Source organism: Microbacterium sp. NPDC056736, assembly GCF_042790415.1.
Taxonomy (GTDB): Bacteria; Actinomycetota; Actinomycetes; order Actinomycetales; family Microbacteriaceae; genus Microbacterium.
In genome coordinates this window covers 171,399-228,086 of record NZ_JBHTZE010000007.1, presented here as the reverse complement: position 1 = coordinate 228,086, position 56,688 = coordinate 171,399, and the positions used below count along the sequence as shown (strand labels likewise).

General features: G+C 72.5%; 48 protein-coding genes and 1 pseudogene (2 of these 49 running past the window's edge). 17 read left to right on the top strand and 32 right to left on the bottom strand.

Features of this window, described 5'->3' with window-relative positions:
- Both ACFRAL_RS14770 and aztA read right to left on the bottom strand, forming a co-directional pair.
- A pseudogene (locus tag ACFRAL_RS14770) lies at positions 1-885 on the bottom strand (DUF2254 domain-containing protein); it reaches 378 nt to the left of the window's first position.
- A 36-nt stretch (positions 886-921) separates the two neighbouring features.
- Positions 922-1,686: a zinc ABC transporter ATP-binding protein AztA gene (gene aztA, locus ACFRAL_RS14765; protein WP_378884225.1), complete on the bottom strand. Its 765-nt coding sequence runs from the start codon at positions 1,684-1,686 to the stop codon at positions 922-924.
- Between the two features lie 56 nt (positions 1,687-1,742).
- On the opposite strand from aztA, the gene aztB reads away from it, so the two are divergent.
- The 4 genes from aztB to aztD are packed head-to-tail and all read left to right on the top strand — an operon-like array spanning position 1,743 to position 6,032.
- Positions 1,743-2,585, top strand: a complete 843-nt coding sequence (aztB, locus tag ACFRAL_RS14760) for a zinc ABC transporter permease AztB (protein ID WP_336398213.1) — start codon at positions 1,743-1,745, stop codon at positions 2,583-2,585.
- A gap of 56 nt (positions 2,586-2,641) precedes the next feature.
- Positions 2,642-3,874: an ABC transporter gene (locus tag ACFRAL_RS14755; protein WP_378884221.1), complete on the top strand. Its 1,233-nt coding sequence runs from the start codon at positions 2,642-2,644 to the stop codon at positions 3,872-3,874.
- Positions 3,871-4,794: a zinc ABC transporter substrate-binding protein AztC gene (aztC, locus tag ACFRAL_RS14750; RefSeq protein WP_378884219.1), complete on the top strand. Its 924-nt coding sequence runs from the start codon at positions 3,871-3,873 to the stop codon at positions 4,792-4,794. Before ACFRAL_RS14755 ends, aztC begins: the two co-directional genes overlap by 4 nt.
- A 26-nt stretch (positions 4,795-4,820) precedes the next feature.
- Positions 4,821-6,032, top strand: coding sequence for a zinc metallochaperone AztD (aztD, locus tag ACFRAL_RS14745; protein WP_378884216.1), 1,212 nt, complete (start codon positions 4,821-4,823; stop codon positions 6,030-6,032).
- Between the two features lie 52 nt (positions 6,033-6,084).
- On the opposite strand, the gene ACFRAL_RS14740 is transcribed toward aztD, so the two are convergent.
- A complete protein-coding gene (locus tag ACFRAL_RS14740) occupies positions 6,085-8,127 on the bottom strand; it encodes a VWA domain-containing protein (protein WP_378884213.1) in 2,043 nt (680 codons plus the stop codon).
- 48 nt (positions 8,128-8,175) lie between these two features.
- The gene (locus ACFRAL_RS14735; RefSeq protein ID WP_378884210.1) at positions 8,176-9,567 is read right to left on the bottom strand and encodes an AAA family ATPase; all 1,392 of its coding nucleotides are present in this window, start codon (positions 9,565-9,567) and stop codon (positions 8,176-8,178) included.
- A 221-nt stretch (positions 9,568-9,788) separates the two neighbouring features.
- Between ACFRAL_RS14735 and ACFRAL_RS14730 the strand changes: the two genes are divergently transcribed.
- Positions 9,789-11,282 carry a DUF222 domain-containing protein gene (locus ACFRAL_RS14730; protein WP_378884207.1) on the top strand — a complete coding sequence of 498 codons (1,494 nt, stop codon included), beginning with the start codon at positions 9,789-9,791 and terminating at the stop codon, positions 11,280-11,282.
- A 73-nt stretch (positions 11,283-11,355) separates the two neighbouring features.
- On the opposite strand, the gene ACFRAL_RS14725 is transcribed toward ACFRAL_RS14730, so the two are convergent.
- From ACFRAL_RS14725 to ACFRAL_RS14700, 6 genes are all read right to left on the bottom strand, one after another.
- Positions 11,356-12,033, bottom strand: a complete 678-nt coding sequence (locus tag ACFRAL_RS14725; protein WP_378884204.1) for a signal peptidase I — start codon at positions 12,031-12,033, stop codon at positions 11,356-11,358.
- Positions 12,034-12,054: 21 nt separating this feature from the next.
- Positions 12,055-12,975, bottom strand: coding sequence for a hypothetical protein (locus ACFRAL_RS14720; RefSeq protein WP_378884201.1), 921 nt, complete (start codon positions 12,973-12,975; stop codon positions 12,055-12,057).
- Complete coding sequence (locus ACFRAL_RS14715) at positions 12,972-13,568, bottom strand: hypothetical protein (RefSeq protein ID WP_378884199.1); 597 nt, start codon at positions 13,566-13,568, stop codon at positions 12,972-12,974. The genes ACFRAL_RS14720 and ACFRAL_RS14715 overlap by 4 nt, the downstream gene beginning before the upstream one ends.
- Positions 13,569-13,666: 98 nt before the next feature.
- Positions 13,667-14,239 carry an alternate-type signal peptide domain-containing protein gene (locus ACFRAL_RS14710; RefSeq protein WP_378884196.1) on the bottom strand — a complete coding sequence of 191 codons (573 nt, stop codon included), beginning with the start codon at positions 14,237-14,239 and terminating at the stop codon, positions 13,667-13,669.
- Between the two features lie 274 nt (positions 14,240-14,513).
- Positions 14,514-15,542, bottom strand: coding sequence for an NADPH:quinone reductase (locus ACFRAL_RS14705; RefSeq protein WP_378884193.1), 1,029 nt, complete (start codon positions 15,540-15,542; stop codon positions 14,514-14,516).
- Positions 15,543-15,584: 42 nt separating this feature from the next.
- The gene (locus ACFRAL_RS14700) at positions 15,585-16,238 is read right to left on the bottom strand and encodes a TetR/AcrR family transcriptional regulator (protein WP_378884190.1); all 654 of its coding nucleotides are present in this window, start codon (positions 16,236-16,238) and stop codon (positions 15,585-15,587) included.
- Between the two features lie 98 nt (positions 16,239-16,336).
- Between ACFRAL_RS14700 and ACFRAL_RS14695 the strand changes: the two genes are divergently transcribed.
- Genes ACFRAL_RS14695 through ACFRAL_RS14680 form a run of 4 tightly spaced genes read left to right on the top strand, consistent with a single transcriptional unit; the run spans position 16,337 to position 21,519 of the window.
- On the top strand, positions 16,337-16,810 hold the full coding sequence (locus tag ACFRAL_RS14695) for a GNAT family N-acetyltransferase (RefSeq protein ID WP_336398200.1): 474 nt from the start codon (positions 16,337-16,339) through the stop codon (positions 16,808-16,810).
- Positions 16,811-16,827: 17 nt separating this feature from the next.
- Positions 16,828-17,574, top strand: coding sequence for an ABC transporter ATP-binding protein (locus ACFRAL_RS14690; protein WP_378884186.1), 747 nt, complete (start codon positions 16,828-16,830; stop codon positions 17,572-17,574).
- The gene (locus ACFRAL_RS14685) at positions 17,571-20,084 is read left to right on the top strand and encodes an ABC transporter permease (protein ID WP_378884183.1); all 2,514 of its coding nucleotides are present in this window, start codon (positions 17,571-17,573) and stop codon (positions 20,082-20,084) included. The genes ACFRAL_RS14690 and ACFRAL_RS14685 overlap by 4 nt, the downstream gene beginning before the upstream one ends.
- Positions 20,077-21,519 carry an MFS transporter gene (locus tag ACFRAL_RS14680; RefSeq protein WP_378884180.1) on the top strand — a complete coding sequence of 481 codons (1,443 nt, stop codon included), beginning with the start codon at positions 20,077-20,079 and terminating at the stop codon, positions 21,517-21,519. The genes ACFRAL_RS14685 and ACFRAL_RS14680 overlap by 8 nt, the downstream gene beginning before the upstream one ends.
- Position 21,520: 1 nt before the next feature.
- On the opposite strand, the gene ACFRAL_RS14675 is transcribed toward ACFRAL_RS14680, so the two are convergent.
- The 8 genes from ACFRAL_RS14675 to ACFRAL_RS14640 all read right to left on the bottom strand — a co-directional run bounded on the left by ACFRAL_RS14675 (position 21,521) and on the right by ACFRAL_RS14640 (position 29,742).
- On the bottom strand, positions 21,521-22,360 hold the full coding sequence (locus tag ACFRAL_RS14675; protein WP_378884177.1) for an NAD(P)H-hydrate dehydratase: 840 nt from the start codon (positions 22,358-22,360) through the stop codon (positions 21,521-21,523).
- Positions 22,344-23,069 carry a histidine phosphatase family protein gene (locus tag ACFRAL_RS14670; RefSeq protein WP_378884174.1) on the bottom strand — a complete coding sequence of 242 codons (726 nt, stop codon included), beginning with the start codon at positions 23,067-23,069 and terminating at the stop codon, positions 22,344-22,346. Before ACFRAL_RS14670 ends, ACFRAL_RS14675 begins: the two co-directional genes overlap by 17 nt.
- An 83-nt stretch (positions 23,070-23,152) precedes the next feature.
- Entirely contained in the window at positions 23,153-23,821 is a 669-nt protein-coding gene (locus tag ACFRAL_RS14665) for a hypothetical protein (RefSeq protein WP_336398194.1), read from the bottom strand.
- 155 nt (positions 23,822-23,976) lie between these two features.
- Positions 23,977-24,774 carry a hypothetical protein gene (locus ACFRAL_RS14660; RefSeq protein WP_378884171.1) on the bottom strand — a complete coding sequence of 266 codons (798 nt, stop codon included), beginning with the start codon at positions 24,772-24,774 and terminating at the stop codon, positions 23,977-23,979.
- Between the two features lie 56 nt (positions 24,775-24,830).
- Positions 24,831-26,132, bottom strand: a complete 1,302-nt coding sequence (locus tag ACFRAL_RS14655; protein WP_378884168.1) for a sensor histidine kinase — start codon at positions 26,130-26,132, stop codon at positions 24,831-24,833.
- The gene (locus ACFRAL_RS14650; RefSeq protein ID WP_378884165.1) at positions 26,125-26,802 is read right to left on the bottom strand and encodes a response regulator transcription factor; all 678 of its coding nucleotides are present in this window, start codon (positions 26,800-26,802) and stop codon (positions 26,125-26,127) included. The genes ACFRAL_RS14655 and ACFRAL_RS14650 overlap by 8 nt, the downstream gene beginning before the upstream one ends.
- A gap of 51 nt (positions 26,803-26,853) precedes the next feature.
- Positions 26,854-28,257, bottom strand: a complete 1,404-nt coding sequence (locus ACFRAL_RS14645; RefSeq protein WP_378884163.1) for a protein kinase — start codon at positions 28,255-28,257, stop codon at positions 26,854-26,856.
- Between the two features lie 183 nt (positions 28,258-28,440).
- Positions 28,441-29,742 carry an ABC transporter substrate-binding protein gene (locus ACFRAL_RS14640; RefSeq protein ID WP_378884160.1) on the bottom strand — a complete coding sequence of 434 codons (1,302 nt, stop codon included), beginning with the start codon at positions 29,740-29,742 and terminating at the stop codon, positions 28,441-28,443.
- Positions 29,743-29,924: 182 nt separating this feature from the next.
- Here ACFRAL_RS14640 and ACFRAL_RS14635 point away from each other — a divergent pair, with 182 nt between their 5' ends.
- The gene (locus ACFRAL_RS14635) at positions 29,925-30,941 is read left to right on the top strand and encodes a LacI family DNA-binding transcriptional regulator (protein ID WP_378884157.1); all 1,017 of its coding nucleotides are present in this window, start codon (positions 29,925-29,927) and stop codon (positions 30,939-30,941) included.
- 78 nt (positions 30,942-31,019) lie between these two features.
- Here the strand turns inward: ACFRAL_RS14635 and ACFRAL_RS14630 are convergent, their stop codons facing one another.
- Both ACFRAL_RS14630 and ACFRAL_RS14625 read right to left on the bottom strand, forming a co-directional pair.
- Positions 31,020-33,425 carry a beta-galactosidase gene (locus ACFRAL_RS14630; protein ID WP_378884154.1) on the bottom strand — a complete coding sequence of 802 codons (2,406 nt, stop codon included), beginning with the start codon at positions 33,423-33,425 and terminating at the stop codon, positions 31,020-31,022.
- A 219-nt stretch (positions 33,426-33,644) separates the two neighbouring features.
- Positions 33,645-36,005 (bottom strand): glycoside hydrolase family 65 protein, encoded by a 2,361-nt coding sequence (locus ACFRAL_RS14625; RefSeq protein WP_378884151.1) that lies wholly within the window; start codon positions 36,003-36,005, stop codon positions 33,645-33,647.
- 581 nt (positions 36,006-36,586) lie between these two features.
- Between ACFRAL_RS14625 and ACFRAL_RS14620 the strand changes: the two genes are divergently transcribed.
- The 3 genes from ACFRAL_RS14620 (at position 36,587) to ACFRAL_RS14610 (ending at position 39,018) form a co-directional block, all read left to right on the top strand.
- Entirely contained in the window at positions 36,587-36,790 is a 204-nt protein-coding gene (locus tag ACFRAL_RS14620; RefSeq protein WP_336398338.1) for a cold-shock protein, read from the top strand.
- Between the two features lie 198 nt (positions 36,791-36,988).
- Positions 36,989-38,155 carry a fatty acid desaturase family protein gene (locus tag ACFRAL_RS14615; RefSeq protein WP_378884148.1) on the top strand — a complete coding sequence of 389 codons (1,167 nt, stop codon included), beginning with the start codon at positions 36,989-36,991 and terminating at the stop codon, positions 38,153-38,155.
- An 86-nt stretch (positions 38,156-38,241) separates the two neighbouring features.
- Positions 38,242-39,018: an alpha/beta fold hydrolase gene (locus ACFRAL_RS14610; protein ID WP_378884145.1), complete on the top strand. Its 777-nt coding sequence runs from the start codon at positions 38,242-38,244 to the stop codon at positions 39,016-39,018.
- A gap of 27 nt (positions 39,019-39,045) precedes the next feature.
- On the opposite strand, the gene ACFRAL_RS14605 is transcribed toward ACFRAL_RS14610, so the two are convergent.
- On the bottom strand, positions 39,046-40,056 hold the full coding sequence (locus ACFRAL_RS14605) for a glycerophosphodiester phosphodiesterase family protein (RefSeq protein WP_378884142.1): 1,011 nt from the start codon (positions 40,054-40,056) through the stop codon (positions 39,046-39,048).
- A gap of 166 nt (positions 40,057-40,222) precedes the next feature.
- On the opposite strand from ACFRAL_RS14605, the gene ACFRAL_RS14600 reads away from it, so the two are divergent.
- The 4 genes from ACFRAL_RS14600 to ligD all read left to right on the top strand — a co-directional run bounded on the left by ACFRAL_RS14600 (position 40,223) and on the right by ligD (position 45,067).
- Positions 40,223-41,140, top strand: a complete 918-nt coding sequence (locus ACFRAL_RS14600; protein ID WP_336398182.1) for a Bax inhibitor-1/YccA family protein — start codon at positions 40,223-40,225, stop codon at positions 41,138-41,140.
- A 100-nt stretch (positions 41,141-41,240) separates the two neighbouring features.
- Positions 41,241-43,253, top strand: coding sequence for an alpha/beta hydrolase (locus ACFRAL_RS14595; protein WP_378884139.1), 2,013 nt, complete (start codon positions 41,241-41,243; stop codon positions 43,251-43,253).
- Between the two features lie 151 nt (positions 43,254-43,404).
- Positions 43,405-43,749, top strand: coding sequence for a helix-turn-helix domain-containing protein (locus ACFRAL_RS14590; RefSeq protein WP_378884136.1), 345 nt, complete (start codon positions 43,405-43,407; stop codon positions 43,747-43,749).
- A 73-nt stretch (positions 43,750-43,822) separates the two neighbouring features.
- Positions 43,823-45,067 carry a non-homologous end-joining DNA ligase gene (ligD, locus tag ACFRAL_RS14585; RefSeq protein ID WP_378884133.1) on the top strand — a complete coding sequence of 415 codons (1,245 nt, stop codon included), beginning with the start codon at positions 43,823-43,825 and terminating at the stop codon, positions 45,065-45,067.
- Between the two features lie 22 nt (positions 45,068-45,089).
- Here the strand turns inward: ligD and ACFRAL_RS14580 are convergent, their stop codons facing one another.
- The 11 genes from ACFRAL_RS14580 to ACFRAL_RS14530 form a co-directional block, all read right to left on the bottom strand.
- The gene (locus ACFRAL_RS14580) at positions 45,090-45,677 is read right to left on the bottom strand and encodes an ATP-dependent Clp protease proteolytic subunit (RefSeq protein WP_336398178.1); all 588 of its coding nucleotides are present in this window, start codon (positions 45,675-45,677) and stop codon (positions 45,090-45,092) included.
- Positions 45,674-46,303 carry an ATP-dependent Clp protease proteolytic subunit gene (locus ACFRAL_RS14575; protein ID WP_336398177.1) on the bottom strand — a complete coding sequence of 210 codons (630 nt, stop codon included), beginning with the start codon at positions 46,301-46,303 and terminating at the stop codon, positions 45,674-45,676. Before ACFRAL_RS14575 ends, ACFRAL_RS14580 begins: the two co-directional genes overlap by 4 nt.
- Before the next feature lie 234 nt (positions 46,304-46,537).
- Complete coding sequence (locus ACFRAL_RS14570) at positions 46,538-47,119, bottom strand: GNAT family N-acetyltransferase (RefSeq protein ID WP_378884129.1); 582 nt, start codon at positions 47,117-47,119, stop codon at positions 46,538-46,540.
- 59 nt (positions 47,120-47,178) lie between these two features.
- Complete coding sequence (locus ACFRAL_RS14565) at positions 47,179-48,570, bottom strand: glycosyltransferase (protein WP_378884126.1); 1,392 nt, start codon at positions 48,568-48,570, stop codon at positions 47,179-47,181.
- Between the two features lie 98 nt (positions 48,571-48,668).
- Complete coding sequence (gene guaA / locus ACFRAL_RS14560; RefSeq protein WP_378884123.1) at positions 48,669-50,252, bottom strand: glutamine-hydrolyzing GMP synthase; 1,584 nt, start codon at positions 50,250-50,252, stop codon at positions 48,669-48,671.
- Positions 50,249-50,770 carry a DUF3817 domain-containing protein gene (locus ACFRAL_RS14555; protein WP_336398173.1) on the bottom strand — a complete coding sequence of 174 codons (522 nt, stop codon included), beginning with the start codon at positions 50,768-50,770 and terminating at the stop codon, positions 50,249-50,251. Before ACFRAL_RS14555 ends, guaA begins: the two co-directional genes overlap by 4 nt.
- Before the next feature lie 9 nt (positions 50,771-50,779).
- Positions 50,780-51,601, bottom strand: a complete 822-nt coding sequence (locus tag ACFRAL_RS14550; protein ID WP_336398337.1) for an SURF1 family cytochrome oxidase biogenesis protein — start codon at positions 51,599-51,601, stop codon at positions 50,780-50,782.
- Between the two features lie 275 nt (positions 51,602-51,876).
- On the bottom strand, positions 51,877-52,995 hold the full coding sequence (locus tag ACFRAL_RS14545; RefSeq protein WP_336398336.1) for a GuaB3 family IMP dehydrogenase-related protein: 1,119 nt from the start codon (positions 52,993-52,995) through the stop codon (positions 51,877-51,879).
- Positions 52,996-53,835: 840 nt separating this feature from the next.
- Positions 53,836-55,524 (bottom strand): ATP-binding cassette domain-containing protein, encoded by a 1,689-nt coding sequence (locus ACFRAL_RS14540; RefSeq protein WP_336398172.1) that lies wholly within the window; start codon positions 55,522-55,524, stop codon positions 53,836-53,838.
- Positions 55,525-55,688: 164 nt separating this feature from the next.
- Positions 55,689-55,973: a DUF2277 domain-containing protein gene (locus tag ACFRAL_RS14535; protein WP_336398171.1), complete on the bottom strand. Its 285-nt coding sequence runs from the start codon at positions 55,971-55,973 to the stop codon at positions 55,689-55,691.
- Positions 55,974-56,172: 199 nt separating this feature from the next.
- Positions 56,173-56,688, bottom strand: partial view of a TMEM175 family protein gene (locus ACFRAL_RS14530; RefSeq protein ID WP_336398170.1) — the 3' portion only. 105 nt of this gene lie beyond the right edge of the window; the window shows 516 of its 621 coding nt (coding positions 106-621); its start codon lies off the right edge, out of view; it ends in the stop codon at positions 56,173-56,175.

Sequence of the window (56,688 nt, the reverse complement as noted above, 5' to 3'; positions counted from 1 at the left end):
ATCCTGCTCGGCAGAGCGGGTCGCGTCGATCACGACGGCCTTGCGGATCGCGCGCGTCGTCTACGCGGCATCCGCCGGCGCACCGGCGACGGTCGCGAGCAGGTCGTCGTGCGCGACGAACGCTCCCACAGCAACCCGGATGCGCACGCGCGTGACTCCCTCGAGCTCAGCGTTCAGGAGCGCCGCATCGTCGATCGACCGGACGAACCCGGTCTCGGTGGACCGGATCTCCCAGTCCTCCCCCGCCGCGTCCTCGGCCGCATCCCCCGCCGCCGCATCCTCTGCCGCCGCTGGCTCGCCGACCATCGAGGGATAGAGGTGGTCCAGTCGTTCGAGCATCTCGTCGTGGATCTGCCGCTCCACGAGGTCGACCTGCAGCATCTGCGAGATGTGGTGGATGAACAGGATCAGCAGGCCCACGCACACGATCGCCAGCGCGATGGCGACCGAGACCGAGAGGGCGGGGACGAACCCGGACGCGCCCTCCTCGGGGCTGCGCACCTCCCGCAGCACCATCAGCGAGTAGACGAAGGTGCCGATGTAGGCGCCGAGCACGATCTGGTTGACGCGATCCCCCGTGAACCGGCGCATGACGCGAGGCGAGAACTGCGACGATGCCTGCTGCAGCGCGATCACCGTCAGCGAGAACGCGATGGAGATGACTGTGATGAGCGAACCGGCGATGGTCGACAGGACGCTGCGTGCGGCATCCGCCGTTCCGCCGAACAGCCACGGGACCGACGAGTGATCCAGGCCGCTCAGGCGGGCGTCGACACCGGTCAGAACGCCCGCGAGGACGAGGGCTGCCGCCACCGCGAGAGACGGGACGAACCAGAAGCTGCTCGAGATGTTCCGCCAGAGGTTCTGGAGCCGCCCGGTTCTCACGCTGTGCCCTCCGCTACGCGTCGTCGTGTGAGGAGGCTACTTCGATCGCTCGGAGTGCCGCAGTGGCTTGACAGGGCTCGCTTCCACTGCGGACCCCGCGCTCGCCGCCGTCGACTCCGACTCTGCAGCATCCCCGCCGTCGCCCACCCCACCCCGCGCGCCGACACGACCCGACTCCAGGCGTATGACGACATCCGCCGCGTCGATCACCGCGTCATCGTGACTGACGCACACCACGGCGACGCCGCGATCCGCCTCCGCTCTCATCGCCCGCACGATCCACTCCGCACTGTCGACGTCGAGGGCACTCGTGGGTTCGTCGAGCAGCAGCGTGTCGGCCCCTCGCGCCAACCCCTGCGCGAGGAGGGTCCGCTGCTGCTGGCCGCCGGACAGCGCCCCGAAGGCCGCTCGCTGCAGGCTGGTGAGCTCAAGTCGCTCGAGGGCGGCATCCACCGCTTCCCGCGCCGCGCGATCGAGCCGGCGCCACGCGCCGACGCGGCCCCAGGCTCCCACGCTGACCACATCTCGGACGGTGAGCGGCAGGGTCGGAGCGATGGCCGTCCGCTGTGGCACGAAGGCGCGTGACGCGGCGAGGATCTCGACGCTGCCGGCGCGCGGTGCGATCGTTCCGGCCAGCACCTCGAGCAGCGTCGACTTGCCCGCTCCGTTCGGGCCGGCGATCACCGTCAGCGCGCCCGCGGCCACCTCGACGTCGACGCCGAGCAGGGCCGGAGACCCGGCGTAGTCCACGCAGACCCCACGCAAGGACAGAGCCGCGACGGACGAGTTACGGAGGAACACCACGTCAGCCTAGCCGATTTTGAGAATCATTCTCATTAACGCTACGGTCGTCGCTCGTGCCCCTCATCACCGATCCGTTCGCGTTGGAGTTCGTCCAGCGTGCCCTCGTGGGCGGCAGCCTCGTGGCCGTGCTGTGCGGCGTCGTCGGCACCTGGGTCGTGGCCCGCGGCATGGCGTTCCTCGGCGAGGCGCTCGGCCATGGCATGCTCCCCGGCGTCGCCGTGGCGACCCTGCTCGGGGCACCCGTGCTCCTCGGCGCCGCCGTCAGCGCGGTCGCGATGAGCCTCGGGATCGGAGCGCTGCAGCGGCGCGGCCGGCTCTCGTACGACACCAGCATCGGCATGCTCTTCGTGGCCATGCTCGCTGCCGGCGTGATCGTCGTCTCGCACTCGGCGAGCTTCGCGACGGATGCCACGGCCATCCTCTTCGGCGACATCCTGGCGATCTCAGCCGACGACCTCGCGGTCCTCGCGTGGGCGACCGGGATCGGCGTCGTGGTCGCCGCCGCCGCTCACCGCTCACTCGTGGCGCTGGCGATCGACGCGCGCGTCGCGGCCGTGCTCGGGCTCCGGCCGAGACTCGCCCAGGCGACGCTGGTCGGCCTGGTCACGCTCGCCATCGTCTCGTCGTACCAGGCCGTGGGCTCGCTGCTCGTGGTGGGCCTGCTCATCGCGCCGGCGGTCGCCGCCGGTCATTGGACCCGCCGACTGCCGTCCGCAATGGTCCTCGCGTGCGTCTTCGGCGTCGGCGCCGTCGTGCTCGGCCTGCTGCTGTCGTGGCACGCGGGCACCGCCGCCGGCGCCTCCATCGCCCTGACCGCGATCCTCCTCGCGGCCGCGTCGTGGGCCGGGCGCGGCCTCCACGACCGCACGCAAGCCGCCCAGGTGACGTACGCGTGACGCCCAGCCCGGTGGTCGCCCAGCCCGCCACCACCCCACGAAGGAACGAAGACCCCGTGCCCCACCGCTCCCGCCTCGCCGCGCGCACCGCGACGCTCACCTTCACCGCACTCGTCCTCACCGGCTGCGCCGGCGCCGGCGCCGGCGTGCCCGCCGCGAGTCCGGCATCCAGCGGGCACGGTGCCGTCGACGGCGCGACCGAGGTGAGCGAGCCGCCGCTCGCCCTGGTGACGATCGACCCGGCAGGCACGGTGCGTCAGCTCGACCTGCTCGACGAGACCGTGGCCGAGCTCGGCGAGGTGCCGTCCTCATCTCGGGCGAGCACCGACGGCCGCTACGTCTTCGCCGACAGCGGCGAGGGCGTCGCGGTCATCGACAGCGGCCGGTGGACCTGGGACCACGTCGACCACTTCCACTACTACCTCGCCGAACCGGCGATGCTCGGCGAGGTGCCGGGCCGAGGACCGGCCACAGTGGCGACGACCCTGTCGTCCACCACCGGCAGCACCGGCGTCTTCTTCGCCGGCAGCGGCGAAGCGGTGCTCCTCGATACCGCGGCGATGTCGCGGGGCCAGCTCGTCGAGCGCTTCCGCCTCGAGACCGAGCCGCACGACGGCATGATCGTGCCGATCGGGTCGTACGCGCTCGTGACACAGCCGCAGGGCGGGGTCGCGGCATCCGTCACGGTCCTCGATGAGGACGGGGTGCCCGGCGCCACCGCCGACTGCACCCAGGCGCGGGGCACCGTCACGACGCGGGTCGGCGCGGTCATCGGATGCGCCGACGGTGCGCTGCTCGCGACCCTCGTCGAGGATCAGGTGCAGCTCGAGCGGATCCCGTATCCCGAGGTGTCGACCGCTCCCCCGGCCACGACGCTCGCGGGACGCGGCGGCCGCCCCACCGTCGCGGGGACCGCGGGAGACCGGGCGATCTGGCTGCTGGACACCCGCGAGCGCAGCTGGACTCTGCTCCCCGTCGATCGGCCGATCGTGCAGGCGACGGCGATCGACGATGAGGCGCAGCACGTGCTCGCGCTCGGCGCGGACGGGCGGGTGGTCGTGATCGACGGTGCGACCGGGGCGCTGCTGTCGCAGACGGAACCGCTGGTCGCGGAATCGCTCGCGACGGATGCCGCCCACCCGACGCTCATCGCCGACCAGCCCCGCGCGTACCTCAACGGGCCCGCGGAGCACGTCGTGTACGAGATCGACTACGCCGACGCCGCCCGCATCTCGAGGACGTTCGAGACGCCGACGTCGCCCGCCCTGCTCGCGGAGACCGGCCGATGACCCGCCGGCGCGCCGGAGTGCTCGCCGCCCTGCTGAGCGCTGCGGTCGCGGCATCCGTCCTCTCCGCCTGCACGCCGACGGCCGACGATCTTCCGCTCGTCGTGGTGTCGACGAACATCCTCGGTGACGTCGTGGGCGAGCTCGCGGGCGACGACGTCGAGGTGATGACGCTCATGAGGCCGGATGTCGACCCGCATTCGTTCGAGATCTCGGCACAGGATGCCGCGCGCCTGCGCACCGCCGACCTGCTGGTGACGAACGGCCTGGGCCTGGAAGAGGGGCTGCAGCAGCACCTCGACGCCGCCGCGGCCGAGGGGGTCGACAGGTTCGTCGCCGGCGAGTCGATCGACGTGCTCGACTACGCCACCGGCGACGCCGCGGGCACCCCCGACCCGCACTTCTGGACCGACCCGGCCCGCATGATCGACGTGGTGGAGGCGCTGGGCCCGCGCCTGTCGGAACTCCCGGGGGTGGATGACGCCGCGGTCGACGCGCACGTCGACGCCTATCTCGCGGAGCTCCGGCAGCTCGACGACGACATGTCGGCGGCGTTCGAGACGATTCCCGCCCCGCGCCGTGCGCTCGTCACGAACCACCACGTGTTCGGGTATCTCTCGGACCGCTTCGGGTTCCGCGTCGTGGGCGCCGCGATCCCGGGCGGCACGACACTCGCCGCGCCGAGCGCGTCCGACCTCGCCGACCTCGTGTCGGCGATCGAGGAGAACGACGTGGCCGCCGTGTTCGCCGAGTCCTCCTCGCCCGACCGCCTGATGCACGCCCTCGCGCAGGAGACCGACATGCACGTCGACGTCATCGAGCTGTACACCGAGTCGCTCACCGCCGAGGGCGGCGGTGCCGAGGACTACCTGACCATGATGCGCGAGAACACGCAGCGCATCGTCACCGGGCTCGCGCAATGAGCCCCCACCGAGAAAGAGGAACACCCATGCGCACACGCACGCTGCGTCGCGCCGGCCTGATCGCCGTCGCCGCCGGTGCCGTCGCGACCCTGGCGGCCTGTTCGTCGGCGCCATCCGCGTCCGTCGGCAGCGGCACCCAGACGCCGCCGGCCACCGCTGCCGGGTCGCGGATCGCCGTCTCGTACGACGGCGGCATCGTCGTTCTCGACGGCGAGAGCCTCGAGCCGGTCGCCGACTTCACCGCCGAGGAGTTCACCCGGCTCAACCCGTCCGGCGACGGGCGCCACGTGTTCGTCACGATGAGCCAGGGCTTCCAGGTGCTCGACACCGCGGCGGGAAGCACGGACGATCCCGAGCTCACGGATCTGATCTTCGAGGCCGACGCCCCCGGCCACGTGGTCCGCCACGGCGGCAAGACGATCCTCTACGCCGATGGCACGAGCGACACGACGATCTTCGACACCGACGCGCTGCTCTCCTCCTCCGGCGAGCTGCCCGAGACCGAGACGATCCCGGGCGTGGAGGCCCACCACGGTGTCTCGGTCGTGCTCGAGGACGGCACCTTCCTCACCACGGTCGGCGACGCCGACGGACGCACCGGCATCTCGGCGAGCGACGAGTCCGGCGCGGTGATCGCCACGAGCGACGCCTGCCCCGGCGTGCACGGCGAAGGCACCGCGGCCGACGAGGCGGTCGTGTTCGGCTGCGAGAACGGCGCGCTGCTGTACCGCGACGGCGAGATCCGCAAGCTCGACGCCCCTGACCAGCCCTACGGCCGCATCGGCAACGCGTACGTGAGCGAGACGAGCCCGCTCGTCGTCGGCGATTACAAGAACGATCCGGATGCCGAGGGCTACCTCCTCGGTGCGGTCGCGGTCATCGACACCGAGGCCGGCACGCTCGAGGTGGTCGACCTTCCCGACGGCGTCGAGTACACGTTCCGCGACATCGCGCGCGGGCCCGAGGATCTCGCCTACATCCTCGCGACCGACGGCTCCGTGCACGTCTTCGACCCGGCCGCCGGCGAGATCGTCGACGCGTTCCCCGTCATCGAGGCGTGGGAGGGTCCCGCCGAGTGGCAGGATCCGCACCCCGCGATCATCGTCGAGGGCGACATCGCCTACGTGACCGAGCCCGCCTCCGACGAGATCCACGCCGTCGATCTCACGACGGGCGAGATCGTGGCGACGGCCACCCTCGACATCACGCCGAACGAGATCGCCGTGGCGGCCGGCTGAGGCGGCTAGCCGCAGTGGGGGCGGGCTCGATGGCCCGCCCTCGCTCGCGGACTCACCACCACCAGCTCCGGCCCTGGAGCATGTCGCCGAAGTCCTCGGGTGAACCTCGCCCTGTATGCCGGGAGCCGAGGTAGCTGTCGACCACCGCGCGTCCGAGGTCGTCGAGCTCCGGGGCCACGACGTGCCCGCCGGCGCGCCGGGCGAGGGCGTCGATGAAGCGGGCGAGGCCCGGATCCTCCCCCAGGCGGAAGAACGTCGTCTGGGCGCCGAGCCGCTGCACGGTGTCGAGCTCGCGCACCGTGGCCGCCACCGTGTGCGGGTCGGGCGGATACGCGAAGAACACGCTCCCATCGGTGCGCAGGTGGGACGTGGGCTCGCCGTCCGTCACGATCAGCAGCACCGGCTGCGCGGTGGGGTTGCGGCGGAAGTGCCGCTGCGCCAGCAGCAGCGCGTGCTGCAGGTTCGTGCCCTTGTCCCACACGGCGTCCTTCGCCGTGAGCTGCTCGATGTCGATCACCTCGGCGTGCCGGGCGAACGCGATCAGCTGCAGCTTGTCGCCGCGGAACCGCGTCGAGATGAGGTGGTGCAGCGCGAGCGCGGTGCGCTTCATCGGCAGCCAGCGGCCGTCCATCGCCATCGAGAACGACGTGTCGACCAGCAGCGCGACAGCGGCCTGCGTGCGCTGCTCGGTCTCGACGACCTCGACGTCCCGCGTGTCGAGCCGCACGCCGGCCGCGACATCCTCTCCGTCGAGCACGGTCCGCAGCACCGCGTTCGACACCGTGCGTGGGATGTCCCACGGCTCGGTGTCGCCGAACGCCCACTCGCGCGTCGAGCCGGTGCGGTCGCCGGCGGCGCCGACGTTGCGCGTCTCGCGGCGGCCGGTGCGACCGGACTGCCGCGTGGCGATGTCGCGCAGCAGCGCCCGCCCCAGTTGCCGCATCGCCCGCGGGGTGAGCCGGAGCTGTCCGTCGGACGCCCGCTGCAGCATCCCGGTGTCCCGCAGCTCCTGCTCCAGCTCCCGCAGGGTGCGGGCGCTGACGGCGGCATCCTGGCCGATCAGCCGTTCGAGCGCGTCGAGATCGATGTCATCCATGCGCGCGCCGGGGTACATCTGGCCGAGCTGGTCGGTGAGCGAATCCAGGTCGGAGAGGTCCTGCATGATGCCGGTCGCCTCGCCGAGACCCGCCGGCTGATCCCCGGAGAAGGATGCCGAACCCGTCCAGTCCTCGCCGGGCCGGAGCGAGCGCAGATTGTCGTCGAGGCGCGACAGCGACTGCATGAGGTCGGGCGAGCCGAACGCCTGCTCGGCGAGGCTCAACAGTTCGTCGCGCTGCTCGGGGGTCATCGAGTTCAGCATCCGCTGCGCCGCCGCGGAGCGCTCGGCGAGCGTGTCGAGCAGCTCGTCGAGGTTCTGCGGGTTCTCGGGGAACTGGTCCCCGTGCTTGCGCATGAACTCGTCGAAGTCCTCCTGCGTGTCGTCGCCGAGGCGGCGCTTCTCGAGCAGGGCGTTGAGGTCGTTCAGCATGTCGCGGATCGCCTGGCGGTCGGCATCCGTCGCATTCTCGAGCGCGTTCTTCATGCCGGCGAACCGCTGATCCAGCAGCTCGCGGCCCAGCAGCTCGCGGATCCGGTCGTAGTCGGCGCGGGCGCTCGGGCTCTGCCAGTCGTAGTCGGCCAGGTCGTTGACGGCTGCGGCGGTGCTGGGCGGCAGGTTCTCGAGCCGCATCTCGGCGAACGCACGGGTGGTGTCGTCGAGGTTCACGTCGCGGACGAGGTGCTTGCGCTCCTCGAGCACGGCCCGGTCGAGCAGCTTCCTGACCTCCTCGAGCGTGCCGTCGAGGCGGTGCCGCCGCGTGAGCTCCGCCCGGCGCTCGCGGACACGCCGGGCGAGGTCGTCGAGCCCGAGCCGGTCGCGGTCGCCGCGGCGGAGGTACTCGCGCAGCGCGCGGTCGGCAGAGGTCCCCTCCATCACCTCGCGCCCGATCGCCTCGAGCGCGGACTGCACCTCGACCGGCGGCGCGAGCGGGTCGCCGCCGGTGTAGCGCCCATACCGCGCGGTATGGGCGGGGGTGCGATGGAAGGAGCGGGGCATTACCGGATGCCTCCTCCCGGCGTGGAGACGCCTGGGCGCGGCATCCGCTCATCCATAGACGGTCTCACCGCCCGCGCTGTCCTTGCCGATGCGCTTGTCGAGGTAGAGGGACTCGAGGAGCAGTTCGAGCGCCCCCGCGCGCTCGCCCGGGGTCTGCGCGCCGAGGCGCTCGGCGACCTGGTCGTAGAGATCGGACTCGCCGAGCACCGGCATGGCGGCCAGCACATCGGCCGCCCGCACCTGCTCGCCGGTCATCACGGTGGCGCCGTCGTGGAGGGCGTCGGCGAGCGCGCGGGCGTCGAGCCCCCGCAGGTGCGCGCGGGCGGTGTCGGCGACGGCGGTGCGCAGCAGGTGCTCGAGGATGGCGCGCTCGCGCCCCTCCTCCCCCGTCTCGAACTCGATCTTTCCGCCGAGCACGTCGACGGCGGTCTCGAGATCCACGGGCCGGGCCACGGCGACGTCCTCATGCTGCCGTGTCGCGCGGTGCAGGGCCGCCGCGGCGATCGTCTCGGCGCCGGCGATCGCGAACCTCGCCGATACGCCGGCGCGCTGGTCGACGGCATCCGATTCCCGGAGGTTTCGCGTGAAGCGCGCGAGGATCTCGAGGAGGTGCTCGGGAACGGCGGCGACGAGGTCGGCCTCCTGGCGGATGACGGCGATCTCCTCGTCGATCGTCTGGGGGTAGTGCGTGCGGATCTCGGCGCCGAAGCGGTCCTGCAGCGGCGTGATGATGCGGCCGCGATTCGTGTAGTCCTCGGGGTTGGCGGTGGCGACCACGAGCACGTCGAGGTCGAGGCGCAGCACGTATCCGCGGATCTGGATGTCGCGCTCCTCCATGACGTTCAGCAGCGACACCTGGATGCGCTCGGCGAGGTCGGGCAGCTCGTTGATCGCGACGATGCCGCCGTTGCTGCGCGGCACGAGCCCGTAGTGGATCGTCTCGGGGTCGCCGAGCGAGCGCCCCTCGGCCACCTTGATCGGGTCGACGTCGCCGATGAGGTCGGCCACCGAGGTGTCGGGGGTGGCGAGCTTCTCGGCGTACCGCTCGCTGCGATGGCGCCACGCGACCGGCAGGTCGTCGCCCAGTTCGCTGGCGCGGCGGACGGATGCCGGGGCGATGGGGTGGAACGGATGCTCGCCGAGCTCCGACCCCTCGATGACCGGGCTGTACTCGTCGAGGAGTCCGACCAGGCTGCGCAGGAGGCGGGTCTTGCCCTGCCCACGCTCACCGAGGAGCACGATGTCGTGACCGGCGAGGAGCGCCCGCTCGAGCTGCGGGATGACGGTGTCGTCGAACCCATGGATGCCGGGCCACGGGTCTTCGCCGTCCGCCACGGCGCGGAGGAGGTTCTCGCGCAGCTCGATGCGGACCGGCCGGTAGGTGTGACCCGATGCGCGCAGCTGCCCGGCCGTCGTGATCCCCGAAGGCGAAGGTGTCATGCCCGGGAGGCTACGCCTGCTGCGGCGGGGCGAGGGCCGGACCGGGGGAAATTCTCGGGGACGGGAAGCCCGGCCGCCGCGCAAGCACAGCACGTCGGCAGCGATCCGGTCCATGACTCGCCGCGGCCGTCCTCACCTGGGGACACCGGAATTCACGCGCACGATTTCATAGGTATATCGTATAGATCTTCGAATGTCTGAGGCTGATGCCAGAATGAACTATGGATATCTTCTCCGCCCTGCAGGACGCGATCAGCGCCCTGCAGGACGCCCTCGGAGACGGCGATGCCGCGCGGATTCCGGCGACCGTGCACGGACTCGACGACGACGAACTCCTGCGGGTGATCCGGAGCGCGACGACGCTCGTGCGCGCCGGAGAGTCCGTCCGTATCGCGGCGTCGGGCGTCGTCGCGGCGCGCTCGACCAGGGATGCCGGTCACAGCGGCCTCGCACAGAAGAACGGGCACCGGTCCGCCGTGTCGCTCATCCAAGACCTGACTGGCAGCACCCGCGCCGACGCGACGAAGCAGGTGCGCATCGGGGAAGCCATGGCGACATCGATCGTGTCAGCGCCTCCCGACGCTGACGCCGGCGGCGACGACTCGGGGATAGCGTGCACGACGTCGGCTGCGCCGCCCTGGCACGCCCCGCTCGGCGAGGCCATGTTGGTGGGCACGCTGACGTCCGCGCAGCACGACGCCATCTTCCGCGGTCTCGGCGATCCGCCCGCGGGCGTCGACGACGAACACGCCGACGATACGGCGGCGCACGACGCGTGGGCGCTCGCGGCACAGCAGCTGGTCGATGAAGCGCAGGTGCGCACCGTCGAAGAACTCGGGACTGCTGCTCGCGCAGTCCGCGACGTGCTCGACCCCGAGGGCGCGCAGCGCCGCTTCGACGAGCGGTTCGACGCGCGCTCCTTCCGCACCTGGACCGACCGCGACGGCGTGCGCCGCGGCAGCTTCACGTTCGACGACGTCGGCGCCGTCGGCATCGACACCATCATCGCCACCGCGCTGCGCCCGCGTCGCGGCGGACCGCGCTTCGTCGATCCCGACGAGGCGGCGCGGGCTCAGGAGCTCTCCGACGATCCGCGCACGAACGATCAGATCGCCTACGACCTGATCATGGACATCATCCGGGCCGGCGCGCTCGCCGACGCCTCGACGGTGTTCGGCACGCGACAGGCCGGCATCCGCATCGTCGCCACCCAGGATGCCCACGACGGCGCCATGACCGGACGGCCGGCGGTCGCCCTCGTCGAAGACACCGGTTCGACGCTGCCAGGCTGGGTCATCGCGGCTCGAACCTGCGACACCGCGACGGTCACCGTCACCCTCGACCCGTCCGGCAATCCGCTCCACCTCGGCCGCGAAGCACGACTGTTCAGCCCGGCACAGCGCGTCGCGTTGGCGGTCCGTGATGGCGGATGCCGCATCCCCGACTGCGACCGACCCGCCTCGTACTGCGAGGCGCACCACATCGACCCGTACGCGCACGGCGGCCGCACCGACGTCGATCGGGGCATCCTGCTCTGCGCGTTCCACCACATGAACCTGCATCATCATCGGTGGCGCATCACCCGCGACGGCACGGAGGAGTTCGTCCTCCATCGCCCCGGTCTGCCGCCCGTCCCGCTCCCCATGCGGGTCGCTCGACGCTACGACTTCGGCGACCTCGCCCCACCGGGTCGAAGACTCCACCCCGCCGGATAGCGGCGTGCCGGCGCTGAGTGCGCCGCGCGGTTCGCATCGCGACGGGAGTTGCCGCGACGCAGCAGGTCGCCCTCTAACCTTCGGCGCGGAGGGCCTCATCTTTCGCGGGGCCGCGGGTCGCGGCATCCGTCGTCCCCTTCTTCTGTCGATCACGCGCGGCCCCGACGATCGAGATCGCGGCGTAGAGGAAGAGCCCGCCGGCGACGACCGCGAGCACGATGGTGCGGTTCGAGCCGTTGAGGACGTTGTTCACCCAGCCCAGCAGCGGCAGGCTGTACCAGAGCGTGCCGCGGACCTGCACGGACTTCACCGGCTCCGGATCGACCGCGTCATTGTTGTCGCCCTTCGTGATGAAGGTCAGCTCGCCATCCGCATACGTCTTCGAGACCACGCGATGACTCACGACAGCCGCCTCGCCCGACCGGATCTGATACGTGATCACATCGCCCACGCGGATGTCGTCCACCGGCGTCGGCCGGATGACGACGAGCGTCCCCGGCGGCAGCCCCGGCTCCATCGACTGCGTCAGCACCGTCATCGCGCTGCCCCCGACCACGACCGGCAGGCCGACCACCGCGACGGCTACGCCGAGCAGCAGCACGAGGATCGACGCACTCAGCGACACGGCGAGGTAGTCCAGCAGGCTCTGGCCCTCGTCGCGCCGACGAGACGCGGCGCGGCCGGCGGGCACCGCGTCAGCGATCGTCTCAACGGACGCGGTGTGCGGCGGAGCATCGGTGGTCATCGTCATGGGAATCGATCTCGCAGGGGTTCAGGCGCAGTGGTAACGGGGGCCGGACTGAGCCGACTCCGACGGGTTCGTGGTGCGGGTGACCTCGACCGGCGCGCTCGCGGACGCCGTCGTCCCCGAGGCCGAGTTCTCGGTCGCCTCGACGGCGAGGGAGTACGTGCCGTTCTGGGCGATCGCGGTGCCGCTCAACACAGCCGAGACCGTCGCATCGGCGCTCGTCACCGTCGCAACGGTGGCTCCGGACGCGACGTCGTACAGGCGGTACGAGATGGCGGCGGCGTCGGTGCGGTGAGCGGGGGCGCTCCACGTCAGGCGGATGTCGCGTCCACCTTCACGCAGACACGTCGGTGTGCCGGCGGCGGCCAGCCGGTAGGCGGTCTGCGTGATCGAGGCGGCGGTCGCCGACGTCGTCCAGTGCGCGCCGACCGCGCCGGTGACGCTCAAGGTGGCGGTTGCGCTCTGCCCCTGCAGCTCCGCGTTCGTGGCGCCCTCGATCTGCGTCGAGACGCAGACCCTGACGCTCGCACCGGCGGCGAGTGTGCGTGCCGCCGCGGGCAGCGCGGGAGCAGTGTCGGCGAACGTCGTCACGACCGCGCCGACGGGAGCCGTCGCACCGCACGTGCCGGTCCACAGCCGCAGGGTGGTCTTCTGGGCGAGCGTCGTGCTGCCGGTCACCCGGTTGGCGAGGGCATACGACAGCGGCGCACCGCCGGCGTTCGTGATCGTGAGCTCGCCGACGACCGCCGTCGAACGACTGCCGGCGTAGCGGTACGTCGTGGTCAGCGCACCCGTCTGCGCCAGCGTAGTGGCGACGGTCGCGGACGAGGTGGACGCCGACACCGACGCGCTCGCGACCCATGCGGCGGTCGCCGCACCCGCGCCGCCGAGCACCGCGAGGGTGACGAGCGCGGCGATCGGGCCGATGTGGCGACGGCGGATCATCGGTGCACCTGCGTTCCGGAGACGGTGAGCGAGAGGACGGATGCCGCTCCCCCGGCCGCGTCCGCCGGTGCATCGTGCGGCAGGCCGACGCCGATGCACACGATGTGCGAAGCGCCGGGGGCGAGGGTGAGCTGCAGGTCGGAACCGGTGGCGGCGCCGACCCGGGTGGTCACCGTCGCCGGCACTCGACCGGCGGTGCAGTCCGCGGCCGACGCGGCCGTGCCGGCGGTGACGGCGACCGCCGCCGTGAAGGAGGTGGCGCCGGCCGAGCTCGTCACCGCGTCGATCGCGAGGGCGAGCGCCGTGGTGCCGGTGTTGCGCACGGTGGTCGGTGCCCAGACCGTGCGGCCCGGGTAGAGATCGGTGGCCGAGAGCTCGAGGGGCGTGGCGGTGAGGCCCGCCGATCCGGCACGGAGCGTGACGGCGGATGCCGCCGGCGCCGCCGCCGTCCAGATCGCGAACGTTCCCCCGCCGGCCAGGACGCCGAGGACGATCGCACCGGCGGCGCCCAGCGCACCCAGCAGCAGACGCCGGGGCGCGGCAGCGCGACGGGTGTCGCGCTGTGCGGCGTGGCGGCGGGTGCGGCGGGTCATGGCGGGGTCCCTCGGTCGGTGTCGCAGCGGGAGAAGGGGGCGGAGCGGGCGGCGTCCGCCGGAGGGCCCGCCTCTTCGGAGGCGGGAGCCCTCTCGGATTACTCGACGTCCTGCGTGAGGCTGACGGTCAGCGCGTCGAGGGTGACGGCGCCGTTCATCGCGTCGTTGTTGCCGCCGACGACCTCGCCGTACGGGAAGGCGATGGTGACCGTGACGGTGACGTCCTCGCTGACGACGCCGGCGCCCGGGGTGACGGTGAACGTCGGGCCGGTCCCGCTGATGCCGGTGCCGGAGGCGGTGAGCTCGGCGGAGTCGGTGAGGTAGCCCGCCAGCGCCACATCAGCGGGGTTCCCCGCGTCGGCGGGCGCGATCGACGAATCGGTCAGGGCGAGCGTCGCGCTCAGGCTGTCGCCCTCGGCACCGACCTTCATCGTCTTCGTGTAGGTGAGCACGTCGCCGGGAGCGACGGCGTAGTCGGCGATGGTGATCGGCGAGCCGTTGGCGGTCCAGGTTCCCTCGGCCTGCGCGGCCTCGACGACCAGGTTGCCCGACACGATCGACGCACCCGGCGCCGACGCCGACGAGTTCCAGGTGGCGAACGTGCCCGCGCCGCCCAGCAGCAGGATGACGCCGGCGGTGGTGGCGATGGAGGCCTTGACGATCTTCTTCATGGGAATGTCCTTTCGCGGGAAGCCCGCTCTTCATCTGCGGAGTCAGAGGTGCCGGGACCTGCGCGGCCGGTCTCCCGATCGCTCCTCGAGCACGATGAAAGTCTTCAGCCCGCGCCGCAACGTCCCGCCGAGCGACCGCCAGCGCTCCCGCAAGGCATCCGCAAGATCTGCGTGAGCGTGGGAGCGATCCCATCCGAACCGCAAGATCAGCGCAAGAACACCCGGAATGGACTTTTCGCGCGGATTCGGTGTGCTAGTCGCCGCCGCTGAGCGGTCAGCGGTTGTCGCCGGAGACGTCGATCAGCACCTTGCCCACCGCGCCCTGCTCGACGGCGTCATGGGCGGCCGCCGTCTCCTCGAGCGCGAACCACGTGAGCGGGAGCCCCGCTGCCTCACCCACCGGAAGCGCACCGTCGCGCAGCGCAGCGGTGATGTCCTCCGCGGCGGCCTGGAGCGCGGCATCCCCCACGGTGTAGAGCAGCAGACCCTGGAGCCGCACGTTCTTCGCGAACGTGGGCCGCACCGGGATCGTGGCGGCCGCGCCGCCGTTGTCGGCGTAGTACGCGATCGAGCCGTGGTTGGCGACGACCTGCCCGTCGAGATCGGCGTTCTGCGCGATCGACACCTCGACGATGTGGTCGACGCCGCCGGGCGCGAGCGCGGCGACGCGCTCGACGGCGTCGTCGTCACGGTAGTTCACGACGTGGTCGGCGCCCGCGGCTCGCGCGAGCGCGGCCTTCTCCTCGCTCGAGACCGTCGCGATCACCGTCGCCCCCGCCCACACCGCGAGCTGGATGGCGGCGTGCCCGACGGCACCCGCTCCCCCGGCGACCAGCACGACCCGCCCGTCGAGCGATCCCGGCGACAGCCGTGCCGGCCCGAACTCGTGCACCGTGAGCGCCCGGTGCGCCGTCATCGCGGGCACGCCCAGGCTCGCTGCGACATCGAAGCCGATCCCCTCGGGCAGTTTCACGGCGCGCTCAGCGGGGATGACCGTGAACTCCTGCGCGGTGCCGGTGGGGCGCTGGTGCTGGGCGAGATACAGCCACACACGGTCGCCGACCGCCAATTCCATCACGCCCTCGCCGATGGCGTCCACGACTCCGGCGCCGTCCTGATTCGGCACGACCTCGTCGAACGCCGGCGTGGATCCGGCGGAAGCGCGCGCCTTCCAGTCCGTCGGGTTCACCCCGGAGACGGCGACCTTCACGCGGACCTCCCCGGGCCCGGGTTCCGCGGGCTCCCGCTCCGCGAGCGAGAGGACGGACGAGCTGCCGGTGCGGGAGTAGACGATCGATCGCATGCGACAAGCCAACGCGGCGGCGACCGCGGGCATTTCCGATCGCTAGACCGGCCGCCCGGCGCGGCTCATGGCGTCGGCGAACCCGTCGAGCAGGAGCTCCAGGCCGTACTCGAACTCGGCGGCGTCGTCCTGCCCGGCGAGCGTCGGGCCGATCTCGGTGACCAGCGGGAGCAGCTTCTCGGCACTGGCATCCTGCATGCTGTCTCGGATGGGCGGGGTGATCGCCCTCGCCTCGGGCGAGAAGTAGCCGCCGACCTCGATGTCGAGCGTGCCGAGCGAGTAGGCGGCGAGTGCGCGGTAGCAGCGCGCGGTGCTGAGCGCGTCGAAACCCGCACGGCGGAAGGACCGGAAGCCTGCTTCCACGAACGCGAGCGCGTCGGGGGTGTGGGGCGGGAACCTATGGATCAGGCGCGCGGCGTTCGGGTGGCGCATCGCGACATGACGCACCGAGCGCATGATGAACCGCATCGCGTCGCGCCAGTGGACGTCTTCGGGGGGCGTGTCCACTTCGGCGAGCAGCAACTGCGCGACGGCGTCGAGAAGAGCGTCCTTGTCGGCGAAGTACGTGTACAGCGACATCGCGGACGTGCCCAGATCCTGCGCCAGTCTGCGCATGCTCAGGGCGTCCACGCCGTTCGCGTCGATCGCCGCCAGGGCCGCGTCGGCGATCACGCGCTGTGAGAGCTTTTCTGCCAATTCCGAACCTCCTGCTTGACAGCGTACATCGTACGCTGCATCATGTACGACGTATCCGTACACCGTAAAGAGATATGACTACACCGTAAGGAGTTGAGATGTCCGAGATCCGGGAAGCGACGCCCGAGGACGCCGCGGTGCTCGACGAGATGGTGCGGGAACTCGCCGCCCATGAGGATTCGCTGGAGCACGTCCTCGTCGGCGCTGCCGAGTGGCGCACCCTGCTGGCGCGTCCCGAGGTGACCGTGCTGATCGCCGAGGCCGAGGGCGAGGCGGTCGGGTTCACGTCGATGGTGCGCCGCCTGCACCTGTGGAGCGGCCGAGACCTCCTCGCGCTCGACGACCTCTATGTCCGGCCGGGCCATCGCGACAACGGCGTCGGCGGCCGGCTGATGAACGCGGCCGCGCGTCTGGCCTCCCGCGACGATCTGCTCGTCGTGTGGGGCGTGAGGCTCGACAACCACGCCGGCCAGCGCTTCTACGCACGCCTCGGCGCGACCCTGAGCACGAAGATGGCGGCCTCCTGGACGCCCGACCGCTACCGCCGACACCTGACAACGACCATCCACTGACAACGGGAGCAAGAATCATGACCACGATCGCCATTCAGGCAGCCGACCTCGTGAAGACCTACGGGTCGGGGCCCGCCGCCGTCCGCGCCCTCGACCGTGCCAGCCTCGCCGTCGCGCGCGGCCGGTTCACCGCCATCATGGGCCCCTCGGGGTCCGGCAAGTCGACGATGATGCACGCCATGGCCGGGCTCGACACGGTCGACTCGGGAAGCATCCGTCTCGGCGACCTGGAACTGACCGGGCTCGGCGAGAAGCAGCGCACGCTCCTGCGGCGCACCCGCATCGGGTTCATCTTCCAGTCGTACAACCTCGTTCCCGCGCTGACGGCGCGGGAGAACATCGAGCTGCCCCTCCGCCTCGCCGGGGCGCGGGCCGACAGTGACTGGGTGAACGATCTCGCTGACACGCTCGGCATCGCCGACCGCCTCACCCACCGACCGGCCGAGCTCTCCGGCGGTCAGCAGCAGCGGGTGGCCGTCGCCCGCGCCCTGGCCGCCCGCCCGGAGGTCGTGTTCGCCGATGAGCCCACGGGTGCCCTGGACTCCCGCGCCTCTCAGGCGCTCCTGACCTTCCTGCGCCGCGCAGCGCGCGAGTTCGGACAGACCATCGTGATGGTCACGCACGACCCCTCGGCCGCCGGGTTCGCCGACCGGGTCGAGTTCCTGTCGGACGGCGCCGTGGTGGACGGGTTCGACGACCCCACCGCCGCGCGCGTGCTCGACCGGATGGCTCGCTTCGACGCCGGAGTGGAGGTGGCGGCATGATCCGCTTCGCCCTCGCGCAGCTCGTCGCGCACCGCCTTCGCCTCGCCCTGACGGTGATCGCCGTCATGCTGGGGGTCGCCTTCGTCTCTGGCAGCCTCATCCTCAACGACACCGCTCAGAAGCTCTTCGACGACCAGTTCGCCGCGGCGACCGCCGGTGCCGACGTGACGGTCCGCACCGCGACCGCGTTCGATTCGGGCATGGGCGTGGAGGTCGAACGGGACCCGCTCGCCGCCGGCGTCCTCGAGAAGGTCGCCGCGGTCCAGGACGTCACCGCCGCAGTGCCTGTCGCCAAGGGCGCCGCCCGTCTGGAGCGGGATGCCACCGACCTCGGAGGCGTCCAGCTCTCCACCTGGGTCGCGCCGCCCATCGGCTCCTATCCCCTGCTCGACGGCGATTCCCCGTCGGGCCCGGGTGAGGTCGCCCTCGACAAGGCCACCGCGGATGCGCTCGGCCTCGGCGTCGGCGATCGCGTGACCGTCGTCGGCGAGCAGCGCGTCGACGCCCGCATCGTCGGATTGGTCGGATTCGGCGAAACCGACGGTCCGCCAGTGGGTGCCGTCGCCCTCGCGACGCTCGCCGGCGCACAGTCCGCGCTCGGTCTCGGCGACGGGCTGAGCGAGCTCCTCATCACCTCCGACCTCCCCGTCGGCGATCTCCAGCCGCTCCTGGCCGACGAGCTCGGCGGCGACGTCCAGGTCGCCACCGCGCAGGACCTCGCCGCCGCCGGCGCCGAGCAGGCCGCCTCGAACCTCGAGATGCTGCAGATCGTGCTCGTGGCGATGAGCGTCGCCGCGCTCGTCATCGGCGCCTTCCTCATCGCGAACACGTTCGGCATCGTCATCTCGCAGCGCACGCGCGAACTGGCGGTGGCACGCGCCGCCGGCGCCACCGGCGCGCAGGTCGCGGGGTCGGTGCTCGTCGAGGCCCTGGTCGTGGGAGCCGTCGCCGCCGCAGCCGGTGTGGTGCTCGGCATCGCCAGCACGTACGGCCTCCGCGGCCTGTCGCGCACCTTCGGCGTCAGCATCCCCGACGGCGACCTCGTCGTCCAGCCGCGCACCGTCCTCATCGCGCTCGCGGTCGGCACCGTGGTGACGGTCGCGTCGGCTGTGGGCCCGGCGCGGCGCGCCGCGACCGTGTCGCCGCTGGCCGTCATGCGCGCCGGTGCCGCGGAGGCGCGCAGCGTGGGTCGCGGACGGACCATCACCGGTGCGGCGCTGCTCGCCGTCGGTGCGGTGGTCGCCGCGCTGCCCACGTTCGGAGCCCCCGTCGTGCTGCTGGGCGCGGGTCTCATCATCGCCCTCGTCGGGGTCGTCATGGCGGGTCCCGCTGCGCTGCGGCCGCTGGTCGCGGCGGTCGGTCGCGCCGGCGCCGGCACGGTGCCGGGGCGACTCGCCCGGGACGCCGCCCTGCGCGCGCCCCGGCGGACGTCAGCGACCGTGATGGCGCTCGCGTTCGGCCTGGCGCTGATGGCGTTCGTCTCGGTCGTCGGAGCATCCGTGAAGGCGGCGACAGGCGCGCAGTACCGCGAGGTGATCTCGGCCGACGTCGTCATCGAGAGCGCCGGCCAGGAGATGCTCGGCGGGGTGCACGCGTCCGTGTACGACGAGGTCCTCGACGTTGCGGAGGTCGGCACCGCGACGCGACTGAAGTACGGGCACTGGAAGGACGGCGAGTCGACGTCGGCACTGACCGCCTTCGACCCGGAGCGCATCGCCGACGTCGCCGGCATCCGGATGGTGGACGGCAGCCTCGCTGCCCTGACGGGAGGCGGCGTCGTCATCGCCGAGCGCGTGGCCGCCGACCGAGAGCTCGGCGTGGGCGACGAACTGCCGATGACCTTCGCCCGCACCGGCGAGCGCTCGCTCCCCATCGTCGGCGTCATCGCCGACGGCCCCGCCCAGGCGCTGCAGACCGACTACTTCGTGTCGCTCGACACCTACGCCGGGCTGTTCACCGAAGACATGGACGCGAGCATCTTCGTCACCGCCGCCGACGGCACGACCCCCGCGGAGCTGACAACGGCGCTGACAGCGGCGCTCGACGACCACCCGACGGTGCAGGTCCGCGACCAGGCCGCCGTCATCGCCGGCCGCACGCAGACCGTGGACCAGATCTTCGGCCTGGTCACGGTGCTCCTCGGTTTCGCGATGGTCATCGCTGTGCTCGGGATCGCCAACACGCTCGCCCTGTCCATCGTCGAACGCACGCGCGAGATCGGACTGCTCCGCTCCGTGGGGATGTCCCGTGGCGCGGTGGCGCTGATGGTGCAGACTGAAGCGGTGATGGTCGCGGTGGTCGCGCTCGTCACCGGGCTCGCCCTCGGTATCGGCGCCGCGTTCGCCGCGGTCGGCGCGTTGTCGACGATCGCGCCGTTGGGGATCGTGATCCCCATCGACCAACTCGTCGCGCTCGTCGTCGTCGTCGCCGTCGCCGGGCTCGTCGCGGGCCTCGCCCCCGCCCGCCGCGCGGCGCGGCTCCCCGTTCTGGAGGCGATCGCCCATGTCTGAGCACCGCCGGCTGTCCCTCGTGCTCACGCTGGTCGCCGCCCAGCTGGTCGTGATGATGGACTCCAGCATCCTGAACGTCGCGCTGCCCTCCATCGCGGAGGACCTGGACCTCTCGGCCACCGCCACCGCCTGGGTGCTCAACGCCTACTTCCTGACGTTCGGAGGGCTGCTGCTCGTCTCGGGCCGCGCCGCCGACATCGTGGGGCGCCGGCGGATGTTCCTCGCCGGCGCCGCCGTCCTGACCATCGGATCCGTCGTCGGCGCCCTGGCGGCCGACGAGGTGACGCTCATCTGCGCGCGGCTGCTCCAGGGAGCCGGGGCGGCCATGCTGAGCCCGGCGGCCATGTCGGTGATCCTCGCGCGTTTCACCGGCGAGGACCGCACCCGGACCATGAGCTGGTGGGGGGCGGCATCCACCGTCGGCGGGGCGCTCGGTGTCACCGTCGGCGGCATCCTCACCGGCTCGTTCGGGTGGAACAGCGTGATGGTGGTCACCGCCGCCTTCTCCGCCGCCATCCTCCTGGCGGGCTGGGCGATGCTCCCGGTCGACGAGAAGGGATCGCGGCGCTCGTTCGATGCGACGGGCGCCTCCCTGGTCACCGTCGCCGCGGTCGCCGTCGTCTACGCGGTCCTCGCCGCGCCGCACGCCGGCCTCGTCTCTCCCGAGGTCATCGTCGCGACCCTCGCCGCGGTCGGTGCCGGACTCGCGTTCGCGCTCGTGGAGCGGCGGGCGTCAGACCCGGTCCTCCCCCCGTCGGCCCTCCGCGACGCGCGGGTCTCCGGTGGCATCGTCGTGAACATGCTCGGGGGCGCGGCGCGCATCGCGTGCTTCGTGCTCGTCGCCCTCCTCATCCAGCAGGTCCTCCGGTACGCCCCCGCCGTCGCCGGGCTCGCGATGCTGCCGACGTCCCTCGCCGGGTTCGCGGTCAGCACCCTCGTGCTGCCGCGCGTCCTCCGTCGCTTCGGACCCGAGAAGGTCGTGCTCGCGGGGCTCGGGATGCTCGTGGTCGCGCACCTGCTGTTCGCGTCGATCGACGCCGGCGCGCCGTACATCTGGCGCGTGCTGCCGGTGCTGATCCTCGCGGCCACGGGCGTCGCGTTCAGCTTCACGCCGACCACCCTCGTCATCGCCGACGGCATGGCCGCGCGCAACGCCGGAGTGAGCTCGGGGCTGGCATCGGCCACCGCGCAGATCGGGGGCGCCATCGGCATCGCCGTCTTCGGCGCCGCCAACGCGGCGGCGTACGCGGCGACGGTCGACGCCGGCGGTACGAGCGCGGCCGCCGTCGACGCGGGCCTCGCGGCCGCGCACCTCGCCGCCGCCGGCAGTGCCGCCGCAGCCATCCTCATTGCGATGCTGACCTTCCCGGCCCTGCGGACCACCGGCGCGGCGCGGCGCCGGGCGGGGCAGGCCCGCCCCGCCGATCCGCGCTGAGTCAGGCCCCCACGTCCCGCATCGCGACGGGGAGCTCCCGCGCCAGCTCCCCCGCGAGGAAGCCGAGTCCGAGGCGCGCGCCCAGCAGCCGCCCCGCGCGGCCGTGCGTCCACGCGGCCCAGACCGCGGCCCGCGACGGCTCGAGCCCGCGCGCGGCGAACCCGGCGATCGCGCCGGCGAGCACGTCCCCGCTCCCCGATGTGCCCAGCCCGGCGTCGCCCTCGTCGACGCGCCAGGCGCGGCCGGACGGGTCCGCGACCACGCCGTAGCAGTTCACCACCGCGTCGAAGCGGCGTGCGATCTCGCGCACGTCGTCCACGTGGTCGTCGAGGTCGCGCCCCAGCAGGATCCCGGCCTCCTCCTTGTTCGGGTTCAGCACGAGCCGCGCCGGCAGGGCGCCGCGGTCCACATCGCCGAGCACACCGAGGGCGAACGCGTCGAGCACGAGCACCTCGGGGCCCACGTTCGCGACGGCGAGCAGCGTGGCCCGGGTCTCGTCGGCGTCTGAGAATCCGGGACCGACGAGCACGGCATCCGCCGACTCGAGCTGCTCCCGCAGCGCGCCGCCGAGGGGCGTCTCGGCATCATCGGGGAGCGCGAGGATGCCGGCTTCGGGCAGCGCGATGCCGACGTGGGCGTCGATGGACTGGGGCACGGCGAGCGCGACGCGTCCGGCGCCGACGCGGAGCGCGGCCTCGCCCGCCAGCAGCACCGCACCGGGCGACGTTCTCGAGCCGCCGACCACCACGACGTCTCCGCGCGACTTCTTCGAGTCCCCGGGATCGGGCAGGCCCCAGCCGCGCAGCAGCGACTCGGTGACGCGCTCAGGCCGGCTCGACATCGGGGCTCCCCGGGTGCGCGGTGACGTCGGCGCCCTCTCGCCGCAGGTGCGCGACGTCGGAGAAGTCGACGAGCTCCCAGCCGCGGTCGCTGCGAACCAGGTGGGTGACCGACCCGTTGAGCACGGTGTGGTCTTCGGCGAACGCCAGCAGCTCGTCTTCGCGGAGGGGCAGCAGCACGTACAGCACGAGCATCACCACCGCGTCGTGGGCCACCATCAGCACGCTCTCGCCCGGACCCTCGAGCGCCTCACGCAGGAACGAGCGCAGCCGCAGCGCCACGTCGGCCCATGACTCCCCGCCGGGCGGGCGGTGGTAGAACTTGCCGAGGTGCCTGCGCCGGGCCATCTCGTCGGGGTGGCGGCGCGCGACACCGGTCCGGGTGAGCAGATCCAGGATGCCGAGCTCGCGGTCGCGCAAGCGCTCGTCCACCACCACCGCGGCGTCCGCGCCGGACGCGTCGAGGGCGAGTGCGAGCGTCTCACGAGCCCGCAGATACGGCGATGCCCAGAAGGCGTCGATCGTCGCCCGCCGGTCGTGCAGCCATGCGCCGAGCGCCGTCGCCTGCTCGCGACCCGTATCGGACAGCGGGACGTCGGCATCGCGCTCGTCGAGGGGGATGACCTCGAGCCCGTCGATCTCGGCTCTCGTCGCCGCGACGTTGCCGATGCTCTCCCCGTGCCGCACCAACCACAGCTCTCTGACCGCCATCACCTCAGGCTAGGCAGAACGCCCGGCGCGGGCACCCCGTTGACACGAGGTGCCCGCACCGGGCAGACGACCGCCGTCCGACGTCAGTTGGCGATGCCCCCGCACAGCACCGGAACCGTCGCCTCGAGCGGGATGGCCGCACCCAGCGACGACGAGCGGCTGGCGAACGGGTCGTCCGGGTTGAACGCGTACTGGCCGTTGCCGTCGAAGTCGATGCCGTGCACGATGACCTGCACCATCCCGGCGTCCGCGTACCCCGGGACGCTCGTGAGCGTGCGCTGGTAGAAGAGGTATCCGCTGGCGTCGGCGACCGCGAACCGATCCAGCGCGAGGGCGCTGCTGGGCGAGACGTCTCCGGTCGAGGTGAGCGAGGTGAGGATGCCGCCGTAGAACGGCACGCCGTCGACCACCGTCACCACTCCGTCCGGGCCGGCCGCATCGGGACCCGGGCAGCCGAGGTCCGCGGCATTCCCCGGCACGCCGTGGAGATGCATCGCGTGGGGCAGGTTCGGCGAGAGGCCCCACGCCTCCACCGTCACCTGCAGCTTGCCGTTGGGCAGCGCCTTGACCCGTGTGGTCCCGCTGGCCTGGCCGCCGGGCACGTCGGCCGGCTGGATCGACTCGAGGTCGTAGCTGTAACTGGCCACGGTCGCCGACGGGTTGTCGTCGTGAGCAGCGGATGCCGCTCCTGCGGTCCCCAGGACCAGGGCCACTCCCGCCGCGGCGGCCGCGACGGCTCTTGAGATTCTCATGGGATGGACTCCTTCGTCTCGCGGCGTCGGCCGCGCCCGCGACAGCGGAAAGGCTGTCGCGGGTGATTCGGAGCTCGGACCGATTCGGATGCCTCCGGACCGGTCACGACGCGACGCGGCGGCCACCCGATCCGGGTGACCGCCGCCCGCTGCGCTCAGTCGTCGCTGTCCGCGCCGGTCGCCACGACGGCGAACTCCGCGTCGAGGTCGATCTCGATGAACTCGCCGCCCGCCGTGAGCACCGTGACGTCCCACGGCGAGGTGCTGTCGTCGTCGGCCTCGATCTCGACGATGCGCCCGTCGGCCTCGGCGAGCGCCGCGTCGACGATCGCCGCGATCGCGTCGGCGTCGAGCACGTTCTGGGGCGCGGTGTCGTCCGCGTCGGCTTCCTCGGTGGAGGTGACGGATGTCTCCCCGGCGGCGTCGACCCGCACCTCGGTCTCGGTGCCGTCCTCGGTCTCGAGCGACACCTCGGCGCCGCCGTCGCGCTTCAGGTCGATCGACACCGGCTCGCCCTCGCCGGCGCCGGACGCGGCCTCGACCATGGCGACGAGGTCGTCGGCGGAGTCGGTGCCGAGGTTCGACAGGTCGCCGGACGCGCGGTCGTCGGACGCGTCGTCGTCGGCGGAGCCGTCGTCGGTCGCGTCATCGGCGCCGTCGTCCGACACCGCCGAGGCGATGGCGTCGCCGGCGTCGTCGGCCTCGTCGGCGATCGCCGAGCCGATGGCGATGCCGCCGCCGGTGAGGATCGCGGCGGTGAGCACCGCCCCGCCGGCGATCAGCAGGCCGCGGGTGCGGCGGCGCTTCGGGGCTGCGGGAGCGGGAGTCGGCGTCACCGTGGCCGCGGTCGCGTCGGTCCGGGCGGGGTCGGCCTGGGCGGCGTCTTCCCGGCCGGCGTCGACGGGCTGGGGCGTGGTGGGGGAAGTCTCGGGGGTGCTGTTCTTGTCGTCCATGATTCGATGGTGCAGGCCGGCCGCTGAAGCACGCCTGAAGCGTCCTGAAGGCGTCTTCAGGATGCGGCGGGCAGCACGACCGAGAACCGCGCCCCGCCGAGCGGCGAGTCCTCGACGCGCACGCCGCCGCCTTCGGCCTCCGCGATCGCGCGGACGATCGCGAGCCCCAGGCCGCTGCCGCCCGCGTCGCGGGCGCGCGCCTCGTCGAGCCGCACGAAGCGCTCGAAGATGCGATCGCGCTCGTCGGGCGGCACACCGGCGCCGTCGTCGTCGACGGTCAGCACCACCTCCGCGCCACGCCCTGTCACCCCGATAGCAACCGCGGATCGTGCGTGGCGGGCGGCGTTGTCGGCGAGGTTCCGCACCAGCTGCCCCAGCAGCCTGGCGTCGCCGCGCACCCGCGCCGCGCGGATGCCCGACCCGTCCACGGTGGCGCCGCCCGCGCGCAGCCGCCGCACCTCGGCGAGCGCGAGGTCGTCGAGGTCGACCAGGTCCTCGCGGAGCGCCGCCTGCTCGTCGAGCCGCGTCAGCAGCAGCAGCGCATCCACGAGCTCCTGCATGCGCAGCCCCTCGTCGTGGACCACCCCGGCGAGGTCGTCGACGGAGGTCGCGTCCGGATGCAGCTGGGCCAGCTCGGAGTGCTGGCGGATCGTCGCGAGCGGGGAGCGCAGCTCGTGCGAGGCATCCGACACGAACCGCCGCTGCGCGGTGGCCGCGGCATCCAACCGGTCCAGCATGCGGTTCATCGTGCCGGCGAGCGCGGCGATCTCATCACCCGAGGCCGGCACCGCGACACGGCGGTCGAGGCGGTCGGCGGTGATGTCGTCGACCTCCGCGCGGATGCGCGCGACCGGGCGGAGGGCGCGCCCGACCACCCACCACGTGATCGCCGCGACCAGCCCCGTGACGCCTGCGACGGCGACCGCGAGCAGCAGCGCCACCGTCGCGAGCGTGCCCTGGTCGTCCTCGATCGAGACGGCGAGCAGGAGGGCGCCGTCGTCGAGGTCCTCCCGCACGACGAGCATCGGCTCGCCGTCGAACGTGGCGAGGCTCGCGCCCTCGCCGTCGGGCAGGTCGCCGCCGTCGGCCTCCTCCGACGCCGCCACGACGCGGCCGTCGTCGTCGAGGACCTGCACGATGTCGTCCTCCAGCTCGGTCACCGCCGAGAGCCCCTCCGTGTCGACCCGCGCGGCCAGCTGCTCGGCGCGCGCCTCGGCACCGCGGACGGCGGCATCGCGGATGCTGGAGGAGAGGATGCCGTAGAACGCCAGCGCCCCGGCCACGAGCGCGGCGGCGACGACCAGCGTCGCGGCCGCGGCGATGCGGGTCCGCAGCGACCGGCGGCGTCGCTCAGCCACCGTCGGCCGCCAGACGGTACCCCGCGCCGCGGACGGTCTCGATCGCCGCGCGACCGAACGGCCGGTCGACCTTGCGCCGCAGGTGCCCGACGTACACCTCGACGATGTTGGGGTCGCCCTCGAAGTCGTCGTTCCACACGCCGGCGATGAGGTCGCGCTTGGAGAGCACCTGCCCGCGGTGGCGCATGAGGTGCTCGAGCACCGAGAACTCCCGCGACGTGAGGTCGATCTCGGCGTCCGCGCGCCACGCCCTGCGGGCTCCCGGATCGAGTCGCAGGTCGCCCGCCTCGAGCACGGTCGGCCGCTCGACCCCACCGCGGCGGATGAGTGCACGCAGCCGCGCGACGAGCACGGCGAACGAGAAGGGCTTGGTGACGTAGTCGTCGGCGCCCGTCTCGAGCGCCTCGACCTGGTCCCACTCGCCGTCCTTCGCGGTGAGCATCAGCACGGGCGTCCAGTTCTCCTCCGCGCGCAGCGCCTCGCAGACCCGCCAGCCGCTCATGCCCGGCATCATGAGGTCGAGCACGATCGCGTCGTACGCGGTCTCGCGGGCTCGCCACAGTCCGTCCACGCCGTTGTGAGCGACATCCACGCCGAAGCCTTCGGCTTCCAATCCGCGACGGATGCCGTCGGCCAGGCGCACCTCGTCATCCACCACCAGAATCCGCATCCGCTCCAGTCTGGCGCTCGTCGGCTGAATCCCGCCTGAAGCGCGCGACGCTCAGTCGTCGCCGTCGTCGTCGCCCTGGTCCTCGAGCCGCTTCTGCTCTTCCTCGGCCTGCTTGCGCTGCTCCTCTTCGAGCTTCTTCTGCTCCTGCTCGGCCTTCTTCTGGGCCTCTTCGGCTCTCTTCTGGGCCTCCTCGGCCGCCTTGCGCTCCTCGTCGGTCATGCCGGGGTCGACGACGACGTCGTTGCCGGAGTCGTCGGCCGGCGGCGCGGAGGGTGCGGGGTCGGCGGGGACGGTCGGCGCCGGCTCGGGCGAGGGACTGGGGGCGTTCAGCGCCGAGATGCCGAGCACGGCCGCGAGCCCGACCAGGGCAGCACCGAGCCCCGCCCCGATGAGGGCGACGGGACGCGGGCGCCGACGGGTCCGACCGACGTCGTTCGAGCGCGCCGGGTCCGCTGCCGCAGCGGAGCCGGGGGTCGAGGCGAAGTCGGCCGGGCCGGCAGCAGCGGCACCCCCTCCCGCGCCCGCGATGCCCGCGAGCGGCGCGACGAGCGTCGGTCCGGTCAACGGAACAGTCGCAGCGGTCGCAACGGTCGGATCCACGGCGGCCCCGGCCGTCGGCATCCGCTCCGTCAGTCCGCGGGCGGCCGTCGCGACCTCGGCAGCCGTCGGGCGCGCGCCCGGTTCGGTGTCGAGCATGCGCATGAGCAGCTGCGTCCACCCCGGGCCCAGCGAGGCGGGCACGACGGGCGGGTTCTCCAGACGCGCCAGCGCCGCAGCCATGCCGCCGCCGTGCGGGTGGGCGCGGTCGCCGGTGAGCGCCTCCAGCAGCACGAGGCCGAGCGAGTAGATGTCGGAGGCGGGGGCCGGATCGCCGCCGCGGAGCTGCTCGGGTGCGAGGTAGGCGACGGTGCCGATGACCAGGCCGGGCGACGTGAGTCGCGAGGTATCGAGGAGGTACGCGATGCCGAAGTCCGCGAGCTTCGCGCGCGGGCGGGCGCCGGGGATCTGGGGCGGGCTCAGCAGCACGTTGGAGGGCTTGATGTCGCGGTGCACGACGCCGGCCTTGTGCACGACGTGCAGCGCCTCCGCCAGCTCGGTCGCCAGATGCGCCACGATGTCGGGGGGCAGGGCGCCCGCCGCGAGTCGTGCCGCGAGCGTCGGACCGGCCACGAACTCCATGGCCAGGTACTCGGGCCGGCCGGGGACCAGGCGGGCGTCGTAGAGCGTGACGAGCGACGGGTGGTTGAGCGAGGCGAGGACCGTCATCTCGCTGTGGGCGCGCTCGGAGGAGGATCCGTCGACACCGGGCCGCATGATCTTGATCGCGACGGTACGCCCGAGCATCACGTCCTCGGCGCGGTAGACGCGCGCCATGCCGCCTTCGCCGACGCACTCGTCCAGTCGATAGCGACCGTCCAGCAGCGCAGCGGTCTCGTCGGCCTTCGCAGGTGTCATCCGCTCTCCCTGTCCGGGGCGCAGTCGCGCCGGGGCACTGTCGACGCTAGTCGGCGCGCGGCGATCGCGCCGCCTCTTGACGACGCGGCGCTCAGGCGGTCCGGCCCCAGGAGAGTCGGTGACCGGCCGCGGAGAACAGCTGCCGGCGCGGCCCACCGCAAGAGCCGCGCCGGCAGGGCCGGGTCACTGCCCGACGATCACCTCGATCTCGGCGAAGAGCTGATCGACGGCGGCATCCACCGTGATGGTCCCGAAGCCGAGCTCCTGACCCAACGCCTTGAACTTCGCCTCGACCGACCCGTAGCCGACGATGGGCACGGGCGGCGGGTCACCGAGCCGGTCGGCGATGGAGGCCTCGTAGTCGAGGATCTGCTGGGCGATCGCATCGAGCTCGATGCCGTCCCGCTGCGTCTCGGATGCCGGCATGCCGCGGTTCGTGCCGAAGATCGCCCCCGCCTCGGGGCTGTTGACCATGAAATCGATGAACGCGGCCGCCGCCTCGGGGTGGTCGGTCGTCTGCGCCGCCGACATCAGCATGCCGGCCTTCATGTACAGATCCTTCGCCCCCTCGTCGGTGACGGGAGGCGCCACGAGCTCGAGCTCGGTGTACGGCTCACCGAGGTTGGCGAGGTAGCCCGCACCGAAGTTGTCCCACGTGATCTCGGAGAGCTGCTCGGCCGCGTCGAAGCCCGACATCGGCGACAGCTCCTCGAGCCGCTGCTGCGGCGTGACGACGTCGTCGTCGCGCAGCGTGACGCCGCGGTTCCAGAAGTCGGCGAGCTCCTCCTTCGTGAACCCGACCTCGCCGTCCTCGGTGAAGACGGACTTGCCCTCCGAGCGCAGCGCGAGCTCGAACGTCTGGATGAAGCCGGTGGGATTGCTCCCACCCCACGCCTGGACGCCCGCCTCGTTCGCCGCATCGCGCACGTCCGAGAGCCACTGGTCGTAGTCGTCCCAGTCGCCGCCGGGGAACAGCTCCGCCCCGACCTCGTCGGCGAGCATCGGGTTCTGGAACATGCCGAGCGCGTTGGTCGAGATCGGCATGCCGGCCGTCGCGTCGCCGACCTTCGCGATGTCGAGCACGTTCTGCTCGTACCCGTCGGTCGCGATGACCCCGCCGAGGTACGGGGTGAGGTCCAGGAGCAGCCCGTTCTCGGAGTACTGACGGACGTACGTCATGTCCATCTGGAACACGTCGGGAAGATCGCGCCCGGCGGCCTCGGTCTGCCGCTTCTCCCAGTACTCGTCCCAGGCGAGGAACGTCGAGTTCACCGTGATGTTCGGGTGCTCCTCGTTGAAGGCGGCGATCGCCTCGTCGTACATCTCGGCACGGACGTCGTTCCCCCAGAACGCGAAGTCGAGGGTGACCTCCTCATCCGGGTCCGGCGTGCCGGCACCCTCGGGGGCATCGCTCGCACACCCGGCGAGCAGGCCGAGCGACGCGGTCAGCGCGATCCCGGCCGCCAGTCTCCTACTGCGGAACATCATCGTCCTCTCAAGAAAGTGTTCGTTCACTATTGGTGGTGCCGCCACCGTAGTGAACGATCACCTTTGCTGTCAAGGAGGCCTCAGCACGCATGCCGCACGTCGGCCATGATCGTTCACTCGCGCGCGGTGGCGTACCGTGAGACGCAGCGCGACGGACGACCGCGCGGAGGGAGACGCCGATGACCACCCAGCCGACCGGGTCGCGGCGTCCGACGATCATGGAGGTCGCCCGCCTCGCGGGCGTCTCGCACCAGACCGTGTCGCGGTATCTCCGCTTCGGCGGCGAGGGACTCAAACCCCGCACGCGCGACAGCGTCGCCGAGGCGATCGCGCAGCTGCACTACCGGCCGAACCTCGCGGCCCGTTCGATGCGCACGCGCGTGACGGGTCGCGTCGCCGTGGTGATGCCGGCGCTCGCCTACAACCCCACGCGCATGCTCGCGGGGGCGACGCACGCCGCGCATGAGGCCGGCTACCAGGTCGAGGTCATCAGCCCCGAGGGCGGGGCCGCGGCGCGCGCGGAGCGCGTGCTCGAGCTGGCGGACTCACGCCAGGTCGACGGCATCCTGGCGCTGTCGACGGTCGACCTGCCCACGCGCGATCTCCCGACCGACGCGGTGCTCGTCGTGGCAGCGGCGTTCGACGACGAGATGCGCGGCATGGGCGAGCTCGTCGACGCCTCCCCCCTGGAGGAGATCATCGAGCACCTCGCCGGGCTCGGCCACCGCCGCTTCCTCCATGTCGCCGGGTCGTCGCTGTTCGCGTCGGCCCGTGCGCGCGCCGCGACGTTCACCGCGACGCTCGACCGCCTGGGGCTGCAGTCCGCCGGCGTGTTCGACGGCGACTGGTCGGGCGAATCGGGGATCGCCGCGGTGGAGTCCATCCGCGCGGGCGAGGAGCCGACCGCCATCATCGCCGCCAACGACCTCGTGGCGATGGGGGTGCTCCGCGGTGCTCACCAGCGCGGCTGGAGCGTTCCGGGCAACGTCAGCGTGACCGGCTGGGACGACACCCCCGGCAGCGCCGTGCTCGTCCCGTCGCTGACCACCGTCGACGTCAACCACGAGCGCATCGGCGAGAACGCCATGGCGCGGCTCATCGCCCGGCTCCGCGACGAGGAGCCGCGGATCGCCGACGACCCGATCGCCCGCGTCGTCTGGCGCGAGTCGACGGGACCTGCGCCGACCGCGGGCTGAGGGGTTCGGCGGGTGCCCGGCGTCCGCGCGGCGGACCCGTCGCGCGCCCCCGCACGCGCTGAGCGCGCGCGCCGGTCCTCAGCGGAGCGTCGCGGTGCGCACCCGCCGGACGACCGCCGAGCGGATCTCGAGCACGGGCACGTCGCCGGTCGGACGCACCCGCGGATCGACGTAGACGCCCGACGTCGGCGACCAGGCGAACGCCCGCAGCGTCAGCGGCGCCGAGGTCAGCCGCGACCGGTACGGCGTCAGATCGATCTCCCACGGGCGGCCGGACCAGAACTGGTCGGCGATCAGCTCTTCCCCCACGTAGGCGCGGACGACGTCACCGGTCCACTCCAGCTCGAGGATCGACTGCTCGGCGTCCCACGCCTCCGCCGGCAGCGACACGTCGACGACGGCGGAATGCTCGAAGTCCTGGTCGGTCGGCGCCGAGAGGCGACCGGCCGGGCCGCCGCGTCGCACGGGGGCGATCGGGGCGGCGGCGAAGCCCGGCACGTCGAGCCGGATCGGGTGCGCACCGCCTGGCAGGGCGTACCGGGTGAAGACGGTGCCCTCGGCCGCCACCTCGGCGGGCGGCGCGTCGCGCAGCGGCGGCACCGCGTGGACGACAGCATCCGCCGCGCCGCGGACGGCGCGGAAGCCGTCCTCGAACCAGCCGCTCCCTGGCCACAGCACGATCGTGTCGCGCCCGTCGATCACCCCGCGCCACACCGACTCGGCGGTCTCGCGGTCGAGGAACACGAGCGTGGTGTCGCCGACGATCACCTCGCAGCCGACGCCGGACGCGGCATCCGGAATCGCATGGACGACGCCGTCGTCCACCCGCACCCGCGCACCGCGGATGTGCGAGGGGTCGACGCCCTCGAACTGCAGCTCGAGGTCGATGCCGTCGGCGGCGGCGAAGAGCACGACCGTGCCGAGTGCGGTCTCGAAGCGGGTGATGGGCTGGGCGGTCGCGGTCAGCGCCCGGATCCCGCCGTACCGCTGACGCAGCGGCCAGGCGACGCGCGCGCCGGCCGGCAGCGTCACCGGCTGCGACGGCACCGTGACGGCGCGACCGTCGAAGGCGACCTCGAACTGCACGTGGGCGACCGGGGGCAGGGCCGCGATCGCCGGCTGGTGGTTGTTCGCGAACAGGAACCCGCGACGCCCGTCGCCGCGGACGGCCCAGCGTGGCGCGCCGTCGCGCTGCACCGGGATGACGGCCGGTGCCGACGCGAGCTCGGTCGCGAACGCACTCAGCATCAGGTGCTGCTGACGCAGTTTGTGGAAGTGCGGACGCTGCGAGCCGACCGTCCCCAGCGGCGCGAAGAAGTCGTAGTCGCGCACCGGCACGTCGTTGGGATAGCCGGTCGCCTGCGACTCCTGCGTCGACGAGAGCTCGCCCTGCACCTGCGTGCCGCCGTGGAACATGTAGTAGCCCTGCCACGCCGAGCCGCTTCCGACCTTGGTGAGGGCCAGCGCCGCGACGTCGTCCGGATCCACGAGGGGGCGTCGGTGGTACGCCACCGTCATGCCGCCGCCGAGCTCGCACGTGACGAACGGCCAGGGGTCGTCGCCGCCGAGCGACGCACCGGGGCGTGCGTCGGCGGGGGCGTCGCGCAGATCGGCGCCGACCGTGAGGTCGTCGCGCACCGTGCTGTACGTGAAGTGCATGACGCCGAACGCCGGCCAGCCGGTGTCGGACTCCTCCCAGAACCCGTCGGAGTAGCCGGCATAGACCGGGAGCACGCGTCCGCGCGGGAGCTGCGCCCCGCCCCACCCGGTCGCCGTCCACAGGCTCGCGCGCATGCCGACGTCCTCCGCGAGGTCCCGCAGCGTCGCCAGATGGAAGCCGTCGTCGTAGAGCTCGTTGTCGACCTGGATGCCGACGATCGGGCCGTCCGGATTCTCCGGCGTGCGGAACAGCCCGCGCACCTGCTCCTCGATCGCCGCGTACCAGCGGCGAACGTGCTCGAGGTAGGACGGGTCGTTCGAGCGGTGCGCGAGGGGCAGCGCCTGCAGCCAGTCGGGGAACCCGCCGTTGCGCGCCTCCCCGTGCGCCCACGGGCCGATCCGCAGCATCACCGTCAGCCCCACGGCGTCGGCGAGCTCGACGAACCGTCGGATGTCGCAGGGCCCGTCCCATCGGAGCGCGCCCTCGATCTCCTCGTGGACGATCCAGAGCAGATACGTCGCGACGACGTCGATGCCCCCCGCCTTCATCTTGCGCAGCTCCCGCTCCCACCGCTCGGGACGGTCACGGCTGAAGTGGTACTCCCCCATGACCGGGATCCACGGCCGTCCGTCGCGCGTGACGAAACGACTGGTCAGCCGGATGCCGCGGGCGGCGGTCGCGTCGTCGCCCATGTCGAGCGGCGCCGGCGTGACGGGTGCCGGATCCGTCACGCGGATGCGGTGCGGGCCGGGACGCGGCCCCGTCGCGGTCTCGGCGTCGGCGGTGGACTGCTGCGGCGGGACGCCGTCGAACGGAGTGGGCACCCATCGAACCTACGCGGATGCCCGAGCCCGGCCCCATGACGATCCGACGGAGACCCTGGACGAACCGCGCGATCAGGGCTGCGGATGCTGGTGCCACCGGCTGCGGCGCAGGTCGGCCAGCGATGCCTTCCAGACAGTGTGCCGCGGGTGCGCGGTCGCGCGGCCACGCAGGGTGGAGACGGCGGATCGGAGTGCCGTGAGATCGTGCCGGTGCGAGGCTCAGGCGCCGGATTCCAGGACCTCCCGCGGCGAGCGCCCGCGCGGCTGCGTCGGCGCGGGACCGGGGTGCGCGAGCGGCGGCGTGGGGAGCGTGAGCGGCGCGCCCGGCCGCACCTCCACCTCCTCGCCGAAGTGACGCAGGCGCAGCGGCTGCTCCGTCGCGGTCAGGGTATACGTCGCGGCGTCGGCCTCGACGTCCACGCGCAGCACCGCGCCCGCGACGCGGATCCCGAAGCCGAGACCGGTGGTCGGCTCCGCCAGCCGGGGCGAGAACGCGAGCCCGTCGGGCCCGTCCTTCATGCCGCCCAGGCCCGAGACCACCGCCGTCCAGACCCCCGCCAGCGCAGCGACGTGCAGCCCGTCGTCGATGTCGTCGCGCAGATCGTCGAGGTCGATCGTCGCCGCCTCGGTGAGGTAGTCGATCGCCAGTCCCAGGTGCCCCACCCACGCCGCCACCACCGACTGCGTCGCCGACGACAGCGACGAGTCGCGCACCGTGAGCTCCTCGTAGTACGCGAAGGCGCGCGCCGTCTCGTCCTCGGTGAAGCACTCGTGGTGGAACTGCAGCGCCAGCACCAGGTCGGCCTGCTTGAGCACCTGCTTGCGGTAGAGGTCGAAGTAGGGGAAGTGGTCCTGCAGCGGGTACTGGTCTTTCGCCGTGGCTTCGAAGTCCCAGCGCTCGCGGCGGGTGAAGCCGGCGGACTGCTCGTGCACGTTCCGCTGCGCGTCGAACGGCACGGCCATCGCGTCGGCGGTCACCTCCCACGCGCCGATCTCCTCATCGGTCACCCGCAGGCGCCGTGCTTCGCCGGGATGCCGCCGCGCCGCCTCGGCCGCGCCCCGCAGGTTGCTCTGCGCGGCGAGATTCGTGAACGTGTTGTCGTCGACCAGCGCCGAGTACTCGTCGGGGCCGGTGATCCCGTCGATGTGGAAGACGCCGGCGTCGTCCCACCGGCCGAGCGAGACCCACAGGCGCGCGGTCTCGACGAGGATCTCCACCCCGACCTCGCCTTCGAAGTCGACGTCGCCCGTCGCCCGGACGTGCCGGATCACCGCCGCGGCGATGTCGGCGTTGATGTGGAACGCGACGGTGCCGGCCGGCCAGTACCCCGAGCACTCGCGGCCGCTGATCGTCCGCCACGGGAACGCGGCACCGGCCAGATGCAGCTGCTTCGCGCGATGGCGCGCATGGTCGAGGGTCGACCGGCGCCAGCGCAGCGCGTCGGCCGCCGCGTCGGGAAGCGTGTACGTGAGCACGGGGAGGACGAAGGCCTCGGCGTCCCAGAAGGTGTGCCCCTCGTAGCCCGGCCCGGTGAGCCCCTTGCCGGGGATCGAGCGCACCTCGGCGCGTGCCGCCGCCTGGAGCACCTGGAACTGCGCGAACCGCGCGGCCTGCTGCAGCCGCGCCGAGCCGTCGATCCGCACGTCGGCGGCGTCCCAGTACTCGTCGAGGCACGCCCGCTGCTGCGTCGCCAGAGCGTCCCAGCCGAGCCGGGCGGCGGTCGACACGGCGGCCTCGGCGCGGTCGCGGAGCGCGGCATCCGTCACGGCGTCCGACCACTCGTGCGCCACGAACTTCACGATGCGGATGCTGTCACCCGCCGCCAGGCGCGCGGTCACCGTCGTGCGTGCGATGTCGTCGTCGGCGTCCGTGCCGCACGAGGCATCCGCCCCGCTGATGTCGTGCTCCATCGCGACCGCGACGTGGATGCCGCTGCGACGGGTGCGGTGCAGCATCGTCGCGCCGGTCCCCGATACCGTGTGGTCCACCGGCTCGAAGGGCCTCTCGAGCGGTTCCATCACCCGGTCGTCGGGGTGGACGGGCGGCAGCGGCTCGTTCGCGACGATCTCGGAGAGCACGGTGATCTCGACGGGGCCCGACACGGCCGTCACGCGGTAGTCGATCGCGGCGACCGCGCGGTGGGTGAGCGAGACGAGCCTCGTCGATCGGACGCGGACCGACCGGCCGGCGGGCGAGGTCCACTCCACCTCGCGCGTGAGCGCGCCGGCGCGGAAGTCCAGGAACTGGGTGTGGGTCGTCAGGCGACCCTCGCGGATGTCGAAGGGCTCGTCGCCCACCAGCAGCCGGATCACCTTGCCGTCCGGCGCGTTGATCAGGCTCTCGCCGACGTCGGGGTAGCCGTAGCCGTCCTCCGCGTACGGCATCGGGTGCTCCTCGAAGAGCCCGTTGAGGTACGCGCCGGACACCTCGCACGGGTCGCCCTCGTCGAGGGTGCCGCGCCAGCCGATGTGCCCGTTCGACAGCGAGAACACCGACTCCCGTCGCGCCTGGCGCTCGGAGTCCCATCCCGTCCAGCCGATGCCCCAGGCGGACACGTCGAAGCGGGAGCTGTGGCGCATGCCGCCATTCTCGGATGGCGGCCGGCAGGGTCCGAAGCCCTTGCGTTCGCGACGCGGCCGGGCTATCGGCCGCCGCGTCGCATCGCCGCCGGAAGCGGCCCTCTGGCGGATGTGCTACCGTGGAACGTTCCCTGTCCGGGGAAATGAGTGTCGCTCCCCCTCTGCCTCAACGTGGAGAAGCAGATCCAGACGCTCACCGCACAACCCGCAGCGGCCATCTGCTCGCCGCCGCCCCTCTTCTCCGCAGAGCTCCGCATCGCCGTGAGCTCGGATTCCCACTGATGATCAGCACCTCCCTGCCTGCGCTCGACTGGCGCCAAGCCGACGACGGCGTCTTCGTGGCGACCCTCGCCGGCGAATACGCCGGTTTCGTCGACGTCGGCTCGGACGGCGCGGACGCCTACAGCAGCCGAGCCGTCCACCTCGGCCGCCACGACGCCGTCGACGCCGCCCGCGCGGCGGTCGCGGCCTCCCACTTCGAGCCGGCATCGCCGCCCGCTCGCCTCCATCGTCCGCTCCGAATGTTTCGGCGCGGCACCCCCGGTCGCTCCGGCGGCCCGAAAAGTAAAAGGAAAGACACGATGGCCACTGGCACCGTGAAATGGTTCAACTCCGAGAAGGGCTACGGCTTCATCGCACCCGATGACGGCTCGGCCGACCTCTTCGCGCACTTCAGCGCGATCACCGGCAATGGGTTCAAGGAGCTCCGCGACGACCAGAAGGTCGAATTCGACGCCGAGCAGGGCCCCAAGGGCATGCAGGCGGCGAACATCCGCCCGCTCTGATCCCTCATCCGCGCCGCCGGGCTCTCGTCACGAACGAACCGGCGGATCGGACTCCGGCGCCCGTCTCGCTTCAGCGAGGCGGGCGCTTCCGCATGCCGGGGAGCGGCCCCGGACCCCCCGTCGCGGACCTGACGATCGCCCGTGAGTCGGCGCATATTCCCCCCGCCTCATACGCATCCCCGTAGCCTGGGCACAGCGATGGGCAACCGCCTTTGGCTTCCGACGGCCATAGCGGTCCCCCATCGAAACGGTGTCATCATCTCCACATCCGTCCTCGAGTCCCGGCTCGGCCCCATCCGCCAGACCTACGCCGGCACCGACGAGTTCCCGCCCGTCGCCCGCGCCTACACCGAGGTGTCGCAGGTGGTGCGCGAGAGCGGCCTCCTCCGGCGCACGCCGTGGTTCTACGCCATGGTCGGCGTGGCGATCACGCTCGCCTTCGGCGGCGCGGTCACCGGCTTCATCCTGCTCGGCGACAGCTGGTACCAGCTGCTCATCGCCGCAGCGCTCGGCATCCTGTTCACGCAGGTCGCGTTCCTCTCCCACGAGGCCGCGCACCGGCAGATCCTCGCGTCCGGGCCGGCGAACGACCGGCTCGCACGCATCCTCGGCAACGGGGTCGTCGGCATGAGCTACTCGTGGTGGGCGACGAAGCACACCCGCCACCACGCCAACCCGAATCGGGTCGGCAAGGACCCCGACATCGACGTCGACACGATCTCCTTCCTCGACGAGGACGCGGCCCAGGCCCGCGGCATCCGTCGCCTGATCACCCGGCGCCAGGGCTGGCTGTTCTTCCCGCTGCTGACGCTGGAGGGCCTCAACCTGCACTTCATCGCCATCCGCCACCTCGTCGGACGCGGAGAGGTCAAGGGCCGCTGGATCGAGCTCGGCATGCTCGCGGCGCGGTTCGCCGTCGTCTGGACGCCGGTCTTCGTCTTCCTGCCGCTGGGCATGGCGTTCGCGTTCCTGGGCGTGCAGCTCGCCGTCTTCGGCGTGTACATGGGCGCCTCGTTCGCCCCGAACCACAAGGGGATGCCGGTCATCGCCCCCGACGCGAAGCTCGACTTCTTCAGCAAGCAGGTCCGCACGTCGCGCAACGTGTCCGGCGGCTGGTGGGCGACGTGGCTCATGGGCGGGCTGAACTACCAGGTCGAGCACCACCTGTTCCCGAACATGCCGCGCCCGCACCTCGCCAAGGCCCGCGAGATCGTGCGCGACCACTGCCGCACGCTGGGCGTCCCGTACACCGAGACGACGCTGTGGCGCTCGTACGGCATCGTGATCGACTACCTCAACCGCGTCGGGCTCGCCGCCCGCGACCCGTTCGACTGCCCCGTCGTCGGCACCTACCGCCGGGCCTGAGCCGGCGCCACCGGACGGGCGCGTCTCGATGTCGTGACCCCCCTGCGCGGGGGTGCGGTGTCGGATGCCCGTGCTTGGCTGAGCTCATGGACACCGTGACCTCCGCCGACGGCACCCCGATCGCGTACGAGCAGACGGGCGCCGGCCCGGTGGTCGTCATCGTGGGCGGCGCGTTCTCCACCGCCGCCGACGCCGCAGGGCTGGCGAGCGCGCTGGCGGATGCCGGATTCCTGGCCGTCACGTGGGACCGCCGCGCGCGAGGCTCGAGCGGCGACGCACCGGGCTCCACGCCCGAGCGGGAGGCCGAGGATCTCGCGGCGGTGATCGACGCCGTCGGCGGCCACGCGGCCGTGCTCGGGCATTCGTCCGGCGCCGTGCTGGCCCTCTTCGCGGCAGCGCGCGGAGTGCCGGTCCGGGCGCTGTTCCTGTCGGAGCCGCCGCTGCGCTTCGGTGTCGACGAGCCCGACGACGCCCTCGCCGAGCGGCTGCAGCGACTCGTCGACGAGGGCCGGCCCGACGAGGCGGTCGTGACCTTCCAGCTCGAAGGCGTGGGCCTGCCCCGCGACATGGTCGAGAGCATCCGGGCGAGCGACCAGTTCGCCGCTCTCCTCCCCCTCGCGCAGTCGACGGTCTACGACACCAACCTCGTGCGCGAGGCCTCGACGCCGAGCGATGCGATGCTGTCGGTCCGCGCTCCCGTCACGGTGCTCCGCGGCGAGCAGACGTTCCCCCTCCTGCTGACGGCGGCCGACCGCCTTGCGGAGGCTGTCGACGGGGCCGAGCTGGTCGTCGTGCCCGAGTCCGTCATGCATCGCCCCGACCCCGTGGCGACCGCGCGCGTCGTGCGCGAGCGCATGTCCTGATCGGCCGCGACCCCGGCGACGACGCCGTCAGGCCCGGAAGAACCCCACGCCGAGATCGGGGTGGTCCACGAACACCCCGTCGACGCCCGCGTCGCGGATGACGCCCCACTCCGACTCCCAGTCCCCGAACGACGACGGGCCGCCCCGCGTGCGGAACTGCCCGATGAGGAATCGGTTCTCGGGTCGGCAGGTCCACGTGTACACGCGCAGACCCCGCTCGTGGGCGTCGCCGACCACGCGGGACGCGCCACTGGTGCGGCCCAGCTTGTCGGGCGCCAGGATCATGCGCTTGTCGACGCTGATGCCGTCGACCCGGCCGGCGAGGGCGTCCAGCCCGGCGGGCGCCGCGGTCTGGGCATACGTCAGGGCGGCCGTGCCGTGCGCGGCATAGAGGTCGAACGGGCGTCCCGCGGCCTCCAGCAGATACACGTACGTCGCCGGGATGCCGCGCACCTGGAGCGCGAACAGCACGCTCGACTCGAACGCCTCGATCGTGAGCGGCAGCACCCCGGTCGCCCAGCCCGCGTCCCGGAGCTCTGCGTCGACCAGCGCGGCGATGTCCCAGCCGACCGACGCGAAGTACGTGGCGTGCTTGATCTCGAGCACGACGCCGATCTCGCGGCCGTGCTCGAGCGACGCCTCCCGCGCCGCGTCGAGCACATCGCGCAGCCGCAGCACCGGCTGCTCGCCGTCGAAGCTGGCGCTGGCCGGCCGGAGGTCGGGGATGCGCTCTCGGCAGCGCAGTGTCGAGAGCTCGTCCCAGGTGAAGTCCTCGGTGAACCAGCCGGTCAGCGAGCTGCCGTCGACGGTCTTCGTCGTGCGGCGACCGGCGAACTCGGGGCGGTCGGCGACGTCCGTCGTGCCCGAGATCTCGTTCTCGTGCCGGACGACCAGCACACCGTCCCTCGAGACGACCACGTCGGGCTCCACCGCATCGACGCCCATGGCGAAGGCGAGCGCGTAGGACGAGCGGGAGTGCTCGGGACGGTAGCCGGGCGCGCCGCGGTGCCCGATGACGAGCGGGGTCCGGCGCGGCACCGTCCCACCCTAGCCGCGGCGCCCTCGACCGGCGCCGGGACCGGCGGTCGAGGCATCCGTTCATAGCCCTCTCACAGCGCGGGTCCGTGCCCGGCGGGGCGGCCGTCGGATAGTGTGGATCAACAGCATCGTGCTGGGATTCCCTTGACATTGGAGTGTGAGAGCAGTGGCCCTCAACAACCCCGCGTTCAACAACCCGGCCTTCCAGGACCCGAAGGCCGTTCAGACCTACCCCGGCGGTCCGCAGGCGGCGAACCTCGGCGGGCCCACGCAGTACGCGACGGCGCAGCATGCGGGAACGGATGCCGCGGCCCAGGCGCACCTCGAGGGCATGTACGCGGCCCCGTCCGCCGGTGCCGTCGAGACCGGTCGGATGACGATCGAGGACACCGTCTGGAAGACGCTCGGCCTCTTCGCCGTCCTCCTGGTCACCGCCACGGTCGGCTGGGTGTGGACCATGGCCGGCGTCACCCCCGCCAACCCGAACCCGTCGATCCTGCCCTGGATGCTCGGCGCCCTCGGCGGCTTCGTGCTGTCGCTCGTCGTGATCTTCGGCTCGCGCAAGAAGGTGCGGCCGGGCCTCATCATCGCGTACGCCGCGTTCGAGGGTCTGTTCGTCGGCGGCATCTCGGCGTTCTTCGAGTTCATCTGGCCCGGCATCGTCGTGCAGGCGACGCTGGCCACGCTGTCGGTCGTGGGCGTGACGCTCGCGCTCTTCGCCAGCGGCAAGGTCCGCGCCTCCAAGCGCGCGACGAAGATCTTCATGATCGCGATGATCGGCTACCTCGTGTTCTCGCTGATCAACGTCGGCCTCATGCTCTTCAACGTCCCGATCGCCGGCGGCGCCTTCGGCCTGCTGAGCCAGGAGTTCATGGGCATCCCGCTCGGCCTCATCATCGGCGTGCTCGTGGTCATCATGGCCGCGTACTCGCTGGTGCTGGACTTCGACCAGGTGCAGCAGGGCGTGCGCAACGGCGCCCCGCGTCAGTACGCCTGGCTCGGTGCGTTCGGCATCATGGTGACCGTCGTCTGGCTGTACGTCGAGATCCTTCGCATCCTCGCCATCCTGCGCGGGAGCGAGTGACCCGCAGCTGATCACGGAGGGCCGTCCCGGAAGGGGCGGCCCTCCGTCGTTGCGGCGACGGCCTCCCGCCGCAGCGAGGAGGGTCGCCTATAGTGGCGCCATGACCGCACCGAGGCGGGCTCGCACGAGAGCAGGCGTCATCGCCCTGTGGGCGGTCCTCCTCGGCCTGGCGTCCCCGTTGCTCGGCGCGACGCCGGCCATGGCCGAGCTCGGGTACGCGCCGGCCGAGTGCTCCGTCGACGTCCCCGAGCAGCACGCCCACCGGGTCACGTGCGGCATCCTGACCGTGCCGGAGGGCCGGGGCGGCGCCGGCGACCCGGCGCGCGAGCTGCAGCTCCCGGTGGTCAGGGTGAAGAGCACCTCGGACGCGCCGGCCGCCGACCCGCTGATCTTCCCCACGACCGGGGGCCCCGGCGGCGGCAGCGTGTCGGCGCTCTGGTACTTCCTCGACCACGCGCAGTGGGCCACCGACGACCGCGACGTGATCATCGTCGAGCAGCGCGGCGACGTCGATGCCGAACCCACGCTCGACTGCCCGGAGCTCGACACGAGCGCCCTGGCTGAGGACGGGCGGCTGCCCACGGGAGCGGCGCTCGCCGAGCGGCGCGCCGCGCTCCTCTCGGAGTGCCGCGAGCGCCTCGTCGCCGACGGCATGGATCTCGCCGCCTACACGAGCGCGGCGAGCGTGGCCGACCTCGCGGATCTGCGAGCCGCGCTCGGCTACGACCAGTGGAACCTGTACGGCCTCTCGTACGGGTCGAGGCTGGCGATGACGGTGATGCGCGACCGGCCCGACGGCCTGCGCGCGGTCGTGCTGGACGGCGTGTACCCCCCGAACATCGACCGCTTCGAGCTGACCCCGCAAGCGCTGCGGGCCTCCATCGACTGGTTGCTGGCGGCGTGCGCCGCGGACGCGGACTGCCACGAGCGGTACCCCGACCTGGAGGGCTCCCTCGAGCGGGTGCTCGAGCGCACCGCCCGCGAACCGATCACCGTGGCGGTGCGGGACCCCGGGACGGGCGGCACGCTGCAGCTCGAGATCGCGGACGACGACATCATGGGCGGCCTGTTCGACGCCTTCTACGACGCCGCGACGGTGCGGGTGCTCCCCTTCGTCATCGATCGCCTGGACCGCGGCGATGACGGCGTCGTCGTTCCGCTCGCGCAGCGTGCCATCGACAACGCGGATTCGCTCAGCGAAGGGCTGAACCTGTCCATCGAGTGCGCCGAGGAGGTCCCGTTCAACGACCCGGCGCTCATCGAGGAGACGACGTCCGCCGACCCGCTGCTCACCCACTACGCGGGCTTCGCGCCGGTCAGCGAGGACTGCGCGGTGTGGAACGTGCCCGCGCTCCCCGCGAGCGAGAACGACCCGGTCTCCAGCGCCATCCCCACGCTCATCACGAGCGGCCGGTTCGACCCGGTGACGCCGAGCGCGTGGAGCGAACCCGCCGCCGCGGGTCTGACGGCGGCCTACCGCTACGAGTTCCCGGGCATGGGGCACGGAGCGGTGTGGGGCAACTGGTACGAGCCGTGCGCGGCATCCGTCGCCACCGCGTTCCTCCGCGACCCGTCCGTCGAGCCCGACACCTCGTGCATCGGCGACGCCGACCCGATCGACTTCCTCACCGCTACCGACATCCGTCCCACCACCGCGGTCTACCGGCTCGACGCGGATCTCGTCCGGAGCCCGAACCCGTGGCAGATCGGCATCGCGGGGGTCACGGTGATCGGCCTCGGCCTGATCCTCCTCTACGCGCTCGGCTACGGCGTCCACCGTCTCGTGCGGCGCCACGGCGAGGCACCGGACGGCGCCGTGCTCACGGCGGGGATCGCCGCCGGGGCGAATCTGGCGTTCGTGGGAGCCCTCGCGCTCATCCTGCTGCGCACCGAGCCGCTCGTCCTCGGCTTCGGGCTCCCCACCGGCACCTGGCCGATCGTGCTGCTGCCGCTTGTCGGCATGGTGTTCACCGTCATGCTCGGCGTGCTCCTCGTGCGGGCCGGCGTCACGCGCGAAGGCGCCGTCGGCCACGTCGTGGTGCTGTGGATCGCCGCGGCGGTCCTCGTGGTGTTCACCGTCTGGGTCCTGGTGCGCGGGCTCGTCGTCTTCTGACGGCCGCGCGCACAGGATCGGAGGTTCTGGCCGACCCGCCGCCCGCGGTGGCCGGGCGGCGGCGTGTCGGCCGAGGCATCCGATCCTGCGCACGTTCTGCTGTGGGCGGAACGGCTCGCGACCCGCGTCGCCGGCGTCTTATCGTGACGCCATGGCCGAGATCATCCCGCTGCCGACCGCGTCCGCCTCGAGGACCGCGCCGCGCGACCCCGAGCCGCTCTGGCGAGACGCCCTCGGCGACCGCCTGCGCCGGCTACGCCACGAGCGCGGCGAACGGCTCGCCGACACCGCCGACCGCGCCGGCGTCTCGCCGCAGTACCTGTCCGAGATCGAGCGGGGCATCAAGGAGCCCTCGAGCGAGATGATCGCCGCCGTCGCCGGAGCGCTCGAGGTCACGCTGATCGAGCTCACCGCCGGTGTCGTCGACGACCTCCGGTCGCGGGCGACCGAGCGCGCGGTGGCCGGATGCCGCGCCGCGTACTCGCTGGCCGCCTGAGCCGTCCGGCGCCCCGGCCGGGCGGGGCGTCAACCCCTGGCCGATGTCGCGGGGCGTCGCTAGCGTGGGCCGGGTGACGCCTGCCAAGACGGAAGCCGAGCTCCTCCAGATCGACGGGCACGAGGTGCGCATCTCGAGCCCCGGCAAGATCGTGTTCCCGGATCCCGGCATCACCAAGCTCGACGTGGTGCGGTACTACCTCGCGGTGGCCGAGGGCGCCCTGCGCGGCGCGGGCGGACGCCCCATGGTGCTCAAGCGCTTCCCGAAGGGCATCGACGCCGAGCCGTTCTTCCAGAAGCGCGTGCCCGAGAACCATCCCGACTTCGTCGACACCGCGACGCTGCAGTACGCCCGGGGCACCTCGGCCGAAGAGGCGGTGATCCGGGATGCCGCGGGCCTGGCGTGGGTCGTCAACCTCGGGTGCCTCGACCTCAACCCGCACCCCGTGCGCGCGGAGGACCTCGACCATCCCGACGAGCTGCGCATCGACCTCGACCCGATGCCCGGCGTCGACTGGTCGCAGATCGTCGACGTGGCCTTCGTCGCCCGCGACGTGCTCGACGACATGGGCCTGGTGGGATGGCCGAAGACGAGCGGGTCGCGCGGCCTGCACATCCTGGTGCGGATCGCGCCCCAGTGGGACTACAAGCAGGTGCGCCTCGCCGCCGAGACGCTCGCGCGCGAGGTCGAGAACCGCGCACCCGGCCTTGCGACGGCCCGCTGGTGGAAGGAGGAGCGCGGCGAGAGCGTGTTCGTCGACTTCAACCAGAACGCGAAGGACCGCACCGTGGCATCCGCGTACTCCATCCGGCCGCTTCCCGACGCGCGCGTGTCGACACCGCTCGACTGGGACGAGGTGCGGGCGCGTCGCCCCGAGGAGTTCACGGTGCTCACCGTGCCGCAGCGCTACGCCGACCTCGGCGACCCGCACGCCGGCATCGACGACGCCGTCGGCACCCTCGACGGCCTGCTGCGCCTGGCCGAGGAGCTGGATCCCGCCGAGAAGCCGCCACGCGGCGGCGACGGCTCTGGCCGGCGGCAGTCCACGATGCCGCTCATCGAGGTCGCCCGCACCAAGACGAAGCCCGAGGCCACCGCCGCGCTCGACGAGTGGACGAAGCGGCATCCGTCGGTCGCCGCCCAGCTGCACCCCGCCGACGTGATGGTCGACGGGATGCGCGGGTCGAGCTCGCTCTGGTACCGCGTGCGGGTGAACCTGCAGCACGTGCCCGAGTCCGAGCGCCCGCCGCAGGAGGAGCTCATCGCCGACTACGACCCCTGGGAGGGCAAGGTCTGGCCGGGTGCGACCGAGGAGTGAGTGTGCCGGCGGGCGGGCGGGCTCACCGCTCCGCGAGCACGTGGTCGGCGAGCCCGTAGGCCACGGCGTCGGCCGCAGTGAAGACGCGGTCGCGGTCGGTGTCGGCTCGGAGCTTCGCGGCATCCTGCCCGGTGTGCCGCGCGAGGATCTGCTCGACCTCGCCCCGCACGCGCACGAGCTCGTCGGCCTGCAGGATGAGGTCGGGGATCGCGCCCCTCCCCTGGCCGGCCGGCTGATGCAGCACGACGCGCGCGTGGGGCAGCACCGAGCGCTTGCCCGGCGCACCCGCGGCCAGCATCACCGCGCCTACGCCGATCGCCTGCCCCACGACCGTGGTGGCGACATCCGGCCGCACGTGCTGCATCGTGTCGTACACCGCGAGCATCGCCGACGGGTCGCCGCCCTCGCAGTTGATGTAGAGCTGGATGTCACGCTCCGGGGAGTCCGCGTCGAGGTGCAGCAGCTGCGCGATGAGCGCGTTCGCGACGCCGGCGTCGATCCCGGTGCCGAGGTAGACGACGCGCTCCGCGAGCAGGTGCGAGTAGACGTCCATGATGCGATCGCCGCGCGGATGCTGCGCCACGACGTTGGGGATCGCGTACGAGCTCATGCCGCCACCTCCGCCGGGCCGAGGCCGAGCCCGGCCGGACGCCGCCGGCGCGGGACGACCTGCGCGAAGTCGGCGACGACGCCGTCGATGAACCCGTAGTCCTGCGCCTCGGCGGCGGTGTACCAGCGGTCGTGCAGCGAGTCGTCGAAGATGCGCTCGACGCTCTGGCCGGTGTCGTGTGCGATGAGGCCGAGCACGGTGTCACGCATGTGGCGCAGGTCGTCGGCCTGCACCTCGACCTCCACCGCCGAGCCCCCGATCCCCGCCGAGCCCTGGTGCATGAGGATCCGCGCGTGCGGCAGGGCGCGCCGCTTGCCCTTCGCGCCCGCCGACAGCAGGAACTGCCCGGCGCTGCACGCCAGCCCGAGGGCGAGCGTCGCGACGTCGTTGGGGATGAGGTTCATGACGTCGCGGATCGCGAGCATCGAGGGCACCGACCCGCCGGGCGAGTGGATCCACAGCGCGATGTCGGATGCCTCGTCCTCCGCCGCGAGCGCGAGGAGCTGCGTCGCCAGCAGCGTGCCGTTGTCGTCGTCGAGGGGGCCGTCGAGCACGAGCACGCGCTGGTGGAACAGCTCGCGCCGCGCTTCGGCCCCGAACCGGGGGATTCTGCCTTCGTCTGCCATGCCCCCAGCCTGCGCCGCGCCGGACGCCGCGGCATCCGTTTCCGCTCCCGGCCGCTCTGCCCTCAGCGGAGCGCCCGCTCAACCCCATTCACTTGCGCTGTACGCACGAAAACCCGGAAACGGCGTACATACAGCGCAAGTGAACCCAGGGGAAGGGGCGACGTGGCGCGCAAGGGGCGACGGGCGACGGTCAGGGCGGCGAAGGCGTCGCGCCGAGGCTGTCGAAGACGCTGCTCAGGCGAGCCGATACATCAGCGTGCGCGCGGAGGGAAGCGCCGCGACCGCTGCGAAGCCGTGCCGGTCGAACATGGCGACGGTGCCGGTGGAGAACCCGGCGGGCAGCTCGCCGCCTCGTCTCGAGGTGTCGACGGGGTAGGCCTCGAGAGCGGTCGCTCCGTGCTCGAGGGCGTGGTCGAGGGCCGCCGTCAGGAGCGCCGCGCCGACGCCCGCGCGGCGTCGCGCGGGCGGGACGAGGATGCAGTAGATCGCCCACACACCCGGGTCGTCCGCCGCGTACGGGCTGTGAGCGCGTACGAGTCGGCTCGCCAGGACGTGCCGCACCCGCACGCGCGGCTCGACGCCGCACCAGCCGACGGGCGCGTCCGCGCCGAAGGCGACGAGACCTCGCGGCGGATCGAGACTGCGCACCTGCTCGCGCAGGAGGTCTCGCCGGGATTCGCGGGTGGTGCGGCGCGCGTCCGCATTCTCGAGGATGTGGAACTGGCACAGGCAGTTGCGCGACGAGGCGTCGGCCTGCATCACGGTGTCGACGGCATCCCATCCCGCCTCCGTCGCGGGTAGCACCCGTACGTCCATGGCCCGACGGTACGGCCCCCCACCGACATCGCCGAGCGTCGGAGCGCGGCTCAGCCGGCTCAGCGGCGCGGGGGGCGTTCGACGGCGGTGCGGAGGGCGGCGACGAGGGCCGGGCGCACGGCGTCGGGCGTGAAGGCAGCGGCCGCACGGCGCGCCCGGGATGACAGCTCGGCGCGCCGGGCGTCGTCTCGCAGCAGCTCGACGATCGCGGTCGCCAGCGCGTCGACGTCGCCGGGCGGCACCATCACCCCCGCGTCCCCGACCGCTTCGCGGGGGCCGTACCGGACGTCGGTCGACACCACCGGAAGCCCGCGGGCGAGGGCCTCGGCGATCGACAGACCCTGTCCCTCGAACGCGGTGGACGTGACGAACAGCGCCGACCGGTCGAAGATCGCGTCCCGGTCGCTCGTCGAGCCGCGGAGGGTGACGGATGCCGCCACCCCCAGCTCCTCGATCAGCTCCTGCAGCTCGTCCCGCAGCGGGCCCTCGCCGTAGATGTCGAGGCGCGCTGCGGGCAGTTCCGCGGCCACCCGCGCCCACGCGCGGATCGCGAGGTCGACGCGCTTCTGCGGTGCCAGCCGGTTGAGCATCACGACCCGGAGCGGGTCGCGGGATGCCGCGCCCGGAGGCTCCGCGCCGAGCTCGATCGTGTTCGGCACGACGTTCAAGGTGCCTGGATCGCCGAACCGGGCGGCGATCTCGTCGCGCTGCGCGGCCGTGGGGAACAGCACGGCGTCGTAGCGGTCGACCGTCGAGAGCCACCGCTGCCACATGCCGGTCACGGGGGCGTCGGGATCGTCGTGCGGCGCCGGCAGGTGCGAGTTGTGGACGGTGTGCACCAGCCGCACGCGCGGGTCGTCCCAGTCGACCATCGCCTCGCCGATCTGGCGCGACTCGAGGATCACGACCAGCATCCGGTCGGCATCGCCGGCCGCCGCCCGCCGGGCCTCGGCGATGGCCGTCAGCCATGCGGCGTACAGGCTGCGGAATCCGCGGAGCACGCGGTCGCCGTCCGGGGCGTGAACGATGATCGCGGCACCCGAGAGATGCCAGGTCGGGTCGTCGCGGAACACAGGCAGCGACACGATCGGCCGGCCCGAGGCATCCGTCACCACCCGGTACTCGATGCCGGGATCCGCCGTGTCCGTCGCCGGCTCCCCGGCCGCGAAGAGCCACGACGGGTCGGTCACGATCTCGTCGAAGAGATTCCGCGCCGACGCGGTGCGATCGAGCAGGCCGGCGTCGACGAACGCCTGCCGCTGCGCGGCGTGCACGTCGGGCGACGCGCCGTCGACGCTCAGCAGCAGCGGGTCAGGTGCGCCGGCGGATGCCAGCAGCCGCAGGCGGGTCGGCACCGCCACGGCGAAGCCGCCGTCCAGGCCGAGAGCGACGCGGCTGCCGAGCAGCACGTAGTCGGCGTCGGGAAGGGCGTCGTCGGGGGCCGCAGTCACGCGTCCATCCTCCCGCACGAGGGCGGGGACGCCGGCACGATCAGGCGACGGAAACGGCGGATGCCCCGAACCGGCGAGGTTCGAGGCATCCGTTCACGTCACTCCCACTCGATGGTCCCCGGCGGCTTCGACGTGACGTCGAGCACGACGCGGTTGACCTCGCGCACCTCGTTCGTGATGCGGTTGGAGATGCGGGAGAGCACGTCGTAGGGCAGGCGCGTCCAGTCCGCGGTCATCGCGTCCTCGGACGACACCGGTCGCAGCACGATCGGGTGGCCGTAGGTGCGGCCGTCGCCCTGCACGCCCACCGAGCGGACGTCGGCCAGGAGCACGACCGGGCTCTGCCAGATCTCGCCGTCCAGCCCCGCCCTGGTCAGCTCCTCGCGGGCGATGGCGTCGGCGTCACGCAGGATCTCGAGACGGTCAGCGGTGACCTCACCCACGATCCGGATGCCGAGGCCGGGGCCCGGAAAGGGCTGTCGCGCGACGATCGCCTCCGGGAGGCCGAGTTCGCGCCCGATCGCGCGCACCTCGTCCTTGAAGAGGGTGCGCAGCGGCTCGACGAGCTCGAACTGCAGGTCCTCGGGGAGGCCGCCGACGTTGTGGTGGGACTTGATGTTCGCCGTGCCCGTGCCGCCGCCGGACTCGACCACGTCGGGGTACAGGGTGCCCTGCACGAGGAAGCGGATGGGCTCGCCCTCGGCCGCGGCTTCGGCGACGAGGTCGGCCTGCACCTTCTCGAAGGCGCGGATGAACTCGCGGCCGATGATCTTGCGCTTCTGCTCCGGGTCGCTGACGCCGGCGAGCGCCGACAGGAACTGCTCGCGCGCGTCGACGGTCACCAGGCGCACGCCCGTGGAGGCGACGTAATCCTGCTCGACCTGCTCGCGCTCGCCCTTGCGGAGGAGACCGTGGTCGACGAACACGGCGACGAGCTGGTCGCCGACGGCCTCGTGCACGAGGGCCGTCGAGACGGCCGAGTCGACGCCGCCCGACAGAGCCGACAGCACGCGGCCCGAGCCGACCTGCGCCCGGATCTTCTCCACCTGCTCGGCGATGACGTTGCCGCTGTTCCAGTCGGCCGGGAGCCCCGCCGCCTTGTGCAGGAAGTTCTCGATGACGTTCTGCCCGTAGTCGGTGTGCTTGACCTCGGGATGCCACTGCACGCCGTAGAAGCGGCGCTCGTCGCTGCCGAACGCGGCGACGGGCGTGGCATCCGTCGACGCGAGCACGTCGAAGCCCTCGGGCGCGCGCGACACCTGGTCGCCGTGGCTCATCCACACGTTCTGCTCGGTGGGCTGACCGGCCAGCAGCACGCCGCCGTCACCGCTGACCGCGGCATCCGTCGCCCCGTACTCGCGCAGGCCGGTGTGCGCGACCTCGCCGCCGAGCGCCTGCGCCATGACCTGGAAGCCGTAGCAGATGCCCAGCGTCGGCACGCCGAGGTCGAACACGCCGGTGTCCAGCGACGGCGCCCCCTCCTCGTACACCGAGGACGGCCCGCCCGAGAGGATGATGCCCACCGGGTTCTTCGCCGCGATGTCCTGGGCGGTCGCGGTGTGCGGCACGATCTCGCTGTAGACGCCGGCCTCGCGCACGCGGCGGGCGATCAGCTGCGCGTACTGCGCACCGAAATCGACGACGAGGACGGGACGCTGGGAGGTCTCGGTCTGTTCGGTCAACGCTGGTTCTCCGTGGGGATCGCGGGGGCGGGGGTCGCAAGTGAGTCGGCGGCGGTCGAGCGCTCGGTGCCCGCGTGCAGCTCCGCCGCCTCGCGCTCGGCGAGATAGGCCTTCACGTCACGGCCGACGCGGGCCTCCATGAAGAACGACAGCAGCGGCACGATGCCGCCAGCGGCGAGCATGGCCAGGCGCCACAGGTTCCAGCGCATGAGGCTCCACACGCGGAAGCACGAGATGAGGTAGACGACGTAGAACCAGCCGTGGGCGACGAGGATGCCCAGCGACAGGTTGAACCCGTCGCCGGTCGACTCGAGACCCGCAGCGGTCTCGACGACGGGCGCGAACCACAGGAGGCCGCCCGATCCGCCGAGGAACAGCTCGTAGCCGAGCGCGTACTTGGCGATCATCTCGGCGACCAGCAGCAGCAGCATGGTGCCCGTGATGACCGAGCAGACCTGGTAGAACCTCAGGGCTCCGCGGATCGCCGGAAAGGAAGCGAGCTTCGGGGCGCGGGGCATGGCCCCAGTCTACCCGCGGGATTCCGTGCGCCCGTCGGGGCCTGTGGCCGTGGCATCCGCCTCGTCGTCGTCCTCGAAGTCCTCGAGCTCCCGCTCCCACGCGTCCTTGGCGAGGCGATACCAGAGGTAGAACGCGAAGCCGGCGAACACGGCCCACTCGACCGCGTAGAAGATGTTGAGCCAGTTGACGCTGGAGGTCTCGGCCGGCGCCGGCGACGAGATCGCCTCGAGTCCGCCGAACGGCTCGTCGGAGGTCAGGTAGGGCCGGTAGACGAACAGCTCCTCGACGTCGTTCCACTGGCCGAGGAGCATCGCCGGCGACATGCGCGTCATCGTCTGCGGGTCGGCCCCGGCGGGCGGCGGCACGGGGCCCTCGTCCGAGATGAGGCGTCCGGTGACGGCGACGGAGCCGAGGGCGGATGCCTCGTCGTCCAGCCTTTCGACGGCGGCGAGCGCGTCGTCCTCCGACGCCGCCCAGCCGAGCGCCACCGCGATGGAGGTCGGCTCGCCCGCCTCCGTCTCGGTCTCGTCCAGCCGCAGCTGACCGGTGACCCAGTAGCCCTCGACGCCGTCGTTGAAGCGTGACTGGACGATCAGGAAATCACCGGGGACAAGCCTGCCGGAGGTCTCGACGCGCTGCCCGACGAGAGGCTCGGGGAGGTACTCCCCCGGCTGGGCGACGTCCGAGAGCGGGCGGACGTCCTCCGTGACGCCGGGCGGCAGCGGGTCGGTGTCGATCGCACGCCCCAGCTGCCACTGCCCGAGCCACGCGAACACGCCGGCCACGACCAGGCACAGCAGCAGCATCCCGATCCATGCCGGGCGGAGCATGACCTCCCGCAGCGTCGGAGGGAACGCCTCTGGGGGCTCGGCGGGGGCGGCGGGGTCGGGGTGCGCGGGATCGGCGTCGGGTCTTCCGGGCTCGGAGGGATCGGCGGGGTCGGGGTGCGCGGGGTCGGCATCGGGTCCTCCGGGCTCGGAGGGATCGGCGGGGTCGACTGGTCCGGCGGGCTCGGCGTCGGGTTGCGGCCGCTCGGCAGCCGGTCGACCCGGCTCCCCGGCTCCGCCGGCCGCGGGGCCCGTCGAAGGGTCGGTCATGGCATCCGTCATCCCGCGGCGTACGGGGCGACGACCACCTCGACGCGCTGGAACTCCTTGAGGTCGGAGTATCCGGTGGTGGCCATCGACTTGCGGAGGGCCCCGATGAGGTTCGCGGTGCCGTCGGCGACGGGCGCCGGGCCGTAGAGGATCTCCTCGAGCGAGGCGACCTGGTCCACCTTCACGCGGCGGCCGCGCGGCAGCTTGGCGTGGTGCGCCTCGGGGCCCCAGTGGAAGCCGCGGCCCGGGGCATCCGTCGCCCGCGCCAGCGCCACCCCGAGCATGACGGCGTCGGCGCCCATCGCGATCGCCTTGACGATGTCGCCCGACGTGCCCACGCCGCCGTCGGCGATGACGTGCACGTAGCGCCCGCCCGACTCGTCGAGGTAGTCGCGCCGCGCCCCGGCGACGTCGGCGACCGCCGTGGCCATGGGGGCGTGCAGCCCGAGTGTGACGCGCGTGGTCGACGCGGCGCCGCCGCCGAAGCCGACGAGGACGCCCGCCGCGCCGGTGCGCATGAGGTGCAGAGCCGCGGTGTACGTCGACGCGCCGCCCACGATGACAGGGACGTCGAGGTCGTAGATGAACTTCTTGAGGTTGAGCGGCTGGTCGACCGACGAGACGTGCTCGGCCGACACCGTGGTGCCGCGGATGACGAAGAGGTCGACACCGGCGGCGACGACGGTCTCGTAGAGCTCCTGGGTGCGCTGGGGGGTGAGCGCGCCGGCGACGGTGACGCCCGCGGCGCGGATCTCGGCGAGCCGGTCGCGCACCAGCTCGGGCTTGATGGGCTCGGCGTACAGCTCCTGCATGCGGCGGGTCGCGGCGGCCTTCTCGAGGCCGGCGATCTCGGCCAGCAGCGGCTCGGGGTCGTCGTAGCGGGTCCACAGGCCCTCGAGGTCGAGCACGCCCAGGCCGCCGAGCTGGCCGAGCATGATGGCCGTGCGCGGGCTCACGACCGAGTCCATCGGGGCGCCCAGCACCGGGATGTCGAAGCTGAAGGCATCGATCGTCCACGCGGTCGAGACGTCCTCGGGGTTGCGGGTGCGCCGCGAGGGCACCACCGCGATGTCGTCGAACGTGTAGGCGCGGCGTGCGCGCTTGGCCCGGCCGAGCTCCATGTCCATGCTCACCCGACCAGCCTACCGGGCGGGCTTCCCGCCGCCCGAAGCCCCGTCCGCGGCCGGCCTTCCATCCGGGTTTGGGGCGCGCCGCGCGCGTTCACCTCGGGTTTGGGGCGCGCCGCGCGCGTTCACCCCAGGTTTGGGGCGCGCCGCGCGCGTTCACCCCAGGTTTGGGGCGCGCCGCGCGCGTTCACCCCAGGTTTGGGGCGCGCCGCGCGCGTTCGGGGCGTACGCGGTGCGCCCCGAACGGGCGTGAGGCGCCCCAAACCCGGCGGGGTGAGGTCGGGGCCGGGACTGGGGCGGATGACGGATGCCGCGGGGCGAGGCATCCGTCACTCGCGCGCGGATCCGGAAACCGGAGTTGTGCACCGTTTCCGGAGCGCACGGCCGCGTCCGATCCGGAAAGCGGCCGGAAGTCCGAATTCCGGATCCGGGAACCGAGCGAGTGGAGGGCGGCCAGGTCCGCCGCCCTGCAATGCGGGATGACGGATGCCGCGGCGCGAGGCATCCGTCACCGCGCCTGGATCCGGAAACCGGAGTTGTGCACCGTTTCCGGAGCGCACCGCCCCCTCGGATCCGGAAAACGGCCGGAAGTCCGAATTCCGGATCCGATAATCAGGCGAGAGGACCGTCCACCAGCCCCTTGCCCCGGTCGGGACCCGCCGGGCTCTCGCAACCATTCCCGGGGTTTGGGGCGCGCCGCGCGCATCTGGGGCGTACGCGGTGCGCCCCAACCCGACGTGATGCGCCCCAACCCGGCGAAGGTTAGGTCGCCAACCCGGGGAAGGTGAGGTCGGGGCGACGACGGAGGCGGGTGACGGATGCCGCGACCCGAGGCATCCGTCACCGCGCTCGCGCGACGCGCGCCTCGTCCCACACCGGCTCGCCGGACTCGAACACCCGGCCGTCCGCCCCGAAGACCAGGAAGCGGTCGAACGACTTCGCCAGCCACCGGTCGTGCGTCACCGCGAGGACGGTCCCCTCGAAGCGGGCGAGGGCGTCCTGCAGCGCCTCGGCCGAGACGAGGTCGAGGTTGTCGGTCGGCTCGTCCAGCAGCAGCAGCGTCGCGCCGGACAGCTCGAGCAGCAGGATCTGGAAGCGCGCCTGCTGCCCGCCCGACAGGCTGCCGAACGCCTGCTCGGCCTGCGCCACGAGCCCGTAGCGGTCGAGCGCGCCGGATGCCGCCTCCCGCGGGAGCCCCGACCGCGCGTCCTCGCCGCGGTGCAAAATGTCCAGCAGCGTGCGGCCTTCGAACTCCGGATGACTGTGCGTCTGCGCGAACCAGCCCGGGACGACGCGCGCCCCGAGCACCGCGCGCCCCGTGTGCGAGACCCGCTCGAGCGCGGCGCCGGTCGTCGTCACGTGTCCGAGCCGGCCGTCGGGGTCGGTGCCGCCGCGGGCGAGCAGCCGCAGGAAGTGCGACTTGCCCGAGCCGTTCGAGCCGAGCACCGCGACGCGGTCGCCGAACCACACCTCGAGGTCGAACGGCTTCATGAGCCCGGTGAGCTCGAGCTGCTCGGCCACCACCGCGCGACGGCCGGTGCGCGACCCTCGCAGGCGGACATCCAGCTCCTGCTGCCGCGGACGCTCCTGCGGCGGCCCCGCCTCCTCGAACTTTCGCAGCCGCGTCTGGGCCGCACGGTAGCGGGAGGTGAAGCTGTCGTTGGCGGTGGCCTTGACCTTGAGCGTCGCGACGAGCTCCTTCAGCTTCGCGTGCTGCTCGTCCCAGCGCCGCCGCAGCTCGTCGAGGCGCGCCATCCGGTCCTCCCGCGCACGGTGGTAGGTGCCGAACCCGCCGCCGTGCACCCACGCCGTGCTCCCGGCGCCGCCCGCCTCGAGCGTCACGATCCGGTCGGCGGCACGCGCGAGCAGCTCCCGGTCGTGCGACACCAGCAGCACCGTCTTCGCGGTCTCGCGCAGACGCTCCTCGAGCCACCGCTTGCCCGGGACGTCGAGGTAGTTGTCGGGCTCGTCCAGCAGCAGGACCTGGTCGGGCCCGCGCAGCAGCGCCTCCAGCGCGAGCCGCTTCTGCTCGCCGCCGGAGAGCGTGGCCAGCTCGCGGAACCGGGCACGGGAGAACGGGATGCCGAGGGCCGCCGTCGTGCACGTGTCCCAGACGGTCTCGTACTCGTAGCCGCCGGCCTCGGCGTAGTCGGCGATGGCGCCCGCGTACCGCATCTGCGTGTCGAGGTCGTCCTGCTCGATGATCGCCGCCTCGGCGTCCTCGAGCTCGCGCGCGGCGCGGCGCACCCGATCGGGGGCGACCGCGATCAGCAGATCGTGCACCGTCTGCCCCGGCTCGCCGTGGCCGACGAACTGGTCCATGACGCCGAGCCCGCCGTCGATCGAGACGACGCCCGAGAGCGCCGGGGTCTCGCCGCGGATGATGCGCAGCAGCGTGGTCTTGCCCACGCCGTTCTGCCCGATGAGCGCGGTCGTCGACCCCTCGCCGACCCGGAACGAGACCTCGTCGAGGAGCGGCCGGCCGTCCGGCAGCGCATACGAGACGGCGGCGATGTCGATGTACCCCACGGTGTTCCTTCACTGCTCCGCGGGACCGGGCGTTCCGGTGGGGAGCCGACCAGACTACCGCAGGACTCCGGTGCGGCTCAGGCCCCCGGCCGCCTCAGCACGCCGGCCGCCCCCGGCCGCCTCAACACCCCGGCCGGCCACGGCCGCCTCAGGCCGCGGCCGCCTCAGGCCGCGGGTGCGGCGTAGCGGCCGGACTTGATCGCCCGTTCCCGTGCCTTGGCCGCTTCGACCTCGCGATTCTTGGGCGGGGCGGTGGCGACGAGATCGTCGAGGAGGTGCTGGGTCACGTGGGCGATGTCGTGCACCGCGCGGTCGAACGCGTCTTGGTTCGCCTTCGAGGGCTTCGTGGTGCCCGCGATCTTGCGCACGTACTGGAGCGCGGCCGCGTGCACCTCGTCGGAGCTCGCCGCCGGCTCGAAGTTGTGGAGCGTGTGGATGTTCCGGCACATGCCCCCGACGATACGCCGCACCCCAGACGGCGGCCAAGGGGCGGCATCCCCCGATCAAACGGCGCCGAGATCGCACCATCTCGCCGAGATCACACGTCGCGGGCGCCAACAACGTGCGTTCTCGACGAGATCACACGATCTCGCCGGAGCGGCCGGCGACAGAGAGTCGACGGATGCCGCCGCGACCCGACGTGCTCGGTCAACCCTTGCCGCGCAACAAGCGGGTGAGCGGCCCGTCGACGAGGAACAGCAGGAACGCCGCCGAGCCGATCCAGGGCGCCAACGCCACGACGGCGCCCGAGATGAGCAGCGCGCTCAGCGAGCCGCGGCCCCACGCGACCGCCTCGTCGTGCGACATGTCGGGGAGCATGACCTCGTGCCGCCGCACCGCCCATCCCCACTGCAGCCAGCTGAAGAGGATCGCGAGGAAGAAGGCGATCGGCATCGCGAGCCTGCCGGCGAGGTACTCGGAGTACTCGGTCGTCAGATTCGTCGCGAACGGCACGAGCACGATGAACAGCAGCCGCGCGTTGTTGAGCCACACCATCGTGGCGTCCACGCGCGCGACGTGCTCGAACTGCTGCACGTGCACCATCCACATCAGGCACAGCAGCACGAAGCTCAGCGCGAAGTTGAGGAAGAGCTCCCACATGCCGCCGACGGCCGCCCACATCTCGGCGTCGGAGCCGACGTCGCCGAGCGAGTGCTGCGTGAG

Excerpts from the sequence above, each read along its gene's own strand:
- aztC (WP_378884219.1), top strand. The coding sequence starts at position 3,871 with ATGACCCGCCGGCGCGCCGGAGTGCTCGCCGCCCTGCTGAGCGCTGCG.
- aztD (WP_378884216.1), top strand. The coding sequence starts at position 4,821 with ATGCGCACACGCACGCTGCGTCGCGCCGGCCTGATCGCCGTCGCCGCC.
- ACFRAL_RS14740 (WP_378884213.1), bottom strand. The coding sequence starts at position 8,127 with ATGCCCCGCTCCTTCCATCGCACCCCCGCCCATACCGCGCGGTATGGG.
- ACFRAL_RS14735 (WP_378884210.1), bottom strand. The coding sequence starts at position 9,567 with ATGACACCTTCGCCTTCGGGGATCACGACGGCCGGGCAGCTGCGCGCA.
- ACFRAL_RS14730 (WP_378884207.1), top strand. The coding sequence starts at position 9,789 with ATGGATATCTTCTCCGCCCTGCAGGACGCGATCAGCGCCCTGCAGGAC.
- ACFRAL_RS14725 (WP_378884204.1), bottom strand. The coding sequence starts at position 12,033 with ATGACGATGACCACCGATGCTCCGCCGCACACCGCGTCCGTTGAGACG.
- ACFRAL_RS14720 (WP_378884201.1), bottom strand. The coding sequence starts at position 12,975 with ATGATCCGCCGTCGCCACATCGGCCCGATCGCCGCGCTCGTCACCCTC.
- ACFRAL_RS14715 (WP_378884199.1), bottom strand. The coding sequence starts at position 13,568 with ATGACCCGCCGCACCCGCCGCCACGCCGCACAGCGCGACACCCGTCGC.
- ACFRAL_RS14710 (WP_378884196.1), bottom strand. The coding sequence starts at position 14,239 with ATGAAGAAGATCGTCAAGGCCTCCATCGCCACCACCGCCGGCGTCATC.
- ACFRAL_RS14705 (WP_378884193.1), bottom strand. The coding sequence starts at position 15,542 with ATGCGATCGATCGTCTACTCCCGCACCGGCAGCTCGTCCGTCCTCTCG.
- ACFRAL_RS14695 (WP_336398200.1), top strand. The coding sequence starts at position 16,337 with ATGTCCGAGATCCGGGAAGCGACGCCCGAGGACGCCGCGGTGCTCGAC.
- ACFRAL_RS14690 (WP_378884186.1), top strand. The coding sequence starts at position 16,828 with ATGACCACGATCGCCATTCAGGCAGCCGACCTCGTGAAGACCTACGGG.
- ACFRAL_RS14685 (WP_378884183.1), top strand. The coding sequence starts at position 17,571 with ATGATCCGCTTCGCCCTCGCGCAGCTCGTCGCGCACCGCCTTCGCCTC.
- ACFRAL_RS14680 (WP_378884180.1), top strand. The coding sequence starts at position 20,077 with ATGTCTGAGCACCGCCGGCTGTCCCTCGTGCTCACGCTGGTCGCCGCC.
- ACFRAL_RS14675 (WP_378884177.1), bottom strand. The coding sequence starts at position 22,360 with ATGTCGAGCCGGCCTGAGCGCGTCACCGAGTCGCTGCTGCGCGGCTGG.
- ACFRAL_RS14670 (WP_378884174.1), bottom strand. The coding sequence starts at position 23,069 with ATGGCGGTCAGAGAGCTGTGGTTGGTGCGGCACGGGGAGAGCATCGGC.
- ACFRAL_RS14665 (WP_336398194.1), bottom strand. The coding sequence starts at position 23,821 with ATGAGAATCTCAAGAGCCGTCGCGGCCGCCGCGGCGGGAGTGGCCCTG.
- ACFRAL_RS14660 (WP_378884171.1), bottom strand. The coding sequence starts at position 24,774 with ATGGACGACAAGAACAGCACCCCCGAGACTTCCCCCACCACGCCCCAG.
- ACFRAL_RS14650 (WP_378884165.1), bottom strand. The coding sequence starts at position 26,802 with ATGCGGATTCTGGTGGTGGATGACGAGGTGCGCCTGGCCGACGGCATC.
- ACFRAL_RS14645 (WP_378884163.1), bottom strand. The coding sequence starts at position 28,257 with ATGACACCTGCGAAGGCCGACGAGACCGCTGCGCTGCTGGACGGTCGC.
- ACFRAL_RS14640 (WP_378884160.1), bottom strand. The coding sequence starts at position 29,742 with ATGTTCCGCAGTAGGAGACTGGCGGCCGGGATCGCGCTGACCGCGTCG.
- ACFRAL_RS14635 (WP_378884157.1), top strand. The coding sequence starts at position 29,925 with ATGACCACCCAGCCGACCGGGTCGCGGCGTCCGACGATCATGGAGGTC.
- ACFRAL_RS14625 (WP_378884151.1), bottom strand. The coding sequence starts at position 36,005 with ATGCGCCACAGCTCCCGCTTCGACGTGTCCGCCTGGGGCATCGGCTGG.
- ACFRAL_RS14620 (WP_336398338.1), top strand. The coding sequence starts at position 36,587 with ATGGCCACTGGCACCGTGAAATGGTTCAACTCCGAGAAGGGCTACGGC.
- ACFRAL_RS14615 (WP_378884148.1), top strand. The coding sequence starts at position 36,989 with ATGGGCAACCGCCTTTGGCTTCCGACGGCCATAGCGGTCCCCCATCGA.
- ACFRAL_RS14610 (WP_378884145.1), top strand. The coding sequence starts at position 38,242 with ATGGACACCGTGACCTCCGCCGACGGCACCCCGATCGCGTACGAGCAG.
- ACFRAL_RS14595 (WP_378884139.1), top strand. The coding sequence starts at position 41,241 with ATGACCGCACCGAGGCGGGCTCGCACGAGAGCAGGCGTCATCGCCCTG.
- ACFRAL_RS14590 (WP_378884136.1), top strand. The coding sequence starts at position 43,405 with ATGGCCGAGATCATCCCGCTGCCGACCGCGTCCGCCTCGAGGACCGCG.
- ACFRAL_RS14580 (WP_336398178.1), bottom strand. The coding sequence starts at position 45,677 with ATGAGCTCGTACGCGATCCCCAACGTCGTGGCGCAGCATCCGCGCGGC.
- ACFRAL_RS14575 (WP_336398177.1), bottom strand. The coding sequence starts at position 46,303 with ATGGCAGACGAAGGCAGAATCCCCCGGTTCGGGGCCGAAGCGCGGCGC.
- ACFRAL_RS14570 (WP_378884129.1), bottom strand. The coding sequence starts at position 47,119 with ATGGACGTACGGGTGCTACCCGCGACGGAGGCGGGATGGGATGCCGTC.
- ACFRAL_RS14555 (WP_336398173.1), bottom strand. The coding sequence starts at position 50,770 with ATGCCCCGCGCCCCGAAGCTCGCTTCCTTTCCGGCGATCCGCGGAGCC.
- ACFRAL_RS14550 (WP_336398337.1), bottom strand. The coding sequence starts at position 51,601 with ATGCTCCGCCCGGCATGGATCGGGATGCTGCTGCTGTGCCTGGTCGTG.
- ACFRAL_RS14545 (WP_336398336.1), bottom strand. The coding sequence starts at position 52,995 with ATGGACATGGAGCTCGGCCGGGCCAAGCGCGCACGCCGCGCCTACACG.
- ACFRAL_RS14535 (WP_336398171.1), bottom strand. The coding sequence starts at position 55,973 with ATGTGCCGGAACATCCACACGCTCCACAACTTCGAGCCGGCGGCGAGC.